Origin of the sequence: Proteiniphilum sp. UBA5384, assembly GCF_002410825.1 — a bacterium.
Taxonomy (GTDB): domain Bacteria; phylum Bacteroidota; class Bacteroidia; order Bacteroidales; family Dysgonomonadaceae; genus Proteiniphilum.
Window position 1 is genome coordinate 115343 of the sequence record NZ_DHOS01000030.1, and the last position, 57671, is coordinate 173013.

At 44.5% G+C, this 57671-nt stretch carries 51 protein-coding genes, 1 tRNA gene, 1 pseudogene and 1 riboswitch (2 of these 54 running past the window's edge); of the genes and pseudogenes, 29 read left to right on the forward strand and 24 right to left on the reverse strand.

Annotation, left to right across the window (positions count from 1 at the left end; genetic code table 11):
• From B4G81_RS05825 to B4G81_RS05835, 3 genes are all read right to left on the reverse strand, one after another.
• Positions 1-228, reverse strand: the beginning of a protein-coding gene (locus B4G81_RS05825; RefSeq protein WP_294081022.1) for a nitric-oxide reductase large subunit. The gene continues 2001 nt to the left of window position 1, outside the view; only the first 228 of its 2229 coding nucleotides appear in the window; it begins with the start codon at positions 226-228; its stop codon lies off the left edge, out of view.
• 24 nt (positions 229-252) lie between these two features.
• Positions 253-714, reverse strand: coding sequence for a hypothetical protein (locus tag B4G81_RS05830; RefSeq protein ID WP_294081024.1), 462 nt, complete (start codon positions 712-714; stop codon positions 253-255).
• 129 nt (positions 715-843) lie between these two features.
• On the reverse strand, positions 844-1296 hold the full coding sequence (locus B4G81_RS05835) for an RrF2 family transcriptional regulator (protein ID WP_294081026.1): 453 nt from the start codon (positions 1294-1296) through the stop codon (positions 844-846).
• A 343-nt stretch (positions 1297-1639) separates the two neighbouring features.
• Between B4G81_RS05835 and B4G81_RS05840 the strand changes: the two genes are divergently transcribed.
• The 5 genes from B4G81_RS05840 to B4G81_RS05860 all read left to right on the forward strand — a co-directional run bounded on the left by B4G81_RS05840 (position 1640) and on the right by B4G81_RS05860 (position 7732).
• Complete coding sequence (locus tag B4G81_RS05840; RefSeq protein ID WP_294081029.1) at positions 1640-2632, forward strand: thiamine pyrophosphate-dependent dehydrogenase E1 component subunit alpha; 993 nt, start codon at positions 1640-1642, stop codon at positions 2630-2632.
• Positions 2633-2715: 83 nt separating this feature from the next.
• Positions 2716-3717, forward strand: a complete 1002-nt coding sequence (locus B4G81_RS05845; protein ID WP_294081031.1) for an alpha-ketoacid dehydrogenase subunit beta — start codon at positions 2716-2718, stop codon at positions 3715-3717.
• 11 nt (positions 3718-3728) lie between these two features.
• Positions 3729-4841 carry a dihydrolipoamide acetyltransferase gene (locus tag B4G81_RS05850; protein WP_294081033.1) on the forward strand — a complete coding sequence of 371 codons (1113 nt, stop codon included), beginning with the start codon at positions 3729-3731 and terminating at the stop codon, positions 4839-4841.
• 38 nt (positions 4842-4879) lie between these two features.
• A complete protein-coding gene (gene lpdA / locus B4G81_RS05855; RefSeq protein WP_294081035.1) occupies positions 4880-6589 on the forward strand; it encodes a dihydrolipoyl dehydrogenase in 1710 nt (569 codons plus the stop codon).
• A 147-nt stretch (positions 6590-6736) separates the two neighbouring features.
• A complete protein-coding gene (locus B4G81_RS05860) occupies positions 6737-7732 on the forward strand; it encodes a lipoate--protein ligase (protein ID WP_294081037.1) in 996 nt (331 codons plus the stop codon).
• Here B4G81_RS05860 and pnuC read toward each other — a convergent pair.
• Together pnuC and B4G81_RS05870 are read right to left on the reverse strand one after the other, a co-directional pair.
• Entirely contained in the window at positions 7729-8331 is a 603-nt protein-coding gene (gene pnuC, locus B4G81_RS05865; protein WP_294081039.1) for a nicotinamide riboside transporter PnuC, read from the reverse strand. The two genes, B4G81_RS05860 and pnuC, sit on opposite strands and share 4 nt — an antisense overlap.
• A gap of 74 nt (positions 8332-8405) precedes the next feature.
• Complete coding sequence (locus tag B4G81_RS05870; protein ID WP_294081041.1) at positions 8406-10691, reverse strand: TonB-dependent receptor; 2286 nt, start codon at positions 10689-10691, stop codon at positions 8406-8408.
• Between the two features lie 102 nt (positions 10692-10793).
• Positions 10794-10890, reverse strand: a riboswitch (TPP riboswitch).
• A 163-nt stretch (positions 10891-11053) separates the two neighbouring features.
• Between B4G81_RS05870 and B4G81_RS05875 the strand changes: the two genes are divergently transcribed.
• Positions 11054-13351 carry a RelA/SpoT family protein gene (locus B4G81_RS05875; protein WP_294081043.1) on the forward strand — a complete coding sequence of 766 codons (2298 nt, stop codon included), beginning with the start codon at positions 11054-11056 and terminating at the stop codon, positions 13349-13351.
• Here B4G81_RS05875 and B4G81_RS05880 read toward each other — a convergent pair.
• The 4 genes from B4G81_RS05880 to miaB all read right to left on the reverse strand — a co-directional run bounded on the left by B4G81_RS05880 (position 13344) and on the right by miaB (position 15900).
• A complete protein-coding gene (locus B4G81_RS05880; RefSeq protein ID WP_294081045.1) occupies positions 13344-13727 on the reverse strand; it encodes a hypothetical protein in 384 nt (127 codons plus the stop codon). The two genes, B4G81_RS05875 and B4G81_RS05880, sit on opposite strands and share 8 nt — an antisense overlap.
• The gene (locus tag B4G81_RS05885) at positions 13724-14104 is read right to left on the reverse strand and encodes a phage holin family protein (protein WP_294081047.1); all 381 of its coding nucleotides are present in this window, start codon (positions 14102-14104) and stop codon (positions 13724-13726) included. The genes B4G81_RS05880 and B4G81_RS05885 overlap by 4 nt, the downstream gene beginning before the upstream one ends.
• Before the next feature lie 34 nt (positions 14105-14138).
• Entirely contained in the window at positions 14139-14381 is a 243-nt protein-coding gene (locus B4G81_RS05890; RefSeq protein ID WP_294081049.1) for a YtxH domain-containing protein, read from the reverse strand.
• Between the two features lie 169 nt (positions 14382-14550).
• Positions 14551-15900, reverse strand: a complete 1350-nt coding sequence (miaB, locus tag B4G81_RS05895) for a tRNA (N6-isopentenyl adenosine(37)-C2)-methylthiotransferase MiaB (protein WP_294081054.1) — start codon at positions 15898-15900, stop codon at positions 14551-14553.
• A 266-nt stretch (positions 15901-16166) separates the two neighbouring features.
• On the opposite strand from miaB, the gene B4G81_RS05900 reads away from it, so the two are divergent.
• Positions 16167-16640 (forward strand): hypothetical protein, encoded by a 474-nt coding sequence (locus B4G81_RS05900; protein WP_294081056.1) that lies wholly within the window; start codon positions 16167-16169, stop codon positions 16638-16640.
• Positions 16641-16682: 42 nt separating this feature from the next.
• A complete protein-coding gene (locus B4G81_RS05905) occupies positions 16683-18179 on the forward strand; it encodes a succinate CoA transferase (protein WP_294081058.1) in 1497 nt (498 codons plus the stop codon).
• 81 nt (positions 18180-18260) lie between these two features.
• On the opposite strand, the gene acnA is transcribed toward B4G81_RS05905, so the two are convergent.
• Both acnA and B4G81_RS05915 read right to left on the reverse strand, forming a co-directional pair.
• Positions 18261-21038 carry an aconitate hydratase AcnA gene (gene acnA, locus B4G81_RS05910; RefSeq protein WP_294081060.1) on the reverse strand — a complete coding sequence of 926 codons (2778 nt, stop codon included), beginning with the start codon at positions 21036-21038 and terminating at the stop codon, positions 18261-18263.
• Between the two features lie 457 nt (positions 21039-21495).
• Positions 21496-21571, reverse strand: a tRNA-Pro gene (locus B4G81_RS05915).
• 132 nt (positions 21572-21703) lie between these two features.
• Between B4G81_RS05915 and B4G81_RS05920 the strand changes: the two genes are divergently transcribed.
• The 13 genes from B4G81_RS05920 (at position 21704) to B4G81_RS05980 (ending at position 34109) form a co-directional block, all read left to right on the forward strand.
• A complete protein-coding gene (locus tag B4G81_RS05920) occupies positions 21704-22576 on the forward strand; it encodes a helix-turn-helix domain-containing protein (protein ID WP_294081062.1) in 873 nt (290 codons plus the stop codon).
• Between the two features lie 171 nt (positions 22577-22747).
• Complete coding sequence (locus B4G81_RS05925) at positions 22748-23968, forward strand: beta-ketoacyl-[acyl-carrier-protein] synthase family protein (RefSeq protein WP_294081063.1); 1221 nt, start codon at positions 22748-22750, stop codon at positions 23966-23968.
• 98 nt (positions 23969-24066) lie between these two features.
• Positions 24067-24330, forward strand: coding sequence for a phosphopantetheine-binding protein (locus tag B4G81_RS05930; protein WP_294081064.1), 264 nt, complete (start codon positions 24067-24069; stop codon positions 24328-24330).
• Positions 24308-24763 carry a hydroxymyristoyl-ACP dehydratase gene (locus B4G81_RS05935; RefSeq protein ID WP_294081065.1) on the forward strand — a complete coding sequence of 152 codons (456 nt, stop codon included), beginning with the start codon at positions 24308-24310 and terminating at the stop codon, positions 24761-24763. The genes B4G81_RS05930 and B4G81_RS05935 overlap by 23 nt, the downstream gene beginning before the upstream one ends.
• A gap of 1 nt (position 24764) precedes the next feature.
• Positions 24765-25163 carry a hypothetical protein gene (locus B4G81_RS05940; protein ID WP_294081066.1) on the forward strand — a complete coding sequence of 133 codons (399 nt, stop codon included), beginning with the start codon at positions 24765-24767 and terminating at the stop codon, positions 25161-25163.
• Positions 25164-25166: 3 nt separating this feature from the next.
• Positions 25167-26651 carry a phytoene desaturase family protein gene (locus B4G81_RS05945; protein WP_294081067.1) on the forward strand — a complete coding sequence of 495 codons (1485 nt, stop codon included), beginning with the start codon at positions 25167-25169 and terminating at the stop codon, positions 26649-26651.
• Between the two features lie 91 nt (positions 26652-26742).
• Positions 26743-27474, forward strand: coding sequence for a 3-oxoacyl-ACP reductase FabG (gene fabG / locus B4G81_RS05950; RefSeq protein WP_294081068.1), 732 nt, complete (start codon positions 26743-26745; stop codon positions 27472-27474).
• 25 nt (positions 27475-27499) lie between these two features.
• The gene (locus B4G81_RS05955) at positions 27500-28399 is read left to right on the forward strand and encodes a lysophospholipid acyltransferase family protein (protein WP_294081069.1); all 900 of its coding nucleotides are present in this window, start codon (positions 27500-27502) and stop codon (positions 28397-28399) included.
• A 242-nt stretch (positions 28400-28641) separates the two neighbouring features.
• The gene (lpxD, locus tag B4G81_RS05960; protein WP_294081070.1) at positions 28642-29688 is read left to right on the forward strand and encodes a UDP-3-O-(3-hydroxymyristoyl)glucosamine N-acyltransferase; all 1047 of its coding nucleotides are present in this window, start codon (positions 28642-28644) and stop codon (positions 29686-29688) included.
• A gap of 219 nt (positions 29689-29907) precedes the next feature.
• The gene (locus B4G81_RS05965) at positions 29908-31290 is read left to right on the forward strand and encodes a bifunctional UDP-3-O-[3-hydroxymyristoyl] N-acetylglucosamine deacetylase/3-hydroxyacyl-ACP dehydratase (protein WP_294081071.1); all 1383 of its coding nucleotides are present in this window, start codon (positions 29908-29910) and stop codon (positions 31288-31290) included.
• 14 nt (positions 31291-31304) lie between these two features.
• On the forward strand, positions 31305-32093 hold the full coding sequence (gene lpxA, locus B4G81_RS05970; protein WP_294081072.1) for an acyl-ACP--UDP-N-acetylglucosamine O-acyltransferase: 789 nt from the start codon (positions 31305-31307) through the stop codon (positions 32091-32093).
• 3 nt (positions 32094-32096) lie between these two features.
• Positions 32097-33119 carry an agmatine deiminase family protein gene (locus B4G81_RS05975; RefSeq protein WP_294081073.1) on the forward strand — a complete coding sequence of 341 codons (1023 nt, stop codon included), beginning with the start codon at positions 32097-32099 and terminating at the stop codon, positions 33117-33119.
• Between the two features lie 117 nt (positions 33120-33236).
• Complete coding sequence (locus B4G81_RS05980; RefSeq protein WP_294081074.1) at positions 33237-34109, forward strand: carbon-nitrogen hydrolase; 873 nt, start codon at positions 33237-33239, stop codon at positions 34107-34109.
• Positions 34110-34121: 12 nt separating this feature from the next.
• Here the strand turns inward: B4G81_RS05980 and B4G81_RS05985 are convergent, their stop codons facing one another.
• The 8 genes from B4G81_RS05985 to B4G81_RS06020 form a co-directional block, all read right to left on the reverse strand.
• Complete coding sequence (locus B4G81_RS05985; protein WP_294081075.1) at positions 34122-35447, reverse strand: DUF6600 domain-containing protein; 1326 nt, start codon at positions 35445-35447, stop codon at positions 34122-34124.
• A 168-nt stretch (positions 35448-35615) separates the two neighbouring features.
• Entirely contained in the window at positions 35616-36200 is a 585-nt protein-coding gene (rsxA, locus tag B4G81_RS05990) for an electron transport complex subunit RsxA (protein ID WP_294081137.1), read from the reverse strand.
• A 12-nt stretch (positions 36201-36212) separates the two neighbouring features.
• Positions 36213-36812, reverse strand: a complete 600-nt coding sequence (locus B4G81_RS05995; protein WP_294081076.1) for an RnfABCDGE type electron transport complex subunit E — start codon at positions 36810-36812, stop codon at positions 36213-36215.
• Positions 36805-37476 (reverse strand): RnfABCDGE type electron transport complex subunit G, encoded by a 672-nt coding sequence (locus tag B4G81_RS06000; protein WP_294081077.1) that lies wholly within the window; start codon positions 37474-37476, stop codon positions 36805-36807. The genes B4G81_RS05995 and B4G81_RS06000 overlap by 8 nt, the downstream gene beginning before the upstream one ends.
• Complete coding sequence (locus B4G81_RS06005; RefSeq protein ID WP_294081078.1) at positions 37469-38434, reverse strand: RnfABCDGE type electron transport complex subunit D; 966 nt, start codon at positions 38432-38434, stop codon at positions 37469-37471. Before B4G81_RS06005 ends, B4G81_RS06000 begins: the two co-directional genes overlap by 8 nt.
• A 14-nt stretch (positions 38435-38448) precedes the next feature.
• Complete coding sequence (gene rsxC / locus B4G81_RS06010) at positions 38449-39786, reverse strand: electron transport complex subunit RsxC (protein ID WP_294081079.1); 1338 nt, start codon at positions 39784-39786, stop codon at positions 38449-38451.
• Positions 39787-39804: 18 nt separating this feature from the next.
• The gene (locus B4G81_RS06015) at positions 39805-40668 is read right to left on the reverse strand and encodes a Fe-S cluster domain-containing protein (protein WP_294081080.1); all 864 of its coding nucleotides are present in this window, start codon (positions 40666-40668) and stop codon (positions 39805-39807) included.
• Positions 40669-40724: 56 nt separating this feature from the next.
• Positions 40725-41138, reverse strand: a complete 414-nt coding sequence (locus tag B4G81_RS06020) for a SoxR reducing system RseC family protein (RefSeq protein ID WP_294081081.1) — start codon at positions 41136-41138, stop codon at positions 40725-40727.
• A 309-nt stretch (positions 41139-41447) separates the two neighbouring features.
• Between B4G81_RS06020 and B4G81_RS06025 the strand changes: the two genes are divergently transcribed.
• The 8 genes and pseudogenes from B4G81_RS06025 to B4G81_RS06060 form a co-directional block, all read left to right on the forward strand.
• The gene (locus B4G81_RS06025) at positions 41448-43703 is read left to right on the forward strand and encodes an aconitate hydratase (protein WP_294081082.1); all 2256 of its coding nucleotides are present in this window, start codon (positions 41448-41450) and stop codon (positions 43701-43703) included.
• Between the two features lie 87 nt (positions 43704-43790).
• Positions 43791-45050: an NADP-dependent isocitrate dehydrogenase gene (icd, locus tag B4G81_RS06030; RefSeq protein ID WP_294081083.1), complete on the forward strand. Its 1260-nt coding sequence runs from the start codon at positions 43791-43793 to the stop codon at positions 45048-45050.
• A gap of 153 nt (positions 45051-45203) precedes the next feature.
• On the forward strand, positions 45204-46559 hold the full coding sequence (locus B4G81_RS06035) for a citrate synthase (RefSeq protein ID WP_294081084.1): 1356 nt from the start codon (positions 45204-45206) through the stop codon (positions 46557-46559).
• 6 nt (positions 46560-46565) lie between these two features.
• A complete protein-coding gene (locus B4G81_RS06040; RefSeq protein WP_294081085.1) occupies positions 46566-47795 on the forward strand; it encodes an NADP-dependent isocitrate dehydrogenase in 1230 nt (409 codons plus the stop codon).
• Between the two features lie 151 nt (positions 47796-47946).
• Positions 47947-48144 carry an AAA family ATPase gene (locus tag B4G81_RS06045; protein WP_294081086.1) on the forward strand — a complete coding sequence of 66 codons (198 nt, stop codon included), beginning with the start codon at positions 47947-47949 and terminating at the stop codon, positions 48142-48144.
• Between the two features lie 30 nt (positions 48145-48174).
• Positions 48175-48321, forward strand: coding sequence for a hypothetical protein (locus B4G81_RS06050; RefSeq protein WP_294081087.1), 147 nt, complete (start codon positions 48175-48177; stop codon positions 48319-48321).
• 126 nt (positions 48322-48447) lie between these two features.
• Positions 48448-49764 carry an IS5 family transposase gene (locus B4G81_RS06055; protein WP_414703169.1) on the forward strand — a complete coding sequence of 439 codons (1317 nt, stop codon included), beginning with the start codon at positions 48448-48450 and terminating at the stop codon, positions 49762-49764.
• Between the two features lie 7 nt (positions 49765-49771).
• Positions 49772-50445 (forward strand): annotated as a pseudogene (locus tag B4G81_RS06060) (ATP-binding protein); the annotation flags it as partial.
• Between the two features lie 79 nt (positions 50446-50524).
• Here the strand turns inward: B4G81_RS06060 and B4G81_RS06065 are convergent.
• The 5 genes in view from B4G81_RS06065 to B4G81_RS06085 are tightly spaced (at most 41 nt apart) and all read right to left on the reverse strand, a layout consistent with a single transcriptional unit that may run on beyond the window.
• A complete protein-coding gene (locus B4G81_RS06065; protein WP_294081089.1) occupies positions 50525-51802 on the reverse strand; it encodes a Calx-beta domain-containing protein in 1278 nt (425 codons plus the stop codon).
• Between the two features lie 34 nt (positions 51803-51836).
• Positions 51837-52046 carry a hypothetical protein gene (locus B4G81_RS06070; protein WP_294081090.1) on the reverse strand — a complete coding sequence of 70 codons (210 nt, stop codon included), beginning with the start codon at positions 52044-52046 and terminating at the stop codon, positions 51837-51839.
• Between the two features lie 27 nt (positions 52047-52073).
• Entirely contained in the window at positions 52074-53456 is a 1383-nt protein-coding gene (locus B4G81_RS06075; protein ID WP_294081091.1) for a RagB/SusD family nutrient uptake outer membrane protein, read from the reverse strand.
• 41 nt (positions 53457-53497) lie between these two features.
• Complete coding sequence (locus B4G81_RS06080; RefSeq protein WP_294081092.1) at positions 53498-56869, reverse strand: SusC/RagA family TonB-linked outer membrane protein; 3372 nt, start codon at positions 56867-56869, stop codon at positions 53498-53500.
• A 17-nt stretch (positions 56870-56886) separates the two neighbouring features.
• Positions 56887-57671 carry the 3' portion of a S9 family peptidase gene (locus tag B4G81_RS06085; protein ID WP_294081093.1) on the reverse strand. The gene runs 1648 nt beyond the window's last position, so only the last 785 of its 2433 coding nucleotides appear in the window; its start codon lies off the right edge, out of view — the gene reads right to left on this strand; the stop codon is at positions 56887-56889.

The following is a 57671-nucleotide window of genomic DNA, read 5'->3' on the forward strand; positions in this document are numbered from 1 at the left end:
GGCACCATGCCCCCAGACGGTACCGATCTCCTGCCCTCCAATGCTTTGCCAGATATTCTGGCCGTCTTTGATATCATTACCCGTAAATAATAACTCCCCCGACTCGTTAACGACTTGTCCGGGTACCGGCGGAGCCTGCTGGTAGATTTGAGTGCCGTAAAATATTAATACGGTAAACGAAATACCCACCACCAATGCAAATGCAATCCATAATTTTTTCTGTGACATACTGAATATTTTTTAGGTTAGACTTTATGATATGATGCGGATTGATCGTATAAAATGAATGCCTATCATGAATAAACAGACGACCTTGACCACTTCTGTTCCTACATAATAAAAATGGAGAGGTGAGGATGGCACATCCAATCCCTGTTGATAGAGCGGAATACGAGCGTCGAGTGCAGGTAATAGCCAAAGTGTTTGGGTGAGAAGTATCAATAGTGCGGCCAGGAACAGTATACGGGGTAGGTTCATTCCTATTCCCCGATGAAGCAGGAACAAATCTATAGCTATGAGAATGGCGAATACCCATTCTACTTTGTTTAGCGCTTTAAATATCAGACTGCCGATACCAAGTCCTAAAGGCAAAGTCACTCCGGGTGCCCTGAATTTTAACCATGCCTCCATAAAGCTGATCGCACAAACAAATCCTATCCAAAGAAAAACTGAGGGAAGCGCTAACAGGTAGAATTGAATTTCTTTTGTTTGCATTTCTTTTTAATTTTGATCGTGATTTAAATCTGTATCTGACTGTGTATGACGTAGTAATATGTCTAAAGTCGTTTTCAAGCAGACACCTATTTTATTTACGACAATTTTGTCGTAAATTACCGTAAAAAATTATCGTTTCAGCAGAGTTTCCTTGTTTTTTATTCCCACTGCCAGTTCATAAGCGGTGGTTTCCTTCAACACATCCCTCATCGTTCTCCTGATCTCTTCCACAGAGTGGTGCATGGGGCAGGGGCGTTTTTCATCGCATTGGTCCAGCCCCAGGGCACAACCTTCAAAGAAAGCATTTCCATCGATAGCCCTGACGATATCGGCCATTGTGATATAATGCAGGTTTTCGCGCTTGATTTCAAAACCCCCATTCGGACCCGTATAGGATTCTACAATACCGTTTTTCGACAATAACCCCAATATCTTCCCTGTAAAGGCTTCGGGAGAACCGGTATTCTGTACAATATCGCCGATTTTCACTCTTTTCTCCTTTAGCGATTGGGAAGCAATATAAAGGGTAGCCCTTATTCCATATTCACAAGCTTTCGAAAACATCCAATATATTTTCTCCAAAGATATATATTATTTTTAATTCCCGATAAAAATATCGTAAATATTTTTTATCCGAATTTTAACTCTCAACCTTCAATTCAATTTCCATCTTCTGACTCCCAGTCTCCATCCTTCATTTTTAGTTTTAGTTCTTCATCTCCCATTTTTTTAATGGTGAAAACGTTCTGGAATGTTTGGTTCTTGATTCTAAAAAAACTTTTCCCTCTTTCCTGTGAAATCTTTAATAAAATATAAAAGAGTGGCTTTCTCAAACAATAGGATTAAAAAACTGTTCTTATGTAGAATTGTTCTAAATATATAAGGATACACTAAGAAATATTTATATCGTAAAGTAATCGCTGTTATGGCCAAAACAAAATCAAAAAAAAGTGAATTAACAAAAGAAAAAATGTTGCACATGCATCGGTTGATGCTTGATATCCGTAATTTCGATAACAAGGTAAACCGGCTTGTGAAAAAGGGGAAAATACCTGGCATGACGCACTTCTCTGTAGGGGAGGAGGCTGCCAATGTGGGAGCTATCGGTGCGATAAGGAAAGGATTCGATATGATCACATCCAATCACCGTGGACATGGGCAGAGTATCGCCCTGGAGATAGATCTCAACGGGATGATGGCCGAGATCATGGGAAAAGCCACCGGAACCTGTAAAGGCAAGGGAGGATCGATGCATATAGCCGATCTCGATGGTGGAAACCTGGGTGCGAACGGAATTGTAGGCGGTGGAATGGGAATGGCTATTGGTGCCGCACTCACCCAGAAGATGAAAAAGACAGGAAAAATCATTCTCTGCTGTTTCGGCGATGGGGCCGTTAACGAAGGTACTTTCCATGAAACATTGAATATGGCTTCTATCTGGAAGTTACCCGTGATTTTCTACTCCATTAATAATATGTATGGGATCAGCACGCCCATCAAGAGTGTAATCAATATCGATTACAATTATCAACGAGCATCCGCTTATGGTGTTCCCGGACACTTTATTGAAGATGGCAATGACTTGCTTGCCGTTTACAATAAATTCGAGGAGGTGGTGCAATATGTACGTGATGGTAACGGTCCGGTGTTGGTAGAAGCGATTACCTATCGTTGGCTGGGACATTCAACGTCTGACCCCGGGAAATACCGTACCAAGGAAGAGGTGGATGAATGGAAGAAAAAAGATCCTATCGAACGATTTAAAGGATACCTTATTGAAAATAAGATAGCTACCGCATCAGAGATAGAAGCGATTGAGAAAGCCTCTGAAGATGCAGTAGAAGAATCTGTGAAGTTTGCGTTAAGCAGTCCTGAACCGACACTGGAATCGGCATTCGAGGATATCTTTGCAGATTAATTTTACTAACCCAAAAAAATGATTTAGTCCGGAGGCTTTGTAGTCTCCGTCACTCATACAAAACAACAACAGTATAAAAACAGATGGAAAATAATACAAAGCTCATGTCTGTCCGCGATGCCATTATCATGGCTATGTCGGAAGAGATGCGTCGTGATGAGAACGTATTCCTGATGGGAGAAGATGTAGGGATTTTCGGAGGTGACTTCGGTACCTCGGTCGGTATGCTCGAAGAATTCGGCAAAGAACGTGTGCGCGACACCCCTATTTCAGAAAATGCTATTTCCGGGGCGGCCATAGGTGCTGCCATGACAGGGATGCGTCCCATTGTGGATGTCACTTTTATGGACTTCATTGTCTATATGATGGATAATATTGTGAATCAGGCAGCCAAAACAAGGTATATGTACGGAGGAAAAGGACAGATACCGGTGGTATTCCGTGCAGCCGCTGGAGGAGGCGTTGGTTCGGCCGCGCAACACTCGCAGTCGCTCGAAGCATGGTTTACACATATCCCCGGTCTCAAAGTGATTGCCCCGGGAACACCCGCTGATGTGAAAGGATTATTAAAAGCGGCTGTCCGCGACAATAACCCGGTAATCTTCCTCGAGTACAAAGCTCAATATAATATGAAAGGCGAAGTCCCCCTCGATCCTGAGTTTGTATTGCCGATCGGAAAAGCCGATATCAAGAAAGAAGGAAAAGATGTGACGGTTATCACTTATGGGCGTATGCTGGAAAGGGTGATACAGGCTGCCAACGAGGTAGAGGAGGCCGAAGGGGTAAGTGTGGAGGTCGTGGACCTGCGCACATTGGCGCCGCTCGATAAAGAGGCAGTACTCGAGTCAGTGAAAAAGACCGGAAAAGTATTACTGGTAAACGATGCCCATAAAACAGGCGGTTTTATCGGAGAGGTAGCAGCAATGATTGCCGAGAGCGATGCGTTCGATTATCTTGACGGGCGTATTTTGCGGCTGGCCGGTGAGGATGTACCCATTCCCTATAACCAGACCTTGGAGACTGCTATGATTCCGAGTGTGGCCCGGATCAAGAAGTACATTCTCAAATTAGTGAATAACCGATAAAAAGGGTGAGGATGGAAAATAAAAAATTCAGGGCAACACCGGCGGCGAGGGCTTTGGCCAAACGTCTGGGAGTGGATCTGCTCAGTGTGACCGGTACCGGTTTTAAGGGGCGCATTCATAGGGATGACATAGCCAATTTCAATTACGAAGAGAAAATTCATATCTCTCCGCTTGCCCGTCATATTGCCGACGTACATAATATAGACTTGAAAGGGGTAAAAGGATCAGGACACCGGAATAAGATTATGAAAGACGATGTCTTGCAACTGATTTCCGATCCCGATTTGAAAGCCCGGTTTACACTCAATGATTTTGGGGAAGTTCCCAAAGCGGACCAGCCTGCGGTCAAACCTGCGGTGAAGGTATCGCAGGGAGCGACTGCCGCGGCAAGCGCACCCATTGCATCACAGGCTGCTCCGGTGATGGGAGAGACCGAAAAAGTGCCGATGACCCAGATGCGCAAGATCATCGCCAAACGGATGTCGGAGAGTTATTTCGGTATTCCCACTTTTATCCAGACCTGGGAGGTGGATATGACCGAGTTGTTGGCATTGCGTAAAAAGCTGATTGAACCGATACAGGAGAAAACCGGAAAGAAATTGACGGTGACCGACCTGATCTCGTTGGCAGTAGTGAAGACGTTGTTGAAGCATAAGTATATCAATGCCAGCCTTAACCCCGAAGGAACGGAGATTACTTTTCACAATTATGTGAATCTGGGAATGGCGGTCGGTCTGGACGAGGGATTACTGGTGCCGGTTGTGAAGAACGCCGACAAGATGTCACTCAGCGAGTTTGTGGTCGCTTTTAAAGATTTGACGGAGCGTACCTTCTCGAAAAAATTACTGCCCGACGAGCAAGCCGGAAGTACCTTTACGATCAGTAACCTGGGGATGTATCCCGTAGATGAATTCACCGCCATCATCAACCAGCCTAATGCGGCTATTTTGAGTGTTGCCTCCACAAAGGAGAAGCTGGTGCCGGTTAACGGCGAAGCGGTTGTGCGGCCCATCATGAAGATGAGCCTTACCAGCGACCATCGTATTATCGACGGACTGACGGCAGCGAAGTTCATGACCGATCTGAAAAAATTGATAGAAGATCCGATCACCTTGTTTATTTAAGAAGAGGAAAAAAATAAGTTCAGGAAAAAAATAGATATATGGCTTTTGAAATAATTATGCCCAAGGCAGGTCTGGATATGACCGAAGGGCAAATCGTAAAATGGTTGAAGAAAGAGGGTGATCCGGTAAAAGAAGGTGAGATTATCCTTGAGATCATGACAGATAAAACCAGTATGGAGATCGAAGCGGAAGCATCGGGCATCCTGCTTAAAATCGTGCATCCTGATGGTGATACCGTACCGGTGACCGAGGTGATCGGTTATATCGGGGATGAAAACGAATCGGTGGATACATTGATGCCCGAGGTAATCGAAGATACCGGAGAGAAAGAGAGTGAAGAAGATAAGCGGATGATCCGTCTCGAGGATAACTATCAGGTAGTGGTGATCGGGGGAGGTCCTGCCGGCTATGTGGCTGCCATTAAAGCGGCGCAGTTGGGAGCCCGGGTGGCCATCGTGGAGAAAGGCGAATTCGGCGGTACTTGCCTGAATGTGGGATGTATCCCCACAAAGGCTTATCTCAAAAATGCCGAGATCATCGAGCATATCCGAGAAGCATCCTCGAGAGGAATCCTGATCGACAGTTCACAGATCAAAGTAGATATGGAGAAAGTGCAGGAGTTCAAAAACGGCGTGGTGAGGAAACTGACCAGCGGCGTGGAGGCACTTCTCAAAAGCAATGGTGTGGATATCTATAAGGGGGTTGGAAAGATCAACAAGAATAAGGATGTGGTAGTGAACGATTCGCAGATACTCAAAGCCGACAAGATTATTCTGGCGGGCGGATCCAAAGCATCCAAAATCAATATCCCCGGTATCGAAAGCGATAAGGTGCTTACCAGCGACGATCTTCTTGCCATTAAGGAGGTTCCTGAAACACTGGCCGTTATTGGTGGTGGCGTGATCGGAACAGAAATGGGACAATCTTTTGCCGGACTTGGATCCAAGGTAATCATCATCGAGATGATGGACCGTATAGTGCCGCCTCTCGACCATGAGGTTTCTGCCGAGTTGACCAAGATCATCAAGAAGAAGGGGATGACGGTAATCACCTCTGCCCGTATTACCGAAATTGTAGATAAGGGTGATAAACTGGAAATCAAGATTGATGGAAAAGAGCCGGTGATTGCCGACAAGGCACTGATCTCCATTGGCCGCGTGCCCGATCTCGACGGGATAGGTGAGATGAAGTTCGAGACCGAACGGGGTAAGATAAAGGTGGACAAATACATGGAAACGAGTGTGAAAGGCATCTATGCTCCCGGCGATGTGAACGGTATTAAAATGCTTGCCCACGTAGCGTTCAGGATGGGTGAAGTAGCTGCCGAGAATGCGGTGAAGGGAAACGAGCGTTCCATCAGGTTGCTTTCGGCTCCTTCAGTGGTGTATACTTCGCCTGAAGTGGCGATGGTCGGTCTAACTGAGGAAGAAGCACGTGCGAAGTACGACGATATCCGTATCGGACGGTTCAGTTTTGCCGCCAACGGGCGTGCCCTGGCTTCAAGCGAAGCACACGGTTTCGTGAAGGTGATCGCTGATAACCGCTATGGTGAAGTGTTGGGCGTGCATATCATCGGCCCCTCTGCAGCTGAGATCATCACCCAGGCATCGTTGATCATGGAGATGGAGATTACGGTAGATGAGGTGATAAAGACCATCTATGGGCATCCCACCTATTCCGAAGCGCTCTTCGAAGCTTTTGCCGACGTATTGGGTGAAGCGGTCCATATTCCCAAAAAGAAGAAGTAAATTGCGAGATATGGGTGCCCCATAAAGCATCTAAAGGTTTCCGTTTTAGTTGCATACATTGCCAATTTTATTTAAATCAATTAATTACATATGAGTTTAGTGCGGGTTCCGGCTGAAAGATGACGGAGCCCGCTCTCCTTTTGTCCTATGATATATATCGTCAATAAAAGTACCGATCCCGCATATAATATCGCGTTGGAAGAATTTTGTTTCAAGGAACTGAAACATTTCGATAAAATCTTTATTCTTTGGATCAATGAGCCGGCCATAATTGTAGGGAAGCACCAGAATACTCAGGCGGAGATTAACACCCGTTTTGTACAGGAGAACGGGATCCATGTGGTAAGGCGTATCACCGGAGGCGGAGCGGTTTACCATGACCTGAACAATCTGAATTATACCATCATCTCCAATGAAAAAGAGGGTGAGAATGATTTCGATTTCAAGACTTTCTCACAACCGGTCATAGAGACACTGGCAGAACTGGGAACGACGGCAGAATTTTCCGGCAGGAATGATATTACCATCGACGGAAAAAAGATATGTGGCAATGCGCAGGCGTATGCCGGTAACCGGGTTATGCATCATGGATGCTTGTTGTTCGATACCGATCTGAGTGTGCTTTCCAAAGCGTTAGAAGTATCCAAAGAAACGGTTGATTTCAAAGGGGTGAAATCAGTCCGTAGCCGGGTGGATAATATCCTGCCCAATCTTCCTGTAAAGATCACGGTCAATGAGTTTGCGGATAAGATCCTCGATCAGATGATACGGACGTTCCCTGAAATGAAAGAGTATCACTTCGGTGAGGCTGAAAAACAAGAGATTGAAAAAGCCCGCCGGGAAAAATTTGCTAACTGGGACTGGACTTATGGCCATAACCCGGTAGCGGAGGTAATACGCGAAAAGCGCTTTCCTGCCGGACGGATACAGGTGTTCCTGAATATCGGAAACGGCAAGATAAAAGGAATCCGTTTTTACGGTACCTTTTTCGGGAAGAACAGCGACCTGACCGTGCCGCAGGAAATACTAAAGGAAGTGAGGTACACCCCCTCAGACATAAAGAACGCTTTATCTCAATTCGATACTTCCCAGTACTTTGCAGGATTTTCTCTCGATGAACTTACCGAAGCGATCGTGGATTAGAACTTTACCAGCGACCCATCCGTTTCATTTTTCATTGCCTGGCTACCGGCCATCATCCGCTTCCATTTGAAATAGCCGAATACGGAGATCACTGAATAGATGGCAAAAAGGATAGAAGTGGGATAGAGCCCTTTCCAGACATAGAGCCCGCAGGAAATAAAGTTTACTACAAACCAAAACCACCATTGCTCCACATATTTATGGGCAAGTAACCACATCCCAAGGATACTGAGTGCCGTGGTGAAACTGTCGCCGTAAGGGACAGGGCTGTCTGTGAAGCGGATCAGAATAAAGGCGATAATGGCGAATAGGGCACTGCCTATCACCGAAAGCGGCAATATATAGTGCCGCGGCGTGTGGCTGATCGGCAACTCATCTCCTTCTGTCTGATGCTTTGTCCATCGTACCCAACCATAAATACTGGCAAAGAAATAGTAGACGTTGATCCCCATATCGGCATAGAATTTACTCTGGAAGAAAATCCATACGTATACAACAGGCATCAATACACCCACCGGCCACAACCATTTGTTGGCTTTGTATTCCAGATAGAGATAGAGTAGGCCGATAATGGCGCCGATTATTTCAATAGTCTGCATTATTTATTTTTGTATAAAGATAAACGGATTATCTTATTTGATGGAGAAAATCCGTTTATCCTGTATGTAATATTTTAGAAATTGAGAGTAAGCCGCACCATATAATTTCGGGGCGCTTGTGGATAATACCCTACATAATTGAGAGTGCTGCCGTCTTCGAATGCATCTGTCGATGCCCACCCGTTGGCTAAATATTTTTTGTTGTTGAATAAGTTATTGGCGAAAACCTGCAGGTTGAAAGTTCCGAACGATACAGGTTTAAAGGTATAGCCGGCGGAAAAGTTACTTATGAAATAAGCCTCGATTGATTTTGCATCGTCCGAAGTATTGTCCAGATACTGTTTCCCTACGTATTTTCCCATCAGATTCACGTAGAATGCGGAAGCCGGTTGGTAAGTAAGTGACAGGCTGCCTATCAGATTAGGAGAAAAAGAAATATCAGTCGATCCGAATCCCTTGGTTACCTGTGCCTGCCGGTTGTCAGGATCGTTATTAATATATACCGTATTATAATCATTGGGATTGTCGTACAGATCAAAATAAGCTGTGTAATTGTTGATCTTGTTCCTACTGAATGTAGCGTTGGCATCCAAAAGAAATTTGTTGTTAACGAACGGAATGGCGGCTTCCAGTTCAATCCCGGTACGGTAGCTGTCTTTGACATTTTCCATCAGTTTATAGCCTACATCGTTGAGTTTTCCGGTCTGTACCATCTGGTTGTGGTAATCCATATAATAGAAGTTGGCCCCTAACCTGAGCCCGTTCTCCCCCTGGTAACGGTATCCCGCCTCATAGTCGATCATCCGTTCCGGCTTGATGGAATGGGTTGCACCTCCTTTAATACCTTCTTTCAGGTCGGTGCGGAGCGGTTCGCGTTGTCCTACGGCTACCGAAGCGTAAAATCTGTTGAGATCGTTTAACCGGAATGAAAATCCGGCTTTGGGATTTACGAAATTATAGGTGAAATCCCCCCCTGACAGATCTTCCCTGTCTTTATCTATCCCATTGAAACGGTAGGAAATATGCCGGTATTGCAGATCACCGAACAGAGATAGTTTCTCGTTCAGTTGATATTCTGTTTTAATGAAAAAGCTTACTTCCGATTTCTTGCCTTCATTACGGTACCATTCATAGTTTTTAGAAATATTCTCATTGAATTTTACCCAAGGTAATCGGCCATAGTGATCGCCGTTGTAAAAGCTGTACATCCCTCCAAAGGTGAGATTCAATGCGTCTTTTGCATATTTGAGGCCAAGGTTGGCCACATAAAAATCATTGCTCATTAATTCTTGTTTTATTAAATCCGACCGGCTATGAGCGACGCCATTTATAGTTTGTGCAGGTAAGCCGTAATACTCAAATTTCTTTCCGAATATGGGGTCCTTTTTTTTATAATTCTCATAGTAGCCGTACCCATGATTATAACTTAATCCTGCATTGAAAGTGAGATTCCGGTTTAATTCCCTGGCCAGGGTCAATTGTAGAATATCGGAATAGTAGTTATCGGTTTCGTTATCGTAGTAGAGACGGTTGCCTGCATCATCATAATATTCACCTGCAGGATTGTACCGGCGCCCATATTCCTGGTCTGCCATCTGTTCCTTTGAGACACCTTCCCAGGTAATCCCGGTATGTTGTATTCCTTTCATATAGATCAGTCTGAGCAGTTGCTTGTCGGTGTAATGTGATAAAGCAGCATAGAAATTGGTATGGTCCACCTTTCCGTTTCTTATATAACCATCACCCAAGACACGGGAAAAACGGATGTCGAACGACAGTCCGTTCTTTAATATTCCTGTTCCTGCACCAATATTCGATAGGAATGTACCATAACTCCCTATCGCAGAAGAGGCTTCACCATACGCCCGGGAGCGTGCTCCCATGGTCTGGAGAGATATACTGGCACCGAAAGCAGCCGAGCCATTGGTAGATGTACCCACGCCTCGTTGTATCTGTATGTTTTGCAAAGAATTGGAAAGATCGGGCAGGTTTACCCAGAATACTTCCTGGCTCTCGGGATTATTCAACGGCATCCCGTTGAGAGTTACATTAATGCGGGTAGCATCGGTACCCCTGATCCTGAAGGCCGTATTGCCTACCCCTAATCCGTCTTCTGTAAAAGAGACTATTGATGGGGACGTTTGCAGGATAGCCGGGATGTTACGGGCTGCATTTTGTTTTTTGATGTCTGAAGAGGTGATATTGGAATAGGATACCGGCGTATTTTGTCCGGCTCGTGTGGCGGAAATAATTACCTCTTCCAGTTGAATTTGGCTGAGCGTGTCTGATGGCACTTCATCTGCCTTTGTCTGTGAAACCAATGCCAACAACATTGCCGGCAATAAGAAAACCTTTTTCATTTACTTTAATTTTTAAGATGGACAAGGCTTCTTGCCATGTGCATCGTTCGTTAGTGAAATAAAAAAGGGGATTTATAAAGATATATACCGGAAGATCCATATATATATGGATTTTTATTTTCCCTACGCCGGCATTACCCGGATCAGGTGATTTGGGTATGATCTCAGCCCGTTTACTTGGGCACCCCCTGTCGAATGAGAAAACAAAGATAGAATAATTTTGTTCAGTAAAGGCTTATATTCCCTGTTTTTTAACATTAAAGCGACTCTTCAGGGTAAAAATAACCGATTGCATAGCTGTTTTCTTTGGATTTATTTGTAATTTCGTTTATTAAAGCAATAAAAAGAGGTCAAGTAGGTATATGAGTGATGAAGAAAAGCAGATTGCTGAAGAACAGATGATCGAAAATGAGTTTCAGGCTCTTCTGAATGATTATCTGAACTCTAATCACCGGCGGAAGGTGGATGTCATAACCCGGGCGTTTAACATGGCGAAAGAGGCACACAAAGGTGCCCGCCGGCGGTCGGGAGAGCCTTATATCATGCACCCGTTGGCGGTAGCGCGTATTGTGTCGAGAGAGATGGGTTTGGGTTCTACTTCCATTTCTGCCGCTTTGTTGCATGATGTGGTGGAAGATACCGACTATACAGTAGAGGATATCCGTGCACTGTTTGGTGATAAAATTGCGCAGATTGTGGATGGGCTGACAAAAATATCACAGGGCTTGTTTGGCGAAAACGTATCAGCCCAAGCAGAGAACTTCAGAAAATTGCTATTGACCATGTCGGATGATATCCGAGTGATTCTGGTGAAGATTGCCGACCGGCTGCACAATATGCGTACATTGTCCTCTATGACTCCTGCCAAGCAGTACAAGATCACAGGAGAGACATTGTATATTTATGCTCCATTGGCGCATCGCCTGGGACTTTTTGCTATCAAGACCGAACTGGAAGAGCTTTGCTTTAAATATGAGCATCCGGAGATTTATGCCGACCTGACAAAGAAGATTGAAGAGACTGCTCCTGAACGGAACAAGATATATGAAAATTTTGCTGAACCCGTAATAAAGGCGCTCGATAAGATGGATATTGAGTATGAGATGCGGGCGCGGGTGAAGTCGGTCTACTCCATCTGGAACAAAATGCAGAACAAAGGCATTGAATTCTCGGAAGTATATGATCTTTTTGCAGTACGCATTATCTTTGAAGTAACTCCCGGTATGGATGAAAAGAAACAGTGCTGGGATATCTACTCTGCCATTACGGATATTTACAAGCTTCGCCCCGACCGTATCCGTGACTGGGTGAGTCATCCCAAAGCCAACGGTTACCAAGCACTTCATCTTACCGTGATGGGACCCGATGGAAAATGGATAGAAATACAGATCCGGAGCCGACGGATGGATGACATTGCGGAAAAAGGTTTTGCTGCACATTGGAAATATAAAGAGAACAGGATTGAAGAGGATAATGAACTCGATAAATGGTTGAAAACCATTCAGGAAGTACTGGCAAACCCCAATCCGAATGCTATTGATTTCCTTGATACGGTGAAGATGAACCTTTTCTCGTCCGAAATCTTTGTTTTTACACCTAAAGGCGAAATAAAAACATTGCCACAAGGTGCAACCGCACTCGATTTTGCCTACACCATCCATACCCGGGTGGGAGATCATTGCTTAGGCGCCAAAGTGAATCATACCTTGTCGCCACTGAGCCAGAAGCTGAGTAGCGGTGACCAGGTAGAGATACTCACTTCTCAGTCGGTTAATCCTCAACCGGAATGGCTTCATTTCGTGACGACCGCCAAAGCACGTACTAAAATAGAAGCATCCTTACGTAGACAGCGCCGTCGAATTGCTGAAAAGGGGCAGAATATGCTGGAAGAGCTATTTGAGCATGAACCTATCGATAATACTGTTTTCAATAAGATACTGCATTTTTACAAGGCAGAAAACAAAGAAGATCTTTTTTATTTAATAGGGAACAATGAAGTATCCCTTCCGTCCACTAAAGACGCATTCTTTAAGCTAAAGATTGAGGAAGAAAAACAGGATAACCTGTTTGTAAGGTATATGAAGCAGGCGATGAATGCTATTAAAAAGTCGCCCTCTTCTGATCAGAAAAATATAAAAAATATGCAGAAGGATCCGGACGTATCCGTATTCCCGACGGAATTGTCCGGAGAAGAGAAGATTGACCGAAAAGCAGTCTTCCGACTTACTGAAACCAATTTCCGTAAGAATTTTATTGTCCCTTCCTGTTGTAATCCGCTACCGGGTGATGACGTGTTCGGATATATCACAGAAAAGGAGGAGGTGGAGGTACATAAACGTTCCTGTCAGACAGGCTTAAAATTAAAATCCAATTTCGGAAACCGTATCATTGCAGTGGAGTGGGGTGATTATCGGCAGTACTCTTTTCTGGCATCTATCGTGTTTACAGGAATAGACCGGGTGGGAATATTAGGTACTATCCTTACCAAGTTGACAGAGGATATAGTGGTAAATATTCAAAGTGTGAATGTCTCTTCTAATGATGGGATATTTGAAGGGATATTTAATATACATGTGCACAGCGCTGAAGAGGTGAATCAACTTTGTGCTAAAATAGCAAAAGTGGACGGTGTAAGTACCGTCCACAGATCTACTATTTAATTCTTTTCTTTTTCTTACCGAACAGCAATGAAGGGATTTTTTTGACCGCAAAGGTGATGAGTGCCGGTCGGGCCACTTTCCATGAGAGAGAGCCGATAAGTGGAAGATTCGACAAGGCGAGATTTACCCAAGGATTAATCCTTTTCGTCATAAAAGGTGTGACTGAATAAGAAGAACCACTCGACAAATGATCTACCGTTTCGGCCAGTTTCGACTTTACTGACGAAGTAATACCCTTGGTCACCATTGATCCCCAGTTGTCATTCAAATACTGAAGATGGTAGGTAAGCCGTTGACCTGCAATAGTACGCTCTTCACGCAATCGTCTTTTCTCTAATCGCAATTCTTCTATTGGGGATAATTTATAGGTACTCATTTGTCTCTTTTTTTATCTTCTTTCTCATCATCCTGCGACATTAGAAAGCGTATTACCTTATTGGTGAATTTTTTATTGAAATACTTCTTTAAAAGAAGCATGCACAATAATGTCAAAAAAGCAAACGCAGCTACGATCCCGAATCCGGCCCAAAAGTTCTGAAGCAGTTCTCCCAGGTAAAGCCCTACCGTCACCAGCGTAAAGAAAAACGCAATCAGGACAATTGCACCTATCAGCAGGCCATAGATGACTGCTGCGGAACCTAAACTGATCTTTTCATATACTTCCAGTTTGCCAAGTTCAAGGGAACTGGAAATATAGTTCGAGACATCATCCCGCATTTCCTCGAACAGCGTACTTACTTTTTTTTCTTCCATTGTTTTGTTCGGTTAAAGGATGTAAGGATATAATTTATTGCTTTGCCAATTCTTTCTTGGCTATCTCGGCAATGTCATCTATATCTTCCTTTAAGTCCTGGACTTCACTTTTTCCTTTGTAAATAGCGGATTTTACGTTAGCTCTTACTTTATCTGCAAATTCGTTGGCTTGCTCCAGCCATTCTTCTTTCCTGTCGGTTCCCATAATGTAACCTACTGCAGCTCCGAGAGCAACGCCGATTCCTAACCCTAATAATAGTTTTGCTTCTGATTTCATAACTTTGCGTTTAATAGTTAATAGTTAATCTTTATACTCAATATCTAATTCGGTCATTTCTATACATAACATGATGGACGTATCGATTGACTACTCGTTGAGTCTTTCCTTTAAATAGAACACATTACCACCAAAATTGTTTTTTGAATCGGGTATTAATAGAATGCGATTATTTCGCAGACAACGATTCTCCCAACAACGTAGCAGGGGTGAAGCCGGTAATCTTTACTTTTACAAATTCACCGATATGGTGGTTTTTCTTGTCAAAAATAACTACCTTATTCTGGTCGGTACGACCAAAAAGCTGTTCACGCGAACGTTTAGAAAAACCTTCTGTCAACACCTCGAATTCTTTTCCCAGGTCTCTTTCGTTGCTCTCTCTCGATAATTCCATTTGCAGATCAATGATTTCCTGCAAGCGCCTGCTCTTGATCTCTTCGGGTATATTATCCTCCAATCTCTTGGCTGCATAGGTGCCCGGCCGTTCCGAATATTTAAACATAAAAGCCGAATCGAAACCAACTTCCCGCATCAAAGAGAGTGTTTCACGGTGATCTTCTTCCGTTTCGGAATGGAACCCGCACATAATGTCGGTGGAAAGACCGCACCCGGGGATAATCCGTTTGATGGCTGCAATCCGGTCCATATACCATTCCCTGTCGTATCTCCTGTTCATCAATTTCATCATCCGGGAACTGCCCGATTGTACAGGCAGGTGAATATAATTGCAGAGATTCTCGTAGTTGGCGATAGTTTCCAGTGTCTCATCGGTCATATCCCTGGGGTGTGATGTGGTGAAACGGATACGCATTTCGGGCGCAGCCTCTGCTACCATGGTCAGTAATTCAGAAAAATCAATTTTCCTGTCGCTATCCATGAAACGATAGGAGTTGACATTCTGCCCCAAAAGCGTAACTTCCCGGAACCCTTTTGCACGCATATCCTGCAATTCATTCAGGATACTTTCGGGTTCACGGCTACGCTCACGTCCACGGGTAAACGGTACAATACAGTAGGTGCAGAACTTGTCGCATCCACGCATAATGGAAATATATCCGGATATATTGCTTCCATTCAACTTCAGTGGAATTACATCTTTATAAGTCTCCGTCTTTGAGAGTTGTATATTGATGGCTTTTTCTCCTTGTTCAGCAGCTCCTACTAAATTGGGCAGGTCGAGATAAGCATCGGGCCCTACGACCAAATCCACATTATGCTCGTCAATCAGGTCTGATTTAGCCCTTTCTGCCATACAACCCAAGACGCCCACAATAAGAGGTCCTTTACGCTTCCTCTTCAGTGCATTGAAATATTCCAGACGCTGTATCACGCGCTGTTCAGCATTGTCACGGATAGAGCAAGTATTTACGAAGATTGCGTCAGCATCGCGGTCGTTGTCGGTAAGGGTGTAACCGTCCATTTCCATGATCGATGCAACCACTTCTGTGTCTGCCACATTCATCTGGCAACCGTAAGTTTCTATGAATAGTTTTTTTTCTTTCACTCCATTAAGAACCATAATTTCTCTGTAAAACTGTGATAAATTTATACGTCTTTGTATGCCGGAAAAGTTAAAGTGTCAAATTATCGACAGAAAAGTTGCAATATTCTTTTTCTTATACTAACTTTGCCATTAGGAAAAATAAAAATTTTTTCATAGTTAAGGTTTTGGTTAATTGTTCGAGAGTAACTGTGAAGTTGCTCTCGATTTTTTTCTATTAACCAACTCAACCTTCAATTCAGAAAAAATCACTATTTTTGTCCGGTTGCAAAATTAATCAAAATATGGAGTTTGGTGATATTATTTATTTTATCCTTCTGGTATTTTTTGTGATATTGGGTTTTTTTAATGATTCCCGAAAGAAAAGACAACAACAACAACAATCGGAAGTAGAATCCCGACCTTTTTTTGATGAAGAGTCGGAAATTGTACCTCCGCGAATAGAGAAGCATAAGGTGGCACCTCCACCGATCCCCGTTCCATATTCGAGCGAGGGGGTTCACAAGGATTTCCGTTCCTCACTTGACCTGGTATCTATTCATGATGAACAACCTTCCCATCCGAGCTATACTTTTGATTATAATGTAAACTCCTTTTATGAGGATGATCCTGATTCCCCGGAAATATCTGATAATGCCCGGGAAGAGGTATCCAACAAAACGTTGCATCCGTTGATTAAGGCTCTCAGGGATGATACTGGCCATGAAGAACTTAAAAAAGGACTGATTTATGGGGAGATTATGCTGAGAAAGTATTAAAACTATCGATTTTTATCTAACACACAAAAATATTTATTGTATATGGCTTTACGATTTATTAGTGCTGAAGAGGCTGCGGAACTTATTAAGAATAACGACAACGTAGGCTTCAGCGGTTTTACTCATGCCGGATGTCCCAAAGTGGTTCCGGTGGAAATTGCTAAAAGGGCGGAGGAAGAACATGCCAAGGGTAATCCTTTCAAGATCGGTGTTTTCACGGGAGCATCCACCGGCGACTCCATAGACGGGGCACTTTCCCGTGCAAAAGCGATCAAATTCCGGACACCTTACCAGACGAACAAAGATATGCGCGAGGCGATCAACCGGAATGAACTCGATTTTTTTGATATACATCTTTCCCAGTTGGCCCAGGAAATCCGTTACGGGTTTCTTGGAAAAATAAATGTGGCTATCATAGAGGCTTGCGAGGTGACCGAAAAAGGTGAAATTGTACCCACAACAGCCGTGGGCATTACACCTACCATCTGCCGGTTAGCGGATATCGTGATCGTGGAATTGAACAAACAAGTTCCTTCTAAATTACGGGGTATTCACGATATCTATGAATTGCAGGATCCCCCCAAACGACGGGAGATACCCATCTTCGAAGTACAGGCACGGGTGGGGCTCGATTATGTGAAAGTGAATCCGGAAAAGATATTTGTAGTGGAAACCGACAGGGACGGGGAAGGACATGGTTTTGCCCCCGTGGATGAGGTCACGCAACAAATCGGGAACAACGTAGCTGAGTTTTTTGTTGCGGAGATGAAGGCCGGCCGTATTCCCGCCCATTTCCTCCCTATCCAGTCGGGAGTGGGAAATATCGCCAACGCGGTATTGGCTTCCATGGGCAGCAACCCCGATATTCCCCGTTTTGAGGTATATACCGAAGTGATACAGGATGCTGTACTCGACATGATGCAGAAAGGTTATATCTCATTTGCCAGCGGCTGCTCGCTTACGGTGAGCAATGATGTACTTCATCAGTTCTATAACGACCTTGACTTCTTTAAAAATAAACTGGTATTGCGTCCGTCGGAGATATCCAATAATCCGGGAATGGCGCGCAGGTTGGGAATTATTGCCTTGAATACTGCCATCGAGGTGGATATATTTGGCAACGTCAACTCCACCCATGTGAACGGTACCAAGATGATGAACGGGATCGGAGGATCGGGAGATTTTACCCGCAACTCTTATCTTTCGGTATTCCTTACGCCTTCCACGGCCAAGAATGGGGCCATCAGCTGCATAGTGCCTAAGGTGACCCATGAGGACCACAATGAGCACTCGGTGAAGATTGTGGTGTCGGAATATGGAGTGGCCGACCTGCGTGGTAAGGGGCCAAGGAATCGCGCTGAAGAAATTATTGAGAAATGCGCCCACCCCGATTACCGGCCATTGCTGCACGAGTATCTCAATCGTGGTGTGAAAGGGCATCTTCCCCAGGATATCTATGCCTGCTTCGCTTTCCATCACGCATTGAAGGAAACCGGAAGCATGCTGAATGTAGATTTCTCAAAGTATCAGAAGGCATAGGCTGACAACGTGGCACATGCTTAAAACTGAAATCAATTAAAGTGTCCGGGCAGAAAAAACATTCTGCCCGGTTTTATACATCTACTCATCCTTCCGTAGGTAGTCACGCAACACATATTGCAGGATACCTTCATTTTTATAATATTCTATTTCGATTGCGGAATCGAAACGTGCATTGACGTGGAAATCGGTGATCTTCCCGGAGGGATGCACGGCTCTTACCTCCACTATTTTATGAGGTACTAAGTCGGAAGCTAATCCGATGATGGAATAGGTCTCGCTGCCATCCAGATCCAATGATTCGGCATTCTGTCCATTGATGAATACCAACGGTGCCACGCCCATGCCTACCAGGTTACTTCTGTGGATCCGCTCGAAGCTCTCGGCAATCACCGCCTTCACGCCTAACAGGAAGGCGCCCTTGGCAGCCCAGTCCCTCGACGAACCGGAACCATATTCCTTGCCGGCCAATACAATCAGGGGCGTAGCGTCTTTCTTATAGGCCATCGCCGTTTCATAGACAGTTTTCACTTCTTTCTTCGGGAAATAGATGCTATAGCCGCCTTCCCTTTCGGTGATTTTATTTTTGATGCGGACATTGGCAAAAGTACCCCGCATCATCACTTCATGATTGCCACGACGCGATCCGTAGGAATTGAAATCGGCCCGGCTAACCCCGTGCTCCAGCAAATATTTACCTGCGGCACTGTCTTCCCTGAATGAACCTGCCGGGGAGATATGATCGGTTGTGACGGAATCACCCAGATATAACAATACCCGGGCATTGTGAATATCCTTTACAGGGTGTAATTCCTTACTCAATCCTTCGAAGAAGGGGGCCTCTTTGATGTAGGTGGAATTTTTGTCCCATTTGTAATTCTGACCCAAACTGACTTTCAGGTTTTGCCAATCGGTAGAGCCGTCAAAAATAGTATCGTAGACCTGTTTGAAATCTTCGACCTTCATGCAGGACTTGATCGTTTCAGCAATTTCATCCCTACCGGGCCAGATATCCTTCAGGTATACGGGATTGCCATTGGGATCATAGTCCAGGGGATCTTCCATGAGATTGACATCTATCCTGCCCACCAGCGCATAAGCCACGACCAGCATGGGAGACATCAGGAAATTCATCTTTACCTGCGGATGTACGCGGGCTTCAAAATTTCTGTTGCCGGACAATACGGCAGATACAACTAATTCACCCTTTTCTACAGCTTCAGCGATATGCGGGGGAAGCGGCCCCGAGTTTCCGATACAGGATGTGCAGCCATAGCCTACCGTATGAAAACGCAAGGCTTCCAAATCTGCATTCAGGCCGGAACGCTCCAGGTATTGTGTCACCACCTTGGATCCGGGGGCCAGGGAGGTCTTGACCCACGATTTGGTGCGTAATCCTTTCATGACCGCATTTCTTGCCAATAACCCGGCACCGACCATTACAGCGGGATTAGAGGTGTTGGTGCAACTGGTGATGGCCGCAATCACGATACTGCCGTCACTGAGTACAAACTCTTTATTCTTGTGCTTGATCCTTACGGACCGAATCGATTCTTTTTCTACCTCATAAGTCGTGGGCGCATTGACAGGTACTTTGCCAAAAGTAAATTCGGTTCCGGAGCCGCCGTCGGCCAGCCATGCCGATTCACGCCTGTCATGCACCGGAAAATAAGAGCGGGCATATTCTTTTTCCAGGAGGAGCTCGAACTGCTTGCCTAAATCTTTGACCAGTATCTTGTCCTGTGGACGCTTGGGACCTGAAACTGTCGGTTGAAGTGTCGACAGATCAAATTCCACCAGAGAGGAATATTGTATATTCTCATTTCCGGTGCGCCATAACAGGTTTTCCTTACAATAGGTCTCGACAATTTTCACCTCTTCTTCCGTACGATTGGTCTGGCGCATGTACTGCAAAGTGAGGTCATCAACCGGGAAATAGGTTACCGTACATCCGAATTCGGGTGACATATTAGAAATAGTTGCCCTGTCGGTAACTGTTAAAGTGTCCAGACCATCGCCAAATACTTCCACAAACTTACCCACTACACCTTTGTCTCTTAACACTTTTGTGATCGACAATACCATGTCGGTGGCAGTACATTGCTCCGGTATCTTTCCCGTTAACTTCAACCCTATCACTTCGGGACAGGTAAAGAAAATAGGTTGTCCGAGCATGGCTGCTTCCGCCTCGATACCACCCACACCCCATCCGATCACGCCAATGCCATTCACCATGGGAGTGTGTGAGTCGGTACCGACCAGTGTGTCCGGGAATAACCAACCATCACGGCGTATAATTCCTTTGGCCAGATATTCCAAGTTGACCTGATGGCAAATGCCCAATCCGGGAGGAACTACCGTAAAATTATGAAGGCCATTTTGTGCCCATTTCAGTAATTCGTACCGCTCACTGTTTCGTTCATACTCCACTTGCACGTTCTTGTCATAAGAATAATCAGTGCCAAAATAATCGACCTGTACCGAGTGGTCGATCACTAAATCAACGGGAATGGCAGGATTGATCCTCTGGCCGTCTTTGCCATGCCGTACATATTCAGCCCGCAGTGAAGCCATGTCGACCACAGCAGGCACTCCTGTGAAGTCCTGCATTAATATACGCGCCGGCATGAAAGGAATATCCTTATCTATAGGTATAGGCGACCAGTTAACCAATGTATTGATATGATCATCCGTGATGCTGAAGCCGTCATAATTCCGTAATACATTTTCCAATAGGATACGGATACTGAAGGGTAGGTGTTCAACCCGGCCATCAGGAAGGTTCTTCAAAGAACTATAATTATAATTCTTTCCGTTAACGGTAAGTTTCTGAACTGATTTTGATTTAGTTGTTTCCATCGCACAATCTGTTATTACTCTTAATTCAACTAACAACGAAAGGAAGCAAAAGGTTTACAGAAATAAATTGTATCTTTACAGTCTAAGCGAAAGAATATGGCAATTCCGATTAATATAGAAAAACTTCTCTCCGGCCGTGTTGTTGAAAGCGAAAGGATTGAATATAAAAGAGGCTGGAATCCCGAAGCGATTTATCGGGCAATGGATTTGGTGAGTGGTCGGATGAATTACTTTAATTGTAAATGCGCTGTATCACAGAGAACTATCTTCGTTTGTTAAGGAAAAGGGCATTGTGGAATTTGTAGGAGCACCTAAAATAGGCGGTTATTACTTTACTGAAAAGGTCAATAACCTATTGAATAAATAATACAATTTATAATTGAGAGCCGTGAGTAAGTATCTCTGTCGGTAAAAAAATCAGCCATTTACAAAAAGAGTAAATGGCTGATTTTCAATGTCGGGGTGACTGGATTCGAACCAGCGACCACTCGCCCCCCAGACGAGTACTCTAAACCGGACTGAGCTACACCCCGCAAAAGTGAGTGCAAAAGTATCATTTAAATTTGAATTACGCAAATTAAATAATTCGAGATTGCACATATTTATTCTTAACTTTGTAAGTTCTCAAGTGCAGTAAGGAGCATTTAATTCTAAAATTACTACCTATGAAAGAAAAAGCTACCGATGTTCATACGTCCGTCCATACGAATATTTATTCTATCAAAGATTTTACGATGGTTGATTCGGAAGATATTCTGGACGACCTGTCCGAAGATCCGGTCTTTATATTTGATGGCATTGTTTTTGGTATTTGCCTGAAAGGCAATTGCCTTTTTAAATTGAACCATAAAGAGATACAAATTGAAAAAGATTATGTATTGACTATTCTTCCCAAGCAGATCATCCGCCTCTTAGACAGATCTTCCGATTTTCACTGCAAATTGCTGTTTTTTCCCTATAATATCATACTGCAGTTTCCGCATTCGCTGAGATATGACTTTTTATTCCGGCTCAATCAAAACCCCGGTATCAAAATGCCGACGGACAAGATGGGGTCAATCCTGAAATTGCACTCGTTGATGACCGAAAACCATAATAAAAGTGGCGGTCCGTTCCAATGGAAAATCACTGCCAGCCTCTTGCAGGCACTTATGCTTATGGTGATTTCCGAATATGAAAATGAAAATTACCGGTTATCGTCCGTAGAAAAATCGAGGCAGGAAGGATTGGCTGAGCAATTTTTCAAATTGCTTGTGGTGAATTTTAAAAAAGAAAAGACCGTCACTTTTTATGCGAATGAATTATGTTTAACCCCAAAATATCTTTCCACAGTAATAAAAAAAGTGACCGGACGACCTGTAATGGATTGGATACATGAGATTTTAATTATAGGAATCAAGCAGGAACTGGTAAGTACTCACCGCACGATGCTTGAGATTTCGGAAGAATACAATTTCCCGAATCCCTCTTTTTTCAGCAGCTTTTTCAAACAGCATACGGGAAAGACTCCCATTGAATACCGTAAGAGAAATTTATAATCCCGGGGATGGGTGAAATTCTTCGCCTTTAGGTCTGGTGTGAGGTTTACGAATTCTTATTTATTATTAAAACGACTTTTACAACATATTACAGGATATTTCAGACACCGGAAAACTTCAGTAAAAGTATAGCTTTGTAGTTCAAAAACTATTTACGAAAAAACTTTTGGTATGGATAAAAGAGTCGTTATTACCGGCATGGGAATTTATTCTTGTCTGGGTAAAAATCTCGATGAGGTAAGAGATGCTTTATACAATGGTGTTTCGGGTATAATTTTCGATCCGGTGCGCAAAGAAAATGGGTTCAGGTCGGGGCTTACCGCACAAATAGAAATTCCCGAATTGAAGAATGAATTATCCCGGAATCAGCGTGTCTTTATGCCGGAACAGGCCAAATACGCTTATGCGGCAACCGCCGAGGCACTGAAGAACGCCGCTTTGGATCCCGACTATATAAACGACCATGAGATAGGTTTGCTGTATGGCAATGACAGTTCTGCTGAACCGACCGTAAAATGCGTGGATATATTTCGTGAAAAAAGAGATACTACCCGTATCGGGTCGGGAGGAATCTTTCAGTCGATGAACTCAACGGTAACCATGAACTTAAGTTGCATTTTCAGATTGAAAGGCATCAACCTCACAGTTTCGGGTGCTTGTGCCAGCGGTTCGCATGCCATTGGCCTGGGAAGTTTGCTGATCAGGCATGGTTATCAGGATTGTGTTATCTGTGGTGGGGCGCAGGAAGTCAATCCCTTTTCTGTGTGCAGCTTCGACGGTATCAGCGCCTTCTCGGTGCGGGAAAACGAGCCGGCAAAAGCTTCCCGCCCATTCGACCGGGACAGGGATGGCCTTGTCCCCGGTGGCGGTGCCGCGACCGTTATCCTGGAGAGTTATGAGTCGGCCGTGAAACGTGGAGCGCCGATTCTGGCGGAGGTGATCGGATACGGCTTTTCGGGTAACGGGGAGCATATTTCCAATCCCAACGTGAATGGCCCGCAACGTTCTCTCCTCATGGCCATAAAGCAGGCGGGTATCGATATTCGTGAAATAGGATATGTAAATGCCCATGCTACTTCCACACTGATCGGTGACCGTAACGAAGCCAAGGCGTTACATCTGGTATTTGGAGACCACAAACCGGAGGTGACCTCCACCAAATCACAAACCGGTCACGAAATGTGGATGGCCGGCGCAAGCGAGGTAATCTATTCCATGCTGATGATGAAAGGAGGTTTTATTGCTCCCAACCTGAATTTCGAAAATCCGGACGAAGATTCCGCCCTGCTGAATATCCCGTCGAAACGGATCGGAAAACATTTCGATATTTTCCTTTCCAATTCTTTTGGGTTTGGGGGGACTAACTCCTCTCTGGTAATCAGGAATTTATAGATATAATGAACGTTGTATTATATTGATGAAGGAATAAGATATCTGATAATCAACTATCAAAAATCTTATTCGATGTAAACTCTAATATTGATTGAATTATGACGAAACAGGAAATAATTGAGAAAACGAATGTCGCATTGGCTACAGAATTTGAAAAAGATCCCTCCCTGTTTAATCCGCAGGAAAATCTCAGGGAAGCGCTTGAGTTGGACAGTCTGGCCTTAGTGGACCTGGTGGCGCTTTTGGAATCCGAATTCGGATATAAAATCAAAGGCCCGGAAATTATAGAGGTAAAGACATTTGAAGATCTTTACGAATTTCTTCTAAAAAAACAATCCGATGAGGGCCATCTTGCTTCGTGAAGAACAAATCAAAAGCTTGATCTGTCAGCGGGAACCTGTCATATTGATAGATACATTTTTTAAACCTGCTGATCCGGAATATTACACCGGTCTGAAGATTTTGCCGGGCAATATATTTTGTCGGGAGGGCATTTTCTCTGCCGAAGGTGTGATAGAACACATGGCCCAGTCCTCGGCTGCAATGTTGGGATATTTGGCCGCCGGCAGGAATGAGCAGGTAAAAACCAGTTATATAGGGGAAATACGGGATTTTGAACTGGTGGATAATCCCCGGACAGGAGATTTTCTGGAGACTATCATAGAAATCCTGTCCGAAGTGATGGATGTTATTCTTGTGAGAGCCGAGAGTTATGTTGTTTCGGAGCCCGTTGTCTCGGAGGCCGTTGTTTCAAAACCCATTGCTTCATGTAAAATGAAACTCGTTATAAACTGAAATGTGGATAGACAATTATTTTACAATTAACAGGAAGTCCGGGATTGAGAATGCCGATATCTATGATGTGGAATTGAATCCCGACTCCGAAATATATAGAGGCCATTTTCCGGGGGAGCCCGTTTCTCCGGGAGTTTGCAGCATCGGAATGATCGTTGCCTGTGCATCCCGGTCGATAGGATCTCCTCTGGAGATACGTAAAATATCAAGATGCCGGTTTTTGTCGGTCATATCCCCGCAAAACAGGCAGGATCTACGGATAAGAATAGAATTGACAGATGCTATTCTGGCTGATGAAAAGCAGGGGAAGATGTATCAAATAGAGGCCTCCATCAAGTACAAGGAGCTTGTTTGCCTGAGCTTGAAAGGGGAACTGGCGGAAAGGCCGGGGAAGGCATAAGGTATGAAGCATGATGTGATTATAATCGGCGGGGGACTTGGCGGCCTGCAATGCGGCTATATCCTCTGTAAAAAAGGATACGACGTTTGTGTCATTGAAAAGGGAAAAAAAGTGGGTGGCTGCCTGCAAACATTCAGGAGAGGAAAAAACGTTTTCGATACCGGTTTCCATTATGTGGGGGGATTGGATGAGGGGCAACCGCTGCGCCGGTTGATGGATTATTTCGGATTGAGCACCCTCCCATGGTACCGGCTCGACGCAAATGGCTATGACGAAGTGATCATAAATGACAAAAGTTTCCTGTTGGCAAGCGGCCATGGGCGTTTTGTTGAAACACTTTCATCCCATTTCCCGGAACAAAGGGGCGAATTGGAGGAGTATGCCTCTTTTTTGAAAAATGTGGGAGATAATATTTTCCATGTTTTCGGGAATAAAGAACACCGGGAGGAGGATTTTTTCAAATCGCTATTCTCCCGGTCGGCATACGCCTATTTGAAGGAGACGATCAAAGACCCGCTGTTGATAAACATCCTGTCGGGCAACTCGTTGAAGCTGGAGTTGCACCCCGACCGGTTGCCCTTGTATATATTCGCCCAAACCAACGAAACTTACACTGAGAGCGCATGGAGGTTGAAAGGCGGTGGGTCGTTGATCGCGGAGTCGCTGTCGGATGCCATTCAGAAAATGGGCGGCACGGTAATGACAAACCGGGAAGTGACGATGTTGAAAAACTGTAAAGAGAAAATAAATTCGGTGCTGCTCGACAATGACGAGGAGGGGGAAGCGAAGATTTTCATTTCAGCCATTCATCCCGCATCCACGATCGATCTGTTGCAAAACAAGGAACTCGTCCGTAGCTCATTCCGCAACCGCATCAGCCGTCTTGAAAATACATACGGCATTTTCACGGCACACCTGGAATTGAAAGAGAACAGGCTTCCTTACCTGAACCGGAACATCCACATACATGAACGTGATAACGTATGGTCGTATCATCATTATCCGGACAACGGTCAGAAGCGATATGTTTTTGTGAGTTTTGCCGTGCCGGAAAATGGCAGTCCCTATGCGACCCATATCGATTTGTTGAGTCCTATGCATTGGGAAGAGCTCAGGGAGTGGGAGCATACCACTGTCGGAAAAAGAGGGCAGGGATATCTTGATTTAAAGGCGAAGCGGGCGGATGAATGCATTGATATTGCTTCGAGGCATATTCCCCGGTTAAGGGAATCAATCGAGACCGTATATACGAGTACGCCGCTCACATGGAGAGATTATACCGGTACCGTTGAAGGTTCAGCTTTCGGCATCCGGAAAAATTACAATGAATTGCCTTATACCATCCTTACACCCAAAACACCTGTTCCCAATCTGTTCCTGACGGGGCAAAATCTTTCGGTGCACGGCGTTTTGGGAGTATCCATGACCTCTTTTTTTACCTGTGCTGAAATTCTCGGGGCGGATACTGTTTTAAAACTATTTCGTTAAGCTAAAAGAGCAAAGTCAAACTTGTTTAACTTTGCCATAGCGAGAAATAGTCTAACTTTAGTGAAGATATAAAAATCAATGACCAACGAACATGAAGAAATATGCATTAGTTACCGGTGGTAGCCGCGGAATAGGGAGAGCGGTTTGTGTAAAACTGGCCGCGATGGATTATAATGTGATTATCAACTACCGTTCTCAGCAGGAGGAAGCCGAAAAAACACTCCAACTGGTCAGAGAAACCGGTGGGGACGGTGAAATCCTATGTTTCGATGTCTCTGACCGGCAAGAGACCGAATCGGTTTTAGAGCTGTGGAATGACCGTCACCCCGACGATTATATCGAAGTGCTGGTCAATAACGCGGGAATTTGCAGGGATAACCTTATGCTTTGGATGGTGCCGGAAGAATGGGATGAAGTGATCGATATCTCCTTGCACGGCTTTTATAATGTGACCCGCCCCCTGCTTAAAAAAATGCTGCTCAGGAAATATGGCCGGATCATCAATATATCGTCCGTCTCGGGATTGAAGGGGATGCCCGGACAGATCAATTATTCTGCGGCAAAAGGTGCTATTATTGCCGCTACAAGGACATTGTCGAGGGAAATAGCCCGCAAAGGTGTTACGGTGAATGCGGTGGCTCCCGGTTTTATCCAGACGGACATGCTGGAGAATATGGAGAAAGAGGCTGTCAAGGCACAAATTCCGGCCGGAAGAATCGGAGAAGCGAATGAAGTGGCTGAACTGGTCGGCTTTTTGGCCTCCAAACAAGCTTCCTATATTACAGGAGCAATAATCCCTGTCGACGGGGGATTGACCGCCTGATTATTTTCTTTGAAGACAGACATATATGATACGTATTTTCCTGATTCCTTTCCTGTTGCTTTCTTATTTGCCTTTAAAGATGCTCTACGTTTTTTCGGACTGGCTTGCTTCTTTCCTGAGAAAAGGAATGCACTATCGTTCTGACGTGGTGAATATCAATATAGCCCGCTCGTTTCCCCAACTCAACTACAAGGAAATAGAACAGACTGCCAAAGGGTTTTATACTTATTTCTGTGATGTGCTTTTCGAATCGATGTGGCACATGTCCTCTTCGTCTAAAAAAGTGGCGGAGAGTGTATGCCTGTCCAACAAGGAATTGATTTCCCAAATCTTTGAAAAACAGGGGAAAATCATTTTTCTGTTGGGACATACGGGGAATTGGGAACTGGTGGCAGCCGCATTGTATCAGGCAATTGATTTCAACGATCCTCAATTCAGTGATACGGACTTTGTGTGTGTCTATAAGCAGATGAGCAACAGGCTTTCAAACAGGATAATGGAAGATTATCGGAAAATATTGTTCAGGAAAAGGGAAAGGGCTAAGGCAGTTGAAGCGGGCAGTATCATTCCCTATATGATGGAAAATGAAGGCCGGAAGAGTTTTTATTTCTTTCTGGCTGATCAATCTGCGAAAAAAACAGTCCGGTCGACCGTTACCCGTTTCCTGAACCAGGACAGTATTATGCAATCGGGGGTGGAATCCATTGCCCGACTGCAAAATATCCCGGTCGTGTATGTGGACATGGATCGATACGAAAGAGGAAAATATAGGGTAACCCTTATCCCTATCTGTGAGGAGAGCCGTGCAACCAAACGTAATTTTATCACATCCAGATATGCGGAATTGCTGGAAAAAAGCATTGAAAGAAACAAATCCTGCTGGTTGTGGAGCCATAAGCGTTGGAAAGTCCGGGTTAATTCCTAAAAAAAGGAAGGTACAAAGTAATGCTGGTTTTTAATTTCACAAATTTAGATTCCACTTTGTTTAATGTATATTATGATTTAATTTGTGTACGGATAAAAAAAAAGTTGTTAATTTGCGGTTTAGAATAAAAACAGAGAAGATTGTTGATACCTTTAAAATCTTCATTACTCTTGTAATTAAATGGAGAGAAGGTTCTTAAAAACCTGTCAGGGATTCAACATATTTAAATAAAAGCGATATTGATGACTTTCACTGCAAAGCAAATAGCTGATTTTCTAAAAGGAGAGATCGTCGGCAATCCGGAAGCAGAAGTTTCCAATTTTTCAAAAATAGAAGAGGGGAAAACAGGCACAATTACTTTTCTTGCCAATCCCAAGTATACCCATTATATTTATGATACAGAGGCTGAAATTGTTCTGGTGAATAGTGATTTTGAACCGGAAAAACCTGTCAGCGCTACCCTTATCAAAGTACCTAATGCTTATGCGGCATTAGCCTCTTTGATGGAGATGGTGAATAAAAACACTCCCCGAAAGAGTGGATTTGAAGAAATGAGTTTTATTTCACCCTCTTCCAAACTCGGTGAGCAGACCTATGTCGCTGCATTCGCTTATATCAGTGATCAGGTGGAAATAGGTGATAACAGTAGGATTTATCCACACGCTTATATTGGTGAAAATGTAAAGATTGGAAAAAATACAATCATTTATGCCGGTGCGAAAATCTATCATGGGTGTGTGATCGGTGATAATTGTATTATACATTCAGGTGCTGTTATTGGAGCGGATGGATTTGGCTTTTCCAAAGAAGGGGAAGTATATCATAAAATACCCCAGATAGGAAATGTTATTATTGAAGATGATGTGGAAATAGGAGCCAATACGACTATCGACCGTGCTGTGATGGGATCCACCATAATCCATCATGGGGTAAAACTGGACAACCTTATACAAATTGCACATAATTGCGAAATTGGAGAGAATACGGCTATGGCAGCACAGGTTGGAATTGCCGGTTCGACCAAGGTAGGCGAAAATTGTGTGTTCGGTGGACAGGTAGGCCTCGGCGGACATATCACCATCGGAAGAAATAGCAGCATAGGGGCACAGGCCGGTATTATCAGTAATATCAAAGAGGGATCTGAAATTATCGGTTCCCCTGCGATGCCGGTTAAGAGTTTTTTCAAATCGAGTATTATTATCCCGAAATTGCCAGATATGTACCGACAGTTGAATGCTTTGGAAAAAGAACTTCACGAACTGAAAAAGAAGTTGGATGCTGATAATTAAATGATTTTTTATTAAGTAACTAGGAGATAAGACCCTTACTCTACCTTTCACAAATTTGTAAATAATCTGTGTATCTGGTCATGTGAATAGAGAAAAACGGATTTTATATAGCTTAATGAGGTAAAATTGTGTAGTTGATATTATCTTTGCACAAAGTAGATAAAATGAGAAATTAATTATTTTCAATAAAAAAGTGGAGGTAAGAGATAGTTTTATTATATGAAACAGAAAACGTTACAAAGCAGCTTTACGTTAAGCGGAGTAGGTCTTCATACCGGCTTGGATATAGTAGTTACTTTTAATCCTGCACCGGTAGACCATGGGTATAAGATAAAACGGATTGATCTTCAGAATCAACCCATCATAGAGGCATTGGCTGAAAATGTAGTCAATACCCAACGCGGAACGGTGGTTGGGAAAGGTGAAGTGACGATAAGTACCGTTGAACACGGGTTTTCTGCCTTGTTTGCCTTGGGTGTAGATAATTGTCTGATCGAAGTCAATGCGTCTGAATTTCCCATCCTTGACGGAAGTGCGATTCAATATGTAAATGAGATCCGGAAAGTAGGTCTCAAAGAACAGGATAAAGACAAAGATTTTTATATTGTACGTAATAAGATAGAGGTTTCCGATCCGGAAACCGGTTCAAAGCTTACACTGTTACCTGATGATGCATTCTGTATCAATTCATTTATTGAGTTCGATTCAAAATATATTCCCAATCAATCGGCGTCAATGGACAATGTTACCGATTATGAGACGGAAATTGCTCCTTCCCGTACTTTTGTATTTGTACGCGAAATACAACAATTACGTAAAGCCGGCCTCATCAAGGGAGGGAATTTGGATAACGCAATCGTGATTTATGAGAGAAAATTATCGCAGAAAGAATTGAATGATATAGCCGATGAATTGAATGTACCTCATCATAATGCCGAAGATTTGGGTTATCTGAACAATCGTAAATTAATGTTCCCAAATGAGCCGGCACGACATAAACTGCTCGATATTATTGGCGATATGGCACTTATCGGGAAACCTATTAAGGGGCGACTCATTGCCACTCGTCCCGGTCATAAAATTAATAATCAATTGGCGCGGCTGATCCGGAAAGATATTAAATTGAATGAAGTACAACCACCTGTATATGATTTGATGCAGGAGTCGGTTATGGATAATAATCGCATCCGGGAATTGTTGCCTCATCGTTATCCTTTCCTGATGGTGGATAAAATCATAAAGATGACAGACAAGTATATTGTAGGGGTTAAAAATATTACCACCAACGAACCTTACTTTGTCGGCCATTTTCCTCAGGAACCGGTGATGCCGGGTGTGCTCCAGGTAGAGGCAATGGCTCAGACAGGAGGTCTGTTAGTACTTGCCGGATTGGATGAGCCGGAAAGATATTCAACCTATTTCCTTAAGATAGATAATGTGAAATTCCGCCAAAAAGTGGTGCCGGGAGATACCATTCTTTTCAGGGTCGAGCTTACCAGTGAAATGCGCCGGGGGATTGCTACTATGCGGGGACTGGCATTTCTTGGAGATAAGGTAGTTTCTGAAGCCGATTTCACGGCTCAAATCATTAAAAATAAATAAGATAAATCGGATTTATGAATAATGTTTCATCCTTAGCGTATGTACACCCTGAGGCTAAACTTGGGGAAAACGTAATTGTCGAACCATTTGCGTATGTCGACCGCAATACTGAAATAGGAGAGGGTACCCGTGTGATGACACATGCCACTATATTGGCTGGAGCACGTATCGGGAAGAATTGCACCATCTTTCCCCATGCAACAGTGGCCGGTATTCCCCAGGACCTTAAATTTCGCGGCGAAGATACACAGGCTATTATCGGAGATAATACTACTATCCGTGAATGTGCTACTGTAAATAGAGGTACTGCTTCGAAAGGATTCACCAAAGTGGGATCCAATTGCCTGATTATGGCATATAGTCATATAGCACATGATTGTGAACTCAACGATCACATAATCCTGAGTAATGCGACCCAATTAGCGGGTGAAGTGGAAATTGATGACTATGCCATTGTCAGTGGAGGCGCCTTGGTACATCAGTTCACAAAAATAGGTGCTCATGTGATGATACAGGGTGGAGCCAAGGTTGGTAAGGACATCCCTCCTTATGTGATGGTAGGTCGTGAACCGATTACCTTTGTGGGTTTAAATGTGGTTGGATTACGCCGCAGAGGGTTTACCAGCGAGCGGATCAATTCTATTCAGGAGGTATACCGTTACTTGTATCAATCGGGATTCAATGTTAGTCAGGCAACGGAACGGATCGAAAAAGAATTGCCTGAAACCGAAGACCGTAATAATATACTTGAATTTACCCGTTCATCGAGCCGGGGTATTGTCCGGGGAAGCATGGAAGGCTAAGTTATGGCAGGTATCATTTTTCCGGCGGAATGGTATCCGCAGAGTGCGGTCCAGATTACTTGGCCACATCGTGATACCGATTGGGCGGAGTATCTGGAGGAAGTAACTACCTGTTATGTGACACTCTCAAAAGAAATACTCAAAAGGGAAAAGTTGCTGGTGGTCTGCAATGATGTTGGTGAAGTGGAGAGCCATTTTTCGGAGGAGGAGCAGAAAGGCCTTATTTGTACGGAAATAGAAAGTAACGATACCTGGGCAAGAGATCACGGTGGCATATCACTGTTCATTGACGGTCAGCCTGTGATTTCGGATTTTGGATTCAATGGATGGGGGCTGAAATTTGCTGCCAACCATGATAATCTGATTACGGGTAAACTATTCGACAGAGCCATTTTTCAGCCTGACGTAGCTTATCGGAACAGCCTGAATTTCATTCTGGAAGGGGGATCGGTGGAGTCGGACGGGAAAGGAACAATCCTTGCCACTGCGGAGTGTCTTATGGCTCCCAACCGCAATCAACTGATGACGCAGGATGAGATTGGCGATTATCTCAAACAATCTCTTGGCGCTGAGCGCATTTTGTGGCTTTATCACGGATATCTGGCAGGCGATGATACCGATAGTCATGTTGATACACTCGCCCGTTTCTGCGATGAACATACCATTGCCTATGTGAAATGTGACGATTATGATGATGAGCATTATGAATCGTTAAAAGTAATGGAAAGGGAATTGCAGTCGTTTGTCGCCTACGATGGACGGCCTTACCGGCTGATCGGTCTGCCAATGGCGGAGGCTGCATATTGCGACGGAGAACGGCTCCCCGCCACGTATGCCAATTTTCTGATTATTAATAATGCTGTATTGGTTCCCTTCTATGGTACCGAAAAGGACCAAATCGCGAAAAAACAACTGCAGAAAGCTTTCCCGCTCCGACAAATAGTCGGCATTGATTGCAGACCGCTTATCCGGCAGCATGGTTCGTTACATTGCGTGACCATGCAGTTTCCCATCGGATTTCTTTGATATTCGGCTTCGCCGTTATTCTATAGTTATCGCACTTCATGTGTTATTCAGCTTCGCTATTATTCAATGGCTATTTACCGCTTTGCGGGATAGAACAACAATTTAACTAAAGTGATAATGAGAGTAGGAATTATTCAACAGGCCAATACGACAGATAGGGAAGAAAATCTAACCCGTTTGCAGAAAAAAATCAGACAGCTTGCCCGGGAGGGAGCGGAACTGATAGTAATGCAGGAACTCCATAACGGTCTTTATTTTTGTCAAACTGAAAATGCTGCTGTTTTTGACCAGGCGGAAACTATTCCCGGACCATCCACCGATTCATTCGGCCGATTGGCAAAAGAATCTGGGGTAGTTATCGTGCTTTCTTTGTTTGAGAAGCGTGCTGCCGGGCTTTATCATAATACTGCGGTAGTGATGGAGAAAGACGGATCTATTGCCGGTAAATACCGGAAGATGCATATCCCTGATGATCCGGCCTATTACGAGAAATTCTATTTTACTCCCGGTGACCTCGGATTTCATCCTATAGAAACAGCAGTCGGAAAATTAGGCGTATTGGTCTGTTGGGACCAGTGGTATCCCGAAGCAGCCCGTCTGATGGCTTTATCGGGTGCCGAAGTGCTGATCTATCCCACTGCTATTGGTTGGGAATCTACTGATCCCGAAGAGGAAAAGCAGCGGCAACTTGATGCATGGGTCACCCTACAGCGTGGACATGCCGTGTCCAATGGGTTGCCTGTGATTGCCGTGAACCGTACCGGCTTTGAACCCGATCCGTCGGGCCTCACTAACGGCATCCAGTTTTGGGGAAACAGTTTTATCTGTGGTCCTCAAGGGGAACTCCTATACCAGGCCGGAAGCGACGAAATCGTGCAAATTGTCGAGATTGACAAGAACCGTACCGAAAATGTACGCCGTTGGTGGCCTTTCTTCCGGGATCGCCGTATCGACGAATATGGAGAACTGTCGAAACGCTGGATAGATTGAAGACAAAGTAAATTATCTGCTACGTCCGGAAGAAGATCTGCCGGAAGAACTTCTTTCCCCACTACTGCTCCTTGTTGAAGAGGTTGTGCCGCTACTTCTACTCGAGGAGCTGGAGCTTGATCTTACCGTACTGCTTTCGCTGTTGCTTCTTGAGGAACTAGAACTCGAACGGGTTGTAGTCGCACTTCTACTGCTGGAAGAGCTTTGCTGTGGGCTAGTTGTAGTACTCCGGCTATTGTTGCTCGGCGAACTTTGTGACCTGACAGTTGTACTGCTGCTCCGGGACGTACTGGGGGTTGTAATCGTACCGCTACTTCTTGTGCTGGAGGAGCTACTACTGGAACGTATGTTTGTATTTTTATCATTACTCCGTGTGGACGGGCTTTGAGTAGACCTGCCGGTCGTACTATTGCTACTTCTGGTTGTAGTTGAAGGATTCACCCTACTGTTCCTTGTTGTGGAAGAGTTGTTTCTTGTGTCGCTCTCCGATGATCTCACTGTAGCTTCACGATTCGTTGTATTACTTCGGCCACTTACGGAGGATCTTGTGCTACTGCTTCTACCGCTGGTTGCATCGGGACGATATACGCTTACCGAATTGCCGCTAACCCTTGTCGTCCTGCCTGAAGATGAACGGTTATTGTTGCTTTCAAGACGGCGTACCGTGGCTTTCCGGCCTGTCTCACGTTCGTAGTCCCTGGTGCTTGGGCCGCTGTAGTAATGGTTCTCATTATATATGTAGGTATTATTGATGACAGTGGTCCTGTTATAGATGGTAGGACTATATCTGTTATAATGCCTGTGCATATTGTTGTTATACATGTATCTGGAGGGTAGGAAAGTCCAATATATGCTGGGGATATTTACATGCAAATAAATATTAACGCCGGGCGCCATGGGGGCCCATCCGTAATAGCCGCCACCGCTTCTCCATGTTACCCAAGCAGGAGCCCATTCGTAACCGGGAACCCATGCCCATCCATAATAGTCATCGTAATACCAGCGTCCATAGTGGAAAGGCGCCCATCCCCATGAAAAATTCGACACCCAGGTATTTCCGTAGTCGGTCATCACCCAATACCCGTTTGTCGCATACGGATGAAAGTCCCGTCCCACATTGGGAATCCAGATTTGGCCATGGCTGCGGTCGTTGATCCATCTTCCGTGGGGGCGCAGTTCATTGTAGAATACGTTCAATGATATACCGCCTCCCTGATAGCCGTCGTCATAGTAATACTCATCATATCCCTGAGAATATGCATAATTCTGGGGAGTTCCGCAAGACCATACTATCAGTGCTATTGCGGTGAGAATGAGGGGATGTCTTAAAGCTTTCATATCCGTAATTATTAGAGGTGTGACTTCATTTTTTTCTTTAGCAATATGACATCCTTACCCCCAAATGGTTTAACATTTATGCCGCTTTTCCTTTTTTTTTCTCTGTTTGATAAGGATATTATATTGTTTTACAGATATTTATATACTTTCTCCTTTGGCGTATAAAAATCATTTAAACACCTGATCTATGCCGGAGAATCCCATAAAGGCCATGGCCATAATGCCGGCGGTGATTAATGCGAGGGGAATTCCTTTCATTGCCTTGGGAACCTTGGTGAGTGCTAATTGCTCACGGATACTTGAAAAGATAATGAGCGCCATGGCATAACCGATAGCGGTAGATACCGCATAAATCACTGATTCCAGAAGGTTATAATCTTTCTGGATCACCAGAATCGCCACGCCCAGTATTACGCAGTTTGTAGTGATCAATGGTAAGAATACACCCAATGCCTGATAGAGCGACGGCGATATTTTTTTAAGCACGATCTCCACCATTTGTACTAATGCTGCAATCACCAGAATAAACGAGATAGTTTGCAGATATTCCAATCCGAAAGGTTCCAGAATACCTTTCTGCAGAAGGAAAGTTACTATGGTAGCAATGGTCAGTACAAAGGTGACAGCCAACCCCATGCCGATAGCTGTATCTACTTTCTTCGATACGCCCAGAAACGGGCATATACCCAAGAATTGGGCTAGTACTACGTTGTTTACAAATATGGCAACAATAATAATCCCTATAATTTCCATAATCATTGAGGCTTAGTTATTTACTTCTTTCTTTTGCAATTTATTAAAGATGGCAATCAGGAATCCCAATACAATAAAAGCTCCCGGAGCCAGTACAAATATTAAAGAGCCGAATTGTTCAGGATAGATATTCAATGAGAAGATTTTTCCGGTACCCAATAATTCACGTACCGCTCCCAAAAGGGAGAGAGCAAAAGTAAATCCCAATCCGATACCCACACCGTCGAAAACTGATGAAACCACACTGTTTTTTGAGGCAAACGACTCTGCACGTCCCAGCACGATACAGTTCACAACAATTAGGGGAATAAATATACCTAAACTATCAGCCAATGCGGGTACATAGGCATTCATCAACATCTCGATGATGGTTACGAAAGTGGCAATAACTACAATATAAGCCGGAATACGTACCATATCGGGAATCACATTTTTCAGCATAGATATAGCCGCATTGGAGCAAACTAACACAAACATGGTTGCCAACCCCATACTCATCCCGTTAATGGCTGAACTGGTAGTCGCCAGCGTGGGACACATCCCCAGGAGCAATACGAAAATGGGGTTTTCCTTTATCAAGCCGTTGATCAGTACTTTAAGATTATTATTCATGGATGCTTCCTCCTTCCTTTGATGCTATGTCCTGTTCTGTATTATTATTTTTTTCCGGAGAATTGCCTGTTGAGTCACCCTTTATACTCCCCAGATAAGCGGTGTAAGCCCTGTTCACTGCTTCGAGAAATGCCCTCGAGGTGATGGTTGATGCAGTAATGGCGTCTACATTTCCACCATCTTTCGATACGGTTAATGATCCTTTTGAGAGATCCCGCCCGATGATTGATTGCGACGGCTTATCAGTACTTTTGAACCATCCTGACATTTTCGCACCCAGCCCTGGTGTCTCGGCATGTTGCAGCACCGAATAGTTCACGATCTTATGTTCCATATCGAAGCCGACCATGATTTGTATATTTCCACTGAATCCATTATTGGAAAAACTATTCAATGCGTATCCTACAATTTGTTCCCCTTTCTTTGCGGGATAAACCAAAAGGGTGTCACCTTGCCCGTCAGGCATCATAAAAGCCTCTGCTGTGGGGTCGTTATCGAATTCCGGCACTACGTCGCTAATGGCATTCTGCAGTTTCATCGCTTTGGCGTCTGCAATCGGTTTTGCCGTCATTTTGTTCACCTGTGCCAGTAGTATGGCTACTGTAAGACAGATCAATGACAGCGACAGGAACATATTTTTGAATGATGATTCTAATTTAGCCATGTTTCACTACCTCCCCGAATCGTTTTGGTGTTGTGTAATTGTTGATCAGCGGTGTGAAGGCGTTCATCAGCAGAATCGCGAAGGAAACCCCTTCGGGATAAGCTCCCCAGAGGCGAATAGCCATGGTGATAAAGCCAATACCGGCACCGTAAATAAGCATTCCTTTTTTGGTCATAGGCGATGTAACGTAATCTGTAGCCATAAAAATTGCCCCCAGCATCAGCCCTCCGGAAAAGAGATGGATTAGCGGATGATAGAGTGGGATAGGATTAAAAAGGTAAAGTATCCCCGTAAAAATTATTACCGTGCCCATAATTGCGATAGGAATATGCCATGTAATGATTTTTTTCCAGAGTAGCCAGCAGAATCCGAGTAGTAACGCCAAGGCACTCATCTCACCGAGGGAACCCGCTTCGATACCCAGGAACATTGTCTGCAAAGAGGGCAGTAGTTCCGGGTTTGTCTTCAGGTTACCCAGTATAGTAGCTGAACTGACAGCATCGACTGCGCCGGCTGTTTCAGGTGCAGGCCAGACGGTCATCTGTGCGGGGAATGATATCAAAAGGAATATGCGTCCCGCAATAGCGGGATTAAAGATATTATTCCCTAATCCGCCGAAAGAGAGTTTCACTACGCCAATGGCAAAAAGGCATCCCAATGCCAATATCCATACCGGTAGATTAGAAGGCACGTTGAATGCTAGTAAAACACCTGTGATAATAGCCGAACCATCAAGCACTGTAGGAGTTTTCTTCATCAGATATTTTACGATGAGATATTCAAATCCCACGCAAAACAGCACTGCCAGGGCGGTAATGATCAATGCATTGAGACGGAAGACGTACAAAGCGACCAGAAACGCCGGAATAAGTGCGATAAGCACCCCGTACATGTTTTTTTGAATCGTGTCCCCGCTGTGTATATGAGGTGAAGGGGAGACAACCATTTTGTTTTCCATATTTATAGTCTTCTCTAAGCGTTAGTTTTTCTTGCCCTGATAATAGTGTTTACTTTGCTTTTTCCCAGCCGGATATAATCGAGTAATGGCCGATCGGCGGGGCATGTATAACTGCATGACCCACATTCAATGCAATCGGTAATACGTTGTTTTTCCGCTCCATCCCATACTTCAAACTCGGTTAAGTTCATCAGCAAGGTAGGATTCAACCCCATAGGACATATACTCACACATTTGGCACAACGGATGCAATCCTTCATTGCTTTCCGCTTAGCTTCTAATGTTGGAATAATCAAAATTCCTGAAGTTCCTTTGGTTACCGGTACGTCCATGGTCGCCAGTGCTTTTCCCATCATGGGACCACCACTGACGATCTTTCCCGTGGTTTCCGGAAGCCCTCCGGCCATATCAATCAGGATAGCTACCGGGATACCCAGTCGTGAGAGTATATTGCATGGTTGCTTTACATCTTTGCCGGTAACAGTTATTACCCGTTCAACCAAAGGTTTATTCTTTTGTACTGCTTCATAAATGGCCAATATGGTTCCTACGTTCTGTACCACCGCACCTACTGAAATGGGAAGGGCGCCACTGGGTACCTGACGCCCCGTCAGGGCATCAATCAGTTGTTTCTCTCCTCCTTGTGGATATTGTACCTTCAACGCTTGTATGCTAATGCCGGGATAATTTTTTGTATATTCTGCAAATTTTCCGATAGCGTCTTTCTTATTATTTTCAATACCGATGATGGCTTTGTCCACATTCAATGCTTTCATCACGATGGTAATTCCCACCATGATCTCCTCCGTTTTTTCCAACATCAGGCGATGGTCCGAGGTAAGCCACGGCTCACATTCAACCCCGTTGATAATCAGTATTTCAGGAGTTAATCCCGGTGGAGGGGTCAGTTTTACATGGGTGGGAAATGTGGCGCCACCCATACCTACGATACCGGCAGCAGCTATTTTATCGAGTATGTCTTTGGATGAGAGGGTGCACTCTTTTTTCAGGTCGGGAGACCTGTCAATTGATTCTTCCCACTCGTCGCCCTCTACTTTGATGAAAATTGCATCGCGTCTGTACCCGCTTGCATCGACCGATCTGTCAATTTTTAATACGGTACCCGATACTGATGAGTGAATATTGGCTGAAACGAATCCAACAGCCTTGCCGATAAGGGTGCCCACCTTGACGGTGTCGCCTTTCTTTACCACGGGTTGACAGGGTGCACCGATGTGTTGCCCCAGCGGAATAATCACCTGGTTGGGAATAGCAATGGGTTGTATCGCGCTTCCGGCAGAGATTTTCTGGTCTTTAGGATGAATACCGCCAATTCTGAAAGTCTTTAACATATTTATTTTCCTTAAATCTTATGCGTCAACTGTAACTGCTTCTTCTTTGGGAGATTTATCTTTCCTGGGCGGAAAATTTAATTCGAGGATGGAATTGGTGGGACAAACCGGCACACATTTGCGGCAGAGCCGGCATTTGTCATCAATAATATATGCCAGATTATTTTCAATGGTGATTGCTTCAAACGGGCAAGCCTGCTGGCATTTACTACATCCGATGCATGCTACGTCACACGATTTACGTGCTACACCTCCTTTTTCTTCATTCACGCAACTTACATAGATCCTCCTTGATTTGGGCCCCTGTTTACGCAATTCAATGATATCCTTTGGGCAGGCCTTTACACAAGCTCCACAAGCAGTACATTTGTCTTCTACCACTTCCGGGAGCATGGTGTCCGGATTGATATGGATGGCGTCAAAGGTACAGGATTCCACACAGTCGCCCAGGCCAAGACAGCCGAAAGAGCATCCGGTATTACCTCCATAAAGCGCCGCGGCAATGGTACAATTCGATACTCCGTCGTAAAGGTTGGTGCGGGGGCGACTTTCACAGGTCCCATTACAGCGTACTACTGCAATCTTTTTTACCGTCATCGGAGCAGTTTGTCCCAGAATCTCGGCTACCTTGTCCATCGTTGGTTGACCTCCTACGGGGCAGTTGAGCCCTTCCAGTGTTTCGGCTTTTACGCAAGCTGATGCGAATGCGGCACACCCCGGAAATCCGCAACCTCCGCAGTTGGCAGCGGGTAAGGCCTCCTGAACCTCCTGTATGCGAGGATCTTCCTCTACCTTGAATTTTTGCCCTATCAAGTATAATATGGCAGCACTACCGGCCCCAATTACGCCTAAAGTTACAACAGCAGTTAGTAATATACTCATAATTATATGATTTGCAGATTTGTTAATGTGCTGGCTCAGTAATTGTAATTATCAAATCAGTTTTCTCTCTTCTTTATGCTGAATTGAAATGAGTTTGCCATTTTTTTTCTCAGAAGGTAAAGGAATAGGTAGTAGGGGACAAGTGCGGCCATAGCGCTGATTGCAGCCTCCGTTTCATTGAAATTCCATAAGGAGAGAGCCAAAATAAGTGTGGCGATGAGAATAATCAGCGGTAGGACAAATGCCCAAAAAACAGCCTTGTGTCCCAGAGATTCCTTTCCCTCGATAATTACACGTTCGTCCTCACTGAACCGGCCGGAAAAATCGATTACGTCCACCAACTTTTCTTTCGAGTCGGCAGCCATACAGGTTCTTTTGGCGTGGCACGTACTGCAAGCTGATTCTTGCAAAATTCGCACAGTTACCTGATTGCCTCTGATTTTCTCAATGATTCCTTCGTGTTCGATCATGAACTATGATAAATAATCCTTATTCCTTGCTTCTAATTTGAAGACAAAGTTAAGATTATTTTTTCAGATAAATAAAAGTTTTTTGAACTTACTCATACACGGAGGTTAATAAAGAATTAAAGCATTTTGTGATCTAATACTTTGCTTTAATATCTTTTATTTAATTATAAATATTGTCTATGATGTGGCCGGGGTAAGTTTTCTCTAGATTAGCCGAACATTTACGGAGGTGAATTTGTTAAAAGCCTGATAGAGTGCGAAGAAAATAATTTAATAGTTTGATAATAATATATTTAATACTCTTCCTTTATGGTTTTTGATATTGACATGATTCGAAAAGTTTATGACCATCTTCCTGAAAAGGTCAGATATGCAAAAGATATCTTACAACGTCCTCTGACTTTGACCGAAAAGATACTTTTTGCGCACCTCTGGCCGGGAGTTCCTGTAAAAAATTACCAGCGTGCCGGCGATTATATAGATTTTGCCCCCGACCGTGTGGCGATGCAAGATGCTACTGCACAGATGGCGTTGCTTCAATTGATGAATTCCGGGCGTACCAGCGTAGCAATTCCTTCCACAGTACACTGTGACCACCTGATACAGGCTTACAAAAACGCTGAAACCGATCTTGAAACGGCAAATATAACCAATAAGGAGGTATATGAGTTTCTGCGTGATGTGTCCAATAAATATGGAATTGGCTTTTGGAAACCGGGTGCCGGTATTATTCATCAGGTAGTGCTTGAAAATTATGCTTTCCCCGGAGGAATGATGGTTGGTACCGATTCTCATACGCCCAATGCTGGAGGGCTGGGTATGATCGCTATTGGCGTGGGGGGAGCCGATGCCGTGGATGTAATGGCCGGGTTACCGTGGGAATTAAAGATGCCGAAGTTGATAGGGGTGAAACTTACCGGAAAATTATCCGGATGGAGTGCGCCCAAAGATGTGATACTGAAGGTAGCCGGTATTCTCACCGTAAAAGGTGGTACCAACGCCATTATCGAATATTTTGGAGATGGAGCAGCATCTCTCTCTGCCACCGGAAAAGGAACCATTTGCAACATGGGTGCCGAAGTGGGGGCTACTACCTCCATTTTTCCCTTCGACGAGAAGTCGGCTGCTTATCTGGAAAGTACAGGCAGAAAAGAGGTGGCGGCTGCAGCCCGCCGGATTATGGAATATCTACAACCCGACCCTGAAGTTGTGGCTCATCCGGAGTTGTATTATGATCAACTGATTGAAATAAATCTTTCTGACTTGGAACCCCAAATCAATGGTCCGTTTACTCCTGATGCGGCTTATTCCATTTCTGAATTTGGTGAAGCGGTCAGGAAAAATAACTATCCGAGAAAAATGGAAGTGGGACTCATTGGCTCATGTACCAACTCATCGTATGAAGACCTTACCCGGGCAGTTTCCATCGTGAAGCAGGCACGTGAGGAGCATGTACCCGTAAAGGCGCAATTCCTCATCAATCCCGGCTCGGAGCAGATTCGTTATACGGCAGAGCGGGATGGCATTCTGAAGGTGTTTGAAGAATCCGGCGCCACGATTATCGCCAATGCCTGTGGTCCCTGTATCGGACAGTGGAAACGTGATGATGAGGTAAAAGGTCGCCCAAATTCTATTGTGACTTCATTCAATCGTAATTTCGCCAAGCGAAATGACGGGAATCCCAATACACATGCTTTTGTGGCATCTCCTGAACTGGTTGCTGCATTGACTATCGCCGGCGACCTTTGCTTCAATCCTCTCACTGATACCCTGCAAAACGAAAGTGGCGAGTGGGTGAAATTGAATGAACCGACCGGTTTCGAAATGCCACCCAGGGGGTATGATGTGGAAGATGCGGGATATATGGCACCATCACAGGATGGAAGCAATATACAGATAACCATTGATCCCAATTCTGACCGGTTGCAGAAACTGGAGCCTTTCCCCGCATGGCACGGTGAGGATTATATGGGCTTGCCTTTGCTTATTAAGGTTAAAGGGAAATGCACTACCGATCATATATCCATGGCCGGACCATGGCTCCGTTTCCGTGGACATCTCGATAATATTTCCGACAATATGTTGATTGGTGCGGTGAATGCTTTTAATAACGAAACCAATTCTGTGCTTGATCCCGGAACGATGGGATACTCACCTGTTCCCGCATTGGCCCGTAAGTTCAAGGCTAAGGGAATTGGCTCTATAGTGGTCGCAGAAGAAAATTACGGGGAAGGGTCGAGCCGTGAACATGCTGCCATGGAACCACGCCATCTGAATGTGAAGGTAATTCTTGTCAAATCGTTTGCCCGTATTCATGAAACTAACCTGAAAAAACAGGGAATGCTGGCACTTACCTTTATCAATAAGGATGATTATGACAAGGTACAGGAAAGGGATAAAATCAGTGTGAAAGGATTGATCGGCTTTGCGCCCGGCAGAAACCTTACTGTGGAGTTGATTCACGCTGATGGTACCAAAGATAGCTTTGAAGTAGCCCATACTTATAACGAGCAACAAATAGAGTGGTTTAAAGCGGGGAGTGCGTTAAATGCTATGAATAATTGATTTGATGATTTAATATGGGTCACAAAATATAGTCAGTCGAACTATTTAGTTGCAGTCATACAACCTGCGAAACAATAATAAAAATTTATGCAATACATAACCCGAGAAAACGATCGGCTTGTGGTGCCCGATCATCCTGTCATTCCTTTTATCGAAGGCGATGGGATAGGTAAAGAGATCACTTCTCATGTCCAGGCGATTGTAGACAATGCTGTCGCAAAAGCATATGGGGGAACCCGGAAATTAGAGTGGAAAGAAGTACTGGCCGGAGAAAAATCTTTCAACAAAATAGGAAGTTGGCTGCCGGACGAAACTATGGAGACTTTCCGTCACTGTCTGGTAGGAATAAAAGGGCCTCTCACTACTCCCGTTGGTGAGGGGATACGCTCCCTCAACGTGGCATTACGCCAGGAGCTGGATCTGTATGTATGCTTGCGTCCTGTGCGATGGTTCAAAGGTGTATCTACCCCGCTTTTACATCCCGAAAAGGTACATGTCACCATCTTTCGCGAAAATACCGAAGATATTTATGCCGGTATCGAATGGGCCGCCGGAACGCCGGAATTGAAGAAGGTATTGAAATTCCTGGAGGAAGAGATGGGGGTGGGAAAGATCCGTTTTCCGGAGACTACCTCGTTGGGTGTAAAACCTGTTTCGGTAGAAGGTACGGAGCGGTTAGTCAGGGCCGCCATCGAATATGCTTTGAAGCATCGCTTACCATCAGTGACGCTGGTGCACAAGGGAAATATCATGAAATTTACCGAAGGAGGCTTTAAAAAATGGGGATACGCCCTTGCAGAACGTGAATTTCCCAATCAAACATTCACAGAGCATGTCTTTAATAAGATAAAGATTGAGCAGGGGCTGGAGCAAGCAGTAGAGGCTTATAATCAGGCTGTTGAATCGGGGAAAGTATTTATCAAAGATGTAATTGCCGATGCATTCCTTCAAAATACGCTCCTCAAACCGGAGGAATATGCCGTAATCGCAACACTTAATCTGAACGGAGATTATATTTCCGACCAGTTGGCGGCGATGGTGGGTGGTATTGGAATCGCGCCGGGAGCCAATATTAACTATAATACGGGGCATGCCATTTTTGAAGCGACTCATGGAACAGCCCCCGATATTGCCGGGAAAGATAAGGCAAATCCCTGTTCATTGCTACTTTCGGCAGTAATGATGTTGGAATATATAGGATGGCAGGAAGCTGGTGAATTGATTACTTACGCTTTGGAAACACTTTTTGAAAATGGATATGCAACTTCCGACCTTGCAAGGTTTATGGAGAGTGGAAAACCATTATCTACATCTGGTTTTTCCCGAAAAGTGATTGAGAGTTTATGAAGAAATAGAGTATGCCAATTTCCCTTGTTAATTCTTCCGGTAAAAACAGAGGATTTTGTAAACAAAAAGAGGGCAGCGGCTGTTAAAAGACAAGAATACCATTACCTTGTCACCATTTAAAAGATAACGAAGAAAAAAACAAAATATATCACTATGGATAATGAACAATTGAGGAAAACATTGTCGGACTCTGTGGCTTTCACAAGCAACATCGACAAGGATCTTTTTACTAAAATGGGTGTGAAGCGCGGCCTTCGCAATGAAGATCATTCGGGTGTGCTTGCCGGGCTTACCCGTGTGGGAGATGTCGTGGGTTATGAGCGTCAGGCAGATAATACGCTGACTCCTGTCCCCGGTAAGCTTTTTTATCGTGGAATGGATGTGGAAGAACTGGTAAGAGGAATACAGCATGAAAATCGTTTGGGTTTTGAGGAAACGACTTTTCTGCTTTTATCGGGCCGGCTTCCCGGCAGTGAGGAACTTAAAGCAGTAGAACAACTGATTGCCCAAACGATGTCGTTAAACCATAGGGCGACAATGAATATTTTGTCTTTAAAAGGGGGGAATATTATGAATATCCTCGCCAGAAGCGTGTTAGAATTATATACTTATGATGATAATCCGGATGATATCTGCCCTGAAAATCTTATCAAACAATCAATCAATCTGATTGCCAAATTTCCTACCATAATCGCTTATGCATACCAAGTGTTGAGACATGATCAGATGGGACGTTCACTGCATATCCGTCATCCTTATGAGGACCGGTCTGTGGCAGAAAATTTCCTTTTTATGATGAATGGTCGTGATAATTATACGGAACTTGATGTGAAAATTCTTGATCTCGCACTGATTCTCCATGCCGAACACGGTGGGGGAAATAACTCCACTTTCTCAGTACGCGTTACCAGTTCCACGGAGACAGATACTTATTCTGCCATTGCAGCGGGTATAGGCTCTCTGAAAGGGCCTCTCCATGGAGGCGCCAATATCAAGGTAAAGGGTATGCTGGAAGACATGAAACAAAATGTGAAAGACTGGACAAATCCATCGCAGGTAGATGATTATCTGATTAAAATATTGAATAAAGAAGCATATGACCGTACGGGGCTTATCTACGGTATCGGGCATGCAGTATATACAATCAGCGACCCCCGTGCCATATTACTGAAAGAAAAGGCCCGTGATCTGGCAAAAGAAAAAGGACGCGAAGAGGAATTTGCCTTTATGGAATTGATAGAGGAGCGTGCTGTGGAGGTATTCCTCGGGTTCAAAAAAAGTACGGCTAAGACACGGACATGTATTAACGTTGATTTTTATTCGGGTTTTGTGTATGATGCCCTTGGATTGCCGCCGGAAGTATTTACTCCTCTCTTTGCGATGGCTCGTATCGTAGGTTGGTCGGCTCATCGGATTGAAGAGATGAATTTCGCCAGCAAGCGTTTAATCCGGCCTGCATACAAAAATGTACGCGAGAAACAACCCTTTATTCCGATGAATAAGAGATAAACCCTCATGAAAAAGATAAAAGTAAATAATCCAATCGTTGAGTTGGATGGCGACGAGATGACCCGTATCATCTGGTCGTTTATCAAAGAGCAACTGATTCTGCCCTATCTCGACTTGGATATCAAATATTACGATCTTGGTATCCAACACCGTGATGCGACGGACGACAAGGTGACAATAGAGGCGGCGGAAGCCATCAGAAAATATAATGTAGGTATCAAGTGTGCTACCATCACACCCGATGAAGCCCGTGTGAGGGAATTTGGATTGAAGCAGATGTGGAAATCACCCAACGGCACCATCCGTAATATTGTGGGTGGAACTGTATTCAGGGAACCGATCATCTGTAGTAATATTCCCCGTTATGTACAGGGATGGACTGAGCCGATCATCATCGGTCGTCACGCTTTTGGCGACCAGTACCGTGCCACCGATAAGGTGATCAAGGGGAAGGGTACACTGACACTGACTTTCACCAGTGAGGAAGGTGAAACCCAACGCTGGGAAGTATATGATTTCAAGGGTGACGGAGTTGCCATGGCGATGTACAATACCGACGAGTCTATCTACGGGTTTGCCCGCTCCTCCTTCCAGATGGCGCTGACAAAAAAATATCCGCTCTACATGTCTACCAAGAATACTATCCTGAAAGCCTATGACGGACGTTTTAAGGATATCTTCCAAGAGGTATATGAGAGCGAATTCAAGGCTGAATTCGAGAAGGCCGGCATCACTTACGAGCACCGCCTGATTGATGACATGGTGGCCTCGGCCATGAAGTGGAATGGCGGGTTTGTGTGGGCATGCAAGAACTACGACGGTGACGTGCAATCGGATACGGTGGCACAGGGGTTCGGTTCGCTGGGGATGATGTCTTCGGTATTGGTGACACCCGACGGCAAGACGGTGGAAGCCGAGGCGGCGCACGGTACCGTGACACGCCACTACCGCCAGCATCAGCAAGGTGAGGAAACCAGCACCAATCCCATCGCTTCTATCTTTGCCTGGACACGGGGACTGGCGCACCGGGGACAGTTAGACAATAACCAGCCATTGATCGATTTCTGCGATACATTGGAACAGGTGTGCATCGAGACGGTGGAAGGCGGTGAAATGACCAAAGACTTGGCGCTCCTTGTCTACGGCAATGATGCGTCACGCAATACCTACCTCACTACTCAGCAATTCCTGCAGGCGTTGAAGCGGAATCTGGAGAAGAAGTGGGAAAGTGTATAATTGATTGATAGTGAGGATATATGTGCTTATCGACTGCTTTTGTGATATTTTCGAGTGTAGAGGAAAATTCCTATCTTTATGTAAATATTTTCAGATATGGAGGAATATTTCAACACTTTGAAAAGGTATAATCCCAGGGACGACAATCCGCTTGAGACTGGATTCTCACGGCTGGAATACAGGGGATAAGATATTTGATTGTACCGGTAATAAGCTCGTCAAAGTACTGGTCGGTCAACGTCACGTTGGAAAAAGTTATCTGCTGCGACAGATAATTGAGCAGCTCATAAGGGGAGGTGTCAATCCACGGAATATACTTTATATCAATAAGGATTTTACCGAGAGTTAGGAAATATTTATAACCGGTTCCAACTCAAAGATGTTGTCGGGCGAACTGGCCACACTTTTATCGGGCCGTTATGTGCAATTCGAAGTATTCCCGTCTAGTTTTACAGAGTATCTTGGCTTTACAAATAGAAAGGCCATCAAGCAGAGCTATGTGGTTTATTTGGAATGTGGTGCTTAGCCGGAACTATTTAGTCGCCCCTCAATATCTGTATAATTATCTGACATTTAGCAAAATATCATTAGGATAAGTTGTCCGAATCTGCAAGATTTTGTATCTTTAGGTATAATTTCTTGCAGATTTATTATGTTATTACCCGCAAAAAAAGATGCTCAGCGCAGTTTATTTTTCTCACTGGAGGATAGTTTGAATCAGCAACATCCTCTTTACATTTTAGCCAACAAAGTCGATTGGGCAATGTTTGATCGTGAGTTTTCACCTTTGTATTGCCATGATAATGGCGCTCTCGCCAAGCCTATTCGATTGATGGTCGGATTGTTGCTATTAAAACACATTCGCGATCTTTCCGATGAAAGTATTGTCGAACAGTGGAGCGAAAACAATTACTACCAATATTTTTGTGGGAAGCAGGAGTTTGTCCCTTATCAGCCCTGTGCTTCTTCAGAATTAGTTCACTTTCGTCACCGTATCGGAGTTTGGGGCTGTGAGTTGATCCTCAAAGAGAGTATTCGCATCAACGGTAAAGATGGCGATCAGGAGGAGATTTCGGCGGACACCACCGTTCAGGAGAAAAACATCACTTTTCCGACCGACAATAAACTTCAGCGCAAAATTATCGACAAATGCAAAAAAATAGCAAAGGAAGAGGGTATTGAGCTTCGTCAGAGTTACAGTCGCACACTAAAGAAATTATCCGTCCAACAGCGCTTCAACCGTCATCCCAAGAACAGGAAAAAAGCTCGCTCGGCCAATCGTAAAGTCAAGACCATTGCCGGAAGATTGGTTCGTGAATTGGAACGCAAATTGGCAGAAGGTCATCCTTATGGTCATTTATTGTCGCTCTATGACAAGGTCTTGAAACAAAACAAAAATAGTAAAAACAAGATTTACAGTTTACATGAACCACAGGTACAATGTATTTCGAAAGGAAAGGAACACAAGAAATATGAGTTTGGCAATAAGGTTTCGATACTTTACACTCAAACTACAGGTGTGATTGTCGGAGCCTTAGCTTTCAAGAATGAATACGACGGGCACACGCTTCCCGATGCCATTAACCAATACAAGAGACTCAAGGGTAAACATCCCAAGACTATCTATGCTGACAGGGGATACAAAGGAAGGTCAAAAATTGGAGAAACCAACATTTATATTCCCAAGCCATTTTCGAAGAAACTAAGTCAGTATCAACAACGTAAACGCAGAAAAGGACACAAACGCAGAGCAGCCATAGAGCCGATAATCGGCCATCTCAAAGAAGATCACCGATTGTCGAGAAACTTCTACAAGGGTGACTTTGGAGATGCGATCAATGTGTTGTTGGCGGCAGCGGCTTTCAACTTCAAAAGAATGATGAATAAATACAAAGAAAAAATTGCCTATATCTTCTTAAAGATACAGGCAATCTGTTTTCTATTAATGAAGCCTAAATTGGCTTTTTAAGGGACGACTATTTATTTTGCCCAATGATGAGACAAAAAAGAATTATATATATACCATCAAGGATACAGTGTTATTATGGGATATTATACAGCGGCACAATATCAAAGATCCCAAATTGCTGGAAGATATTTTTATTTATTTGATAAATAACACTTCTAATTTGGTCTCGATAAACAATATTGTAAACTACCTCAAAAGCAACGGACGAAAAACCACTTATGATACTGTTTCCAATTACATCGGTTATATAGAAGATACTTTTCTTATACACCGTGCTGAACGCTATGATATTCGAGGCAAAGAAGCTATTTCCGGCAATTGTAAATATTATGCCAATGATTTGTCGTTTAAAAACTGGCTCTATCCCGAATTTGGTTACGGCATGGGGTATAAACTGGAGAATCTGGTCTATTTAAATCTCCGTCGGGCGGGGTATGATGTGTATGTGGGTACCCTACGGGACAAAGAGGTTGATTTTGTGGCAAAAAGAGGAGATCGGTTAATATACCTGCAATCGGCTTATTTGCTGCCGACGAGCAAACTATCCGGTGGAAATATGCTCCGCTGGAACTTATACCGGATAATTACGAAAAATTGGTCGTCACGCTGGATGATCTTTCCTTGCCTTCCAACAACGGTATCCGCCATGTCCAAGCGTGGAAACTGACAGAAGAATTGTAACTGTGGAAAGAATAACTAACCAGGGGCGGCCGATTGGCCGCCCCTGGTAGTGTAATTATAATACCTTTCAACGAAAGGGTTACTCTGCTACTTTTACAAAATGGTAACGTAACGGATATCCTTTCATTACAGGACTGTCTCCCCAATCTTTCACCATATTATAAGTGTTTTGCAGGAAATCGGTAGGTTCTAAATCATTTAGCGTAACCTCTAAGATAGTTTGACTTTCCTTTTCAAAAGTCCTGAATCCGATTTCCGTCTTGCGGATTTTTTCTTTGGTCGCGGAGAAATTCACATTGGCTTTCTCCAGGTCAACCATCAGTATATTCACTACTGGGGTAGGCCAACCTTCTTCTTGCAAACGTTCAGTAACTTCATTCTTATATTCTATAGTACAATCCCTGAAGTAGTTTTTCAAAACACCCTGGAAGGAAGTTTTCAGGAAAGGTGTTCCATCTTCGTCCGAAGTGAATTCAATGATATCCTTGTCCGAGGTTTCAGGCAAAGGATATACTTCCGGATCATCATCAAATCCAGTATTCAATTCCATCCACTCCTTATTGACCAATGCTATTCCCGCCCATTTGCCTTGGAGTGTACCTGCCACCGGTCCCACAATAGTGATGGTCACATTGATATTTTGACCGGGGAAAAAGCCGGCAGGAAGTGCCGACCCTACTCCCAACTTGATCGTGTTCTTGCCCTCCTCTGTTTTTAACCATGTCAGGGCTACGGTTCCTTCTGATTTGCCTTTCTCGATAGTGACCGATTTCGCACCCGTGAATTCATAGTGCTCGCCTTCTACGGCTGTGGAGCCTGCCGCATCTACCACAATAGGGATAGTGACAGTTTCTTCAACCCTATACAGTGAAGAGGAAGCGGTTCCCAGTTTTAGTACTATCGCTGCTCCTGAAAAAAGGCTCTCTTTCTTTTTCTGGAAAGTATATACAATATCGTCTTTGGGCTGTACGGTAATGGTGGTTTTGGATATACTCCCCATATTGAACCCGGCGGGCAAAGTACCCAGATTGAGTTCAATGGTACGGGATTCTTCGTAATTGTCTTTTGCAATTAAAACCACATCCGCGGTACTGCTGCTGCCGGAGAAGACGAACTCACTTGCCGAGATGGTGTAGTGTTCATCTTTCACGGCCGTGCCCGATAGGGTAAAAGGTACTTTCACTGCCGAACCGTTATGGTTTTTAACCGTCAGGCGGACTGTTACCGAACCGGTGGGCTCCATTACATACTCACTTTTTTCGAGGGATACAACTGGTGCGTCATCCTCATCGCTACAACTCACAAAAGTCAATACGGAGACCAATGCTATTGCTGCTGTTAAAAAAAACTTGTTCATACAACAATCATTTAAGTTAATAATTATCAATCTGTTATTTTGTGGCGTCTTCATATTCATTCATCCTTTGCTCAATGTAATCCCGTTCCTCCGCGGTCAACCTGCTTTCTTTCGGGAGTACATATTGCTTGAACTCATTGTTTGTACGGGGAGGGACCTCGTCAATATCACTGCTGCAGGTTACAGATCCTAATAATAATAGGGTGGCAGCCACTATCCATAAAATATATTTTATTGGTTTCATACGGTTATTCTATTTTTTATTGGATTCTTAAAATTCATACCCGGGATTTTGTATCAGTCCGTCAATAATCAGGATATCATTGACCGGTAACGGATAAGTGTACATGAACTTTTGTGTTACCCATTTATAGCCGTTCTTTGCCACCCAGAATTCAGGACGTCCGTTCCGTTTCAATTCAAACCAACGGTCTCCCTCCATATAGAACTCCTTCCGGCGTTCGTTCAGGATGGCATACACCAAGGGGGTGAGGGTTTTTCCTTCGGCATCTTCCTGGATGATATCGGCGCTGTTCACCGGAGGCAAGCTCTCCGTGGTATAGGGAACATAATCTTCAATCCGCTTTTCGCGCAACAGGTTCAGGTAACGCAATGCCTGCTCCTCATTTCCCTGATGGGCGTATGATTCGGCGAGAATCAGGCACATCTCATCGCTCCGGACACCACCGAGCGGATTTTTCTGGTTCTCTCTTTTTTTATTGAAAGAGAGGGCAAAGCGGATATCTTTCTCTTTTTCGACAAATAACTCGACTAATTCTTTGGATACAGGTCGTTTTTGGATGTTTAGCAAGGCGGTGGTGTAATCAAAGTTTTTGGAATTATTACCATATAAAAAAGAGCGGATCAATATATTTCCCGAACGGGTGTTGCGGGCACTGATCATATTTGTGTACGCCTCTCCCGACAGCAGTGGATATTTCTCCAGTAAAGGTTCCGAAGTGGCGATGGCATTCCCCCAGTCACCTGTCCAGAAATAGAGCTTGGCCAAATATGCCCGGACCACATCTTCCGTAAACCGATATATTTCATCCGTGACTTTATAAGATAACGCTTTTTTGAGGTCCGACTCGATATGGGAAATGGTCTGCGACAAAGGAGCGCGTGTGGCACGCTCTTCCATATCGAAAGTATAGACCAATGGAACTCCCAATTGGGAGGAAGGATTTTTTGATACCGGTTCGCAAAACTGGATCATCAATTTGTAATAGGATACACCCCGTAAGGCATAAGCGGTGCCCAGCACTTTCTTGTCGAGGTCCGTGCCCCCTTCGCCCAGCTCGTCGATAGTGATATTGCAATCACGGATAATCTCATATAACTGTGCGTATTTGGTAGACATGCTCAGTAGGCTTGAACCGATATAGAGCGGCATATTTGCGGAGGAAAAATCGGTCAGGCTGGCATCGAGATTATCCGCATAAGCTTCCAGATCATACACATCCATGAAAGTATTTACCAAAAGCCCAGAATTGGCATAGTCGATATCGTTCAGCCGGTTATGTAGCAGTGCCTCGAACTCATCGGCAGTTTTCGGGATAGTCTTGCCGTAGGGCTTTATGTCCAAAAAGCCGGAACAGGCCGATAGCAGGAAAAGAGTAACGGCGAGGATTGAATTAGTTATCTTCTTGTTCATTATTTTTATTATTGCTGCTTGACGTTTATAGGATAGTGCTATTAAAAAGAGAGGTTCACGCCAAAAGAGTAGGTACGGCTCATAGGATAGACAGCACCCGGCGTTTCCGGATCAATTCCCGTGTAATTGGTCAATGAGAAGAGATTATTGACCGAGAGGGAAAGGGAGATCGATTGTATCTGCCGTAACCGGTAAAGGGATGCCGGCAGGCTGTAGAAGAGCGACAATGATGATACCTTGAGATAGGAGACATCTTCGAGCAGGGATCCTTTTGTGATGTTGTAACTGGTGGGATTGCTCATATAGAGATAGAGGGGGTCACCAAAAGCATCGATAATACGGGGATTGGCGTCGGTACGCGGATTATCGGGTGTCCACCTGTTCCGCGCGTCCCGGGAAGCGTTGAAGTGGTAGCGGTACAGATCGTTCTCCTGGGTATAATAATCATTACTTGCCCCCGTATTTGTTTTAAATTCCGAAAGGGATGAATATCCCTTGGGAGCCGACAGGTTATTGATCACTTTGGCATGCATGAAGTACACCCCGCTTACGCTTAACGAGAGTTCCTTGTAGGCAAACCGCATATTGAATCCGCCGGAAATGGGAGCATTGGATGTTCCCAGATAAAACATATAGTTTTCTGAATCTCTTTTTTCCTTGTCGCTATTTGCCGTGACATCAGGACGTAGCTGATAGGTATAGATACCTGTCTCGGGATTGATGCCGACAACCTTTCCTCCGAACATGGAATTTACCGGATAATTGAGATAATTTCCGACCGATGAAGGCAAGGAGTTGACACTGGGATTATACTTGGTGAGTTTATTCAGATTATGCGCCATATTGACAGTGGTGTTCCAAGAGAAGTCTTTTGTCTTGACCAAGGTGGCTGAGAGGCTCAGCTCTATTCCCCGGTTCTGCAGCTCGGAAGTGTTTATGCTTTGGCTGGTATAACCGATGCTGGAGGGTACCCGTACCGAGCTGACGGCATCGGAGGTCTTCCTAAAGTAATATTCTGCAACCAGTCGGAACCGGTTCTTCAGAAAACCGGCATCCATTCCAAACTTATAGTCGAAGGTCTTCTCCCATCGCAGGTGTTTGTTGGGAGGATTGCTGATCGTACCCATCCGGTAATAGTCTTCGTATGTTTTTCTAAAATCAGAAGAATAGTTCATGATCACCTGGGGGTATACATTGGAAACGATATTCCCCGTGTAACCGGTTGCGGTACGCAGGGTCAATGAACTCAATACCGGTTTTAGGGCGGTGAAAAAAGATTCCTGATCGGCATTCCATGAAAAACCGATGGAGCCGATAGGATTAAATTGCTCATCCTTCCCGAAGTTGTTCGCTCCGTCTGTTCGGAATGAAAAGCTACCTGTGTATCTCTTCCGGTAAGTGTAGTCGGCAGAAAAATAAAACGAAGCCCTGGCATTTTCCACAATGGACTGGCCTGATAAACCATCGATAATTTTCCCGAAAGCAACCATATCTTCATAGCCGGTACTTCCGGTAGCCGTCCCGGGGATCGGAATGGAGGAGTTTCCCGTCAAAGGGTCGTATCCGTACCTTTTCATTTGGATTGATTCCGCTTTTTGCCAACTGATTTCACTCCCTCCCAGGACACTGATTTGGTGGTCTTTGCCGAAATGTTTGTCATACGATAATTGGCCCCTTAAAGTAAACCCATGGGAGTTGGATGACGCCTGCGACTTATTCCCGTAAGTACGGTCGCTTGTCGCTGTGTTATCGAAAGGCCTGTCCATCCATGCCGTGTAGGTGTCTTTGCCTACCTCGGAGGCAGAATTGTTGGTGACGTAAGAATAGCTGGCCAGTCCCGTGAAGCGTAACTGTTCATTAAACCGGTACACGGCGGATCCCCTTACACTGACTGTTTGTCCATTGTCGGTGGCGGTCGATTCGTCAATTTCCCTCAATAAATTGAACCCGTTGGCAGGGAGCCTAATGGTACTCGCCCCATTATAGGATTCCAGGGTAAAGTAGGACTGGTCGGCTCGGTATGAGCCATCCTCGTTGTAAGGCCTCTCGTAGGGATTGGCGAAATAAGCATAGGTGATGGGAGAGGTACCCCCATAGGTGACGTAATTTTGGGATTTCATGAACGAGAGATCAGTATCGAATTCAAACGAGAGTTTCTCGTTTACCCTGGAATCTATTTTCAGGGAAGCCCCATATCTGTCGAAGTTGGTTTTCTTGATGATACCACCGTTTGTCATATAGTTCAATGAAAGATAGTAGGAGTGGTTCTCTCCTCCACCTGAACCGGAAAAATTATAGGACTGTGAGAGGGTATTCCTGAACAAGACATCGAACCAGTCGGTGGTTGTTTTTCCCAATTCTTCAATATACGCATTTTGTTGGTCGGTGCTCCACCCCTTATATTCTCCTTGGCCCGAGCGGATGGCACCTACAATTCCTACCACCGGGTACTGCGCATTGGGCGTATTGAAATAAGGAGCGGAGAACTCATCCCATAACTCCTGTTCGAACGCCAATTTCTCCTGGGAGTTCATCAAATTGGCATCCCGTTGGGGACGGGTTTGTAGTGACAGGTTGGAAGAGAAACTGGCACGGAAGGGTCCCGCTTTCCCCCGTTTGGTGGTCACCACGATCACCCCGCCGGAGGCTCTCGAGCCATAAATTGCGGTGGCGGAAGCATCCTTCAGAATAGTGATATTTTCTATGTCGGAGGGGTTGATGGAGGCTATCCCGTCGCTGAAGATACTCTCCAGGGCACCGGAAGATAGCTGTCCCTTTGAGAACTTGGGAATATCCTTTTGTAGCGGAACGCCATCGATGATCCATAGTGGTCCGTCATCCCCCACCAATGTGGCCGTGCCCCGTATCGTGATCTTCGCGCTTTGTCCCGGCCTGCCGGAGACGTTGCTTACCGCCACCCCGGCTACCTGGCCCTGGATTAACTGGTCGATATTTTTCAATGGGCTCTCCTTTACCAGGTCGTCCACTTTTACCACTGCCACCGATCCGGTGACACGGCGGGTGGTTGTCCGGTTATATCCTGTAATAACCGTTTCGTCCAATTGTGTAGATTCATACTCCAGCACGACATTCAAAGTTCTCTCATTCTTTACCACATGCTCCTGTGAAACCATTCCGAGGAAGGAGAATTTTAATGTTGAACCCACAGGAGTATAAATCTCATACTTCCCATCAATGTCGGTGGCTATTCCGATGGTTTTTCCTTTTATGACTACCGCCACGCCGGGGAGAGGATCGCCCTGGTCGTCAGTTACCACCCCTGCTACCCTTACCGTGGGATGCTCCTGTCCGGTAATTGCAACGGAAGGAGTGGTGTCAGCCGCGATATTCTCCGTGGTGAATATCAAAAGGAGCAGTAAAAACCATCTTCTGCGAAAAAAAGAATGCATCATTTGATTTATATTGTTAGTTATTCGTGATGTAAAATGTCGGCATCTGTTATTTTCTTTCCCAACAGATGTTCAATAAAATAATAATGGACCAGGTTCGTATAATATCTATCGCCCAAACCGTGGTCTTTTCCGGGAAGCACCATCATGTCGAACCGTTTATTCGCTTTTATCAGCGCGTCCGCCATCCTAAAGGTTTGTGCCGGATGCACGTTAATATCCACATCCCCCGTTATCAGGAGGAGTTTGCCTTTAAGCCTGTCTGCCAACTCTAGGTTGGTAGGCATATCCACCGAAAAAATATAACTCGTGCTGTCTCCCGTGGTTTCCCTGTCCATTTTTACCCCTTGGTAAGTCTCTCCCCAGTATTGTGTATAAATACGGTTGTCGTGATTGCCGGAAGCGGCTACGGCTACCTTGTAAAATTCAGGATAGGTCAATATGGCGGATGTTGCCATGAATCCCCCTCCCGAATGTCCGTAAATTCCGACGCGATCCTTGTCTATATAGGGGTATTTCTCCGCCAGTTGCTCAATCACATGTTTATCGTCTTCCAATGCGTAATCCCTTAGATTCCCATAGCCCCAATTGTGAAATTCTTTGCCGCGGTAGGGACTGGCTCCCCGGTATCCGAAGTTGATAACAATGAATCCCTGTTGCGCCAAAGACTGGTTGTAATTGTCATCGATGGTAAAGGATTGGGGGACAAGATCCGTAATAGGACCCGGATAGACATTGGATATGATGGGGTATTTTTTTGTTTTATCCAGATTGAAAGGACGGTAGACAACCCCATACAGGTCTG

Excerpts from the sequence above, each read along its gene's own strand:
- B4G81_RS05945 (WP_294081067.1), top strand. The coding sequence starts at position 25,167 with ATGAAGCATGATGTGATTATAATCGGCGGGGGACTTGGCGGCCTGCAA.
- B4G81_RS06035 (WP_294081084.1), top strand. The coding sequence starts at position 45,204 with ATGGATAATGAACAATTGAGGAAAACATTGTCGGACTCTGTGGCTTTC.
- B4G81_RS05845 (WP_294081031.1), top strand. The coding sequence starts at position 2,716 with ATGGAAAATAATACAAAGCTCATGTCTGTCCGCGATGCCATTATCATG.
- B4G81_RS05985 (WP_294081075.1), bottom strand. The coding sequence starts at position 35,447 with ATGAAAGCTTTAAGACATCCCCTCATTCTCACCGCAATAGCACTGATA.
- rsxC (WP_294081079.1), bottom strand. The coding sequence starts at position 39,786 with ATGTTAAAGACTTTCAGAATTGGCGGTATTCATCCTAAAGACCAGAAA.
- B4G81_RS05980 (WP_294081074.1), top strand. The coding sequence starts at position 33,237 with ATGAGAGTAGGAATTATTCAACAGGCCAATACGACAGATAGGGAAGAA.
- B4G81_RS05900 (WP_294081056.1), top strand. The coding sequence starts at position 16,167 with ATGGAGTTTGGTGATATTATTTATTTTATCCTTCTGGTATTTTTTGTG.
- B4G81_RS05975 (WP_294081073.1), top strand. The coding sequence starts at position 32,097 with ATGGCAGGTATCATTTTTCCGGCGGAATGGTATCCGCAGAGTGCGGTC.
- B4G81_RS05860 (WP_294081037.1), top strand. The coding sequence starts at position 6,737 with ATGATATATATCGTCAATAAAAGTACCGATCCCGCATATAATATCGCG.
- B4G81_RS05890 (WP_294081049.1), bottom strand. The coding sequence starts at position 14,381 with ATGAAATCAGAAGCAAAACTATTATTAGGGTTAGGAATCGGCGTTGCT.
- B4G81_RS05935 (WP_294081065.1), top strand. The coding sequence starts at position 24,308 with ATGAGGGCCATCTTGCTTCGTGAAGAACAAATCAAAAGCTTGATCTGT.
- B4G81_RS05930 (WP_294081064.1), top strand. The coding sequence starts at position 24,067 with ATGACGAAACAGGAAATAATTGAGAAAACGAATGTCGCATTGGCTACA.
- fabG (WP_294081068.1), top strand. The coding sequence starts at position 26,743 with ATGAAGAAATATGCATTAGTTACCGGTGGTAGCCGCGGAATAGGGAGA.
- B4G81_RS05840 (WP_294081029.1), top strand. The coding sequence starts at position 1,640 with ATGGCCAAAACAAAATCAAAAAAAAGTGAATTAACAAAAGAAAAAATG.
- B4G81_RS05965 (WP_294081071.1), top strand. The coding sequence starts at position 29,908 with ATGAAACAGAAAACGTTACAAAGCAGCTTTACGTTAAGCGGAGTAGGT.
- B4G81_RS05870 (WP_294081041.1), bottom strand. The coding sequence starts at position 10,691 with ATGAAAAAGGTTTTCTTATTGCCGGCAATGTTGTTGGCATTGGTTTCA.
- B4G81_RS05920 (WP_294081062.1), top strand. The coding sequence starts at position 21,704 with ATGAAAGAAAAAGCTACCGATGTTCATACGTCCGTCCATACGAATATT.
- B4G81_RS06040 (WP_294081085.1), top strand. The coding sequence starts at position 46,566 with ATGAAAAAGATAAAAGTAAATAATCCAATCGTTGAGTTGGATGGCGAC.
- B4G81_RS05995 (WP_294081076.1), bottom strand. The coding sequence starts at position 36,812 with ATGAATAATAATCTTAAAGTACTGATCAACGGCTTGATAAAGGAAAAC.
- B4G81_RS06075 (WP_294081091.1), bottom strand. The coding sequence starts at position 53,456 with ATGAACAAGAAGATAACTAATTCAATCCTCGCCGTTACTCTTTTCCTG.
- lpxA (WP_294081072.1), top strand. The coding sequence starts at position 31,305 with ATGAATAATGTTTCATCCTTAGCGTATGTACACCCTGAGGCTAAACTT.
- B4G81_RS06005 (WP_294081078.1), bottom strand. The coding sequence starts at position 38,434 with ATGGAAAACAAAATGGTTGTCTCCCCTTCACCTCATATACACAGCGGG.
- B4G81_RS05925 (WP_294081063.1), top strand. The coding sequence starts at position 22,748 with ATGGATAAAAGAGTCGTTATTACCGGCATGGGAATTTATTCTTGTCTG.
- B4G81_RS05905 (WP_294081058.1), top strand. The coding sequence starts at position 16,683 with ATGGCTTTACGATTTATTAGTGCTGAAGAGGCTGCGGAACTTATTAAG.
- B4G81_RS06080 (WP_294081092.1), bottom strand. The coding sequence starts at position 56,869 with ATGATGCATTCTTTTTTTCGCAGAAGATGGTTTTTACTGCTCCTTTTG.
- lpdA (WP_294081035.1), top strand. The coding sequence starts at position 4,880 with ATGGCTTTTGAAATAATTATGCCCAAGGCAGGTCTGGATATGACCGAA.
- B4G81_RS06050 (WP_294081087.1), top strand. The coding sequence starts at position 48,175 with ATGTTGTCGGGCGAACTGGCCACACTTTTATCGGGCCGTTATGTGCAA.
- B4G81_RS06025 (WP_294081082.1), top strand. The coding sequence starts at position 41,448 with ATGGTTTTTGATATTGACATGATTCGAAAAGTTTATGACCATCTTCCT.
- acnA (WP_294081060.1), bottom strand. The coding sequence starts at position 21,038 with ATGGAAACAACTAAATCAAAATCAGTTCAGAAACTTACCGTTAACGGA.
- B4G81_RS06020 (WP_294081081.1), bottom strand. The coding sequence starts at position 41,138 with ATGATCGAACACGAAGGAATCATTGAGAAAATCAGAGGCAATCAGGTA.
- B4G81_RS06070 (WP_294081090.1), bottom strand. The coding sequence starts at position 52,046 with ATGAAACCAATAAAATATATTTTATGGATAGTGGCTGCCACCCTATTA.
- icd (WP_294081083.1), top strand. The coding sequence starts at position 43,791 with ATGCAATACATAACCCGAGAAAACGATCGGCTTGTGGTGCCCGATCAT.
- B4G81_RS06055 (WP_414703169.1), top strand. The coding sequence starts at position 48,448 with ATGTTATTACCCGCAAAAAAAGATGCTCAGCGCAGTTTATTTTTCTCA.
- B4G81_RS05875 (WP_294081043.1), top strand. The coding sequence starts at position 11,054 with ATGAGTGATGAAGAAAAGCAGATTGCTGAAGAACAGATGATCGAAAAT.
- B4G81_RS05830 (WP_294081024.1), bottom strand. The coding sequence starts at position 714 with ATGCAAACAAAAGAAATTCAATTCTACCTGTTAGCGCTTCCCTCAGTT.
- B4G81_RS06065 (WP_294081089.1), bottom strand. The coding sequence starts at position 51,802 with ATGAACAAGTTTTTTTTAACAGCAGCAATAGCATTGGTCTCCGTATTG.
- miaB (WP_294081054.1), bottom strand. The coding sequence starts at position 15,900 with ATGGTTCTTAATGGAGTGAAAGAAAAAAAACTATTCATAGAAACTTAC.
- B4G81_RS06000 (WP_294081077.1), bottom strand. The coding sequence starts at position 37,476 with ATGGCTAAATTAGAATCATCATTCAAAAATATGTTCCTGTCGCTGTCA.
- B4G81_RS05885 (WP_294081047.1), bottom strand. The coding sequence starts at position 14,104 with ATGGAAGAAAAAAAAGTAAGTACGCTGTTCGAGGAAATGCGGGATGAT.
- B4G81_RS05940 (WP_294081066.1), top strand. The coding sequence starts at position 24,765 with ATGTGGATAGACAATTATTTTACAATTAACAGGAAGTCCGGGATTGAG.
- B4G81_RS05850 (WP_294081033.1), top strand. The coding sequence starts at position 3,729 with ATGGAAAATAAAAAATTCAGGGCAACACCGGCGGCGAGGGCTTTGGCC.
- pnuC (WP_294081039.1), bottom strand. The coding sequence starts at position 8,331 with ATGCAGACTATTGAAATAATCGGCGCCATTATCGGCCTACTCTATCTC.
- B4G81_RS05955 (WP_294081069.1), top strand. The coding sequence starts at position 27,500 with ATGATACGTATTTTCCTGATTCCTTTCCTGTTGCTTTCTTATTTGCCT.
- lpxD (WP_294081070.1), top strand. The coding sequence starts at position 28,642 with ATGACTTTCACTGCAAAGCAAATAGCTGATTTTCTAAAAGGAGAGATC.
- B4G81_RS06015 (WP_294081080.1), bottom strand. The coding sequence starts at position 40,668 with ATGAGTATATTACTAACTGCTGTTGTAACTTTAGGCGTAATTGGGGCC.
- B4G81_RS05880 (WP_294081045.1), bottom strand. The coding sequence starts at position 13,727 with ATGAGTACCTATAAATTATCCCCAATAGAAGAATTGCGATTAGAGAAA.
- rsxA (WP_294081137.1), bottom strand. The coding sequence starts at position 36,200 with ATGGAAATTATAGGGATTATTATTGTTGCCATATTTGTAAACAACGTA.